The organism is Mesorhizobium sophorae (genome assembly GCF_002270415.1).
Taxonomy (GTDB): Bacteria; Pseudomonadota; Alphaproteobacteria; order Rhizobiales; family Rhizobiaceae; genus Mesorhizobium; species Mesorhizobium sophorae.
In genome coordinates, this window is sequence record NZ_NNRI01000009.1 from 1 (window position 1) to 55,615 (window position 55,615).

Consider the following 55,615-nt stretch of genomic DNA (forward strand, 5'->3'; position numbering starts at 1 on the left):
GCCGCCGGTCAGCCGCCAGATCAGGAAGCTGTCGATGGTGCCGGCCAACAATTCGCCCTTCTCGGCGCGTTTTCTCGCGCCTTTCACCTTGTCGAGCATCCAGGCGATCTTGGTGCCTGAGAAATAGGGATCGAGCAGCAGGCCGGTCTTTCTGGTGAATTTCTTCTCAAGTCCCTGCTTCTTGAGCTTCTGGCAGAGCGGCGCGGTGCGCCGGTCCTGCCAGACGATGGCATTGTGGATCGGCTTGCCGGTCGCCCTGCCCCAGATGACGACGGTTTCGCGCTGATTGGTGATGCCGATAGCCGCGACATCCGAAGCGGCGAGGCCCGCTTTCTTCAGCGCAGCCTTTACCGTCGTCACGACGCTCGCCCAGATTTCCTCCGGATCGTGCTCGACCCAGCCGGACGCGGGATAATGCTGGGCAAATTCCTTCTGCCCGCTGCCGACGACCTTCATCTGACCATCGAACAGGATTGCCCTGGTCGATGTCGTTCCCTGGTCGATTGCCAGCACAAAACCGCTCATCCAGATGTCCTCCGCCTTGATACAAACAGGGGAGACGGCAACATGCCGCCTCCCCCAAGTCACACGGGCGCGAACGCCCGCATAGGACAGTCCTACTTCTGCCAGCTCTTCACCAGTTCGTCGTAGTTGATGGTGATCGGCTTTTCCTTCTCGTTCTCGATCTTGAGCTGAGGCGCGAGATTGCCGTTCTTGACCGCGTCGGCGTTCCAGTAGGCCAGGTCATGCTCTTCGGCCATCTTTGGGCCGATATCGCCCTGGACGCCCGACTTCTCGATGCGGCTCATCACCTTCTCCTGCTCGCCGCAGAGCGAGTCCATCGCTTCCTGCGCGGTCTTGGCACCCGACGACGCATCGCCGATCGCCTGCCACCAGAGCTGTGCCAACTTCGGATAGTCAGGCACGTTGGTGCCGGTCGGCGACCACTGGACGCGGGCCGGCGAGCGATAGAACTCGATCAAGCCGCCGAGTTTCGGCGCACGCTCGGTGAAGCTCTTGTCGTGGATCGTGCTCTCGCGGATGAAGGTCAAGCCGACATGGCTCTTCTTCACGTCCACGGTCTTCGAGGTGACGAACTGCGCATAGAGCCAGGCGGCCTTGGCGCGGTCGGTCGGCGTCGACTTCATCAACGTCCAGGAACCGACGTCCTGATAGCCGAGCTTCATGCCGTCCTTCCAGTAGACGCCGTGCGGCGACGGTGCCATGCGCCATTTCGGCGTCCCGTCGTCGTTCAGCACCGCCTTGGCGCTGGCGTCGACCATCGACGCGGTGAAGGCGGTGTACCAGAAGATCTGCTGGGCAACCGCACCTTGTGCCGGCACCGGTCCGGATTCAGAGAACGTCATGCCCTGGGCTTCCGCCGGGGCGTAGGCCTTCAGCCAGTCGAGGTATTTCTGAATCGAGTAGACAGCGGCCGGGCCGTTGGTGTCACCACCGCGTGCCGTGCAGGAGCCGACAGGCCGCGAATTCGCGTCGACCTTGATGCCCCATTCGTCGACCGGCAGACCGTTCGGAATGCCCTTGTCGCCATTGCCGGCCATCGACAGCCAGGCGTCGGTGAACCGCCAGCCGAGCGACGGGTCCTTCTTGCCGTAGTCCATGTGGCCATAGACCTTCTTGCCGTCGATCTCGCGGCCGGTGAAGAATTCGGCGATGTCCTCATAGGCCGACCAGTTGACCGGCACGCCGAGGTCGTAGCCGTACTTGGCCTTGAAGTCGGCCTTGTTCTTCTCGTCGTTGAACCAGTCGTAACGGAACCAGTAGAGGTTGGCGAACTGCTGGTCGGGAAGCTGGTAGAGCTTCTTGTCGGGCGCCGTCGTGAACGAGGTGCCGATGAAGTCCTTCAGGTCGAGGTTCGGGTTGGTGACATCCTTGCCGTCGCCCGCCATCCAGTCGGTCAGGTTGCGCACCTGCTGGTAGCGCCAGTGGGTGCCGATCAGATCGGAATCGTTGACCCAGCCATCATAGAGGTTCTGGCCAGTCTGCATCTGGGTCTGGATCTTCTCGACGACGTCGCCTTCCTGGATGACGTCGTGCGTGATCTTGATGCCGGTGATGGCGGTAAAGGCCGGCGCCAGCACCTGCGATTCATACTGGTGTGTGGCGATGGTTTCGGAGACGACCTTGATGTCCATGCCGGCGAACGGCTTGGCTGCGTCAATAAACCACTGCATTTCGGCTTCCTGGTCGGCGCGCGAAAGCGTCGAGAGCGGACCTATCTCCTTGTCCAGAAAGGCTTTTGCCTCGTCCATCCCGGCGTAGGCGTTGCCCACGCCGAGCAATAGGACAAGGGCAGTCGTTGATGTTAAAAATTGCCGTCGCATAAGTTTCCTCCACTGTTTCAGGTTTCAAGTGCGATCTGGAGCGGCCGCCGGCACGCGGTCGCTCCAACAGTTTCCCCCTCTATACGTAGCGGAACACGCCGATGGCGTAGACCACGGAGAGAGCGAGAGCCCACCAGAGGCTGGGTCCGACAAGACCCAGCCAAGCGAGATGGATAAAGGCGCTGCCGAGCAGCGATAGGAAAAGACGGTCGCCGCGCGTCGTCTCGAAGCGCAGGATGCCAACGCGCGGATTGCCGCCCGGCGAGGCGTATTCCCACACCGCCATGCCGCACAGCAGCAGAAGAATGGTTGCGAAGAAGGCCGCCGTCGGCCACGTCCACGCCATCCAGGAGAGGTCGAAGTTCATTGTCATACCCTCCCCAGGGCGAAGCCCTTGGCGATATAGTTGCGCACGAACCAGATGACGAGCGCACCGGGGATCAGTGTCAGCACGCCAGCTGCGGCGAGCAGACCCCAATCCATGCCGGCGGCCGAAACCGTGCGGGTCATGGTGGCGGCGATCGGCTTGGCATAGGTGGTCGTCAGGGTGCGGGCGATCAGCAGTTCCACCCATGAGAACATGAAGCAGAAGAAGCAGGCCACACCGATGCCGCTGGCGATCAGCGGCATGAAGATCTTGATGAAGAAACGCGGGAACGAATAGCCATCGATATAGGCGGTCTCGTCGATTTCCTTCGGCACGCCCGACATGAAGCCTTCGAGGATCCACACCGCCAAAGGCACGTTGAACAGGCAGTGTGCCAGCGCCACCGCGATATGGGTGTCGATCAGGCCGAAGGCCGAGTAGAGCTGGAAGAACGGCAGCGCGAACACCGCCGGCGGCGCCATGCGGTTGGTCAAAAGCCAAAAGAACAGATGCTTGTCGCCGAGGAAGCGGTAGCGAGAGAAGGCGTAGGCCGCCGGCAAGGCCGCGGTCACCGAAATCACCATGTTCATCACCACATAGGTGATCGAATTGATGTAGCCCGAATACCAGGATGCATCGGTGAAGATGGTGACGTAGTTGGCGATTGTCGGCGCGTGTGGATAGAGCGTCAGCGAGGAGACGATCTCGGCATTGGTCTTGAAGCTCATGTTGATGAGCCAGTAGATCGGCAGCAGGAGAATGATGATGTAGATCGTCGGCACGAGCCACCACCAGCGCGATTCCTCGCCGCGACGCCGCATCAGCCGGGCGACCTCATCCTGCGACAGCGTGCTGGCCAGTTCTCCCGAAGCTGTCGTCTCGCTCACTCTGTTCGCTCTTTCGTTGGCGCCGCTCATCTCAGCGCTCCGCGTCGTAATTGGTCATCACGGTGTAGAACACCCATGACAACAACAGGATGATAAGGAAGTAGACGAGCGACATGGCGGCAGCCGGACCAAGGTCGAATTGGCCGAGCGCGGTCTTGACGAGGTCGATCGACAGGAACGTCGTCGAATTGCCGGGACCGCCGCCGGTGACGACGAAAGGCTCGGTGTAGATCATGAAACTATCCATGAAACGCAGCAGCACGGCGATCAAAAGCACACGCTGCATCTTCGGCAGCTGGATGTAGCGGAACACCGCCCAGCGCGAAGCGCCGTCGATCTTGGCCGCCTGGTAGAAGGCATCGGGAATGGAGACCAGACCGGCATAGCAGAGCAGCACGACCAGGCTCGTCCAGTGCCAGACATCCATGATGATGATGGTGACCCAGGCGTCGAACGGATCCTGGACGTAGTTGAAGTCGATGCCGAGCGCGTTGACGTAGTAGCCAAGCAGGCCGATGTCGTTGCGGCCGAAGACCTGCCAGATGGTGCCGACCACGTTCCACGGGATCAGCAGCGGCAGCGCCATCAGCACCAGGCAGACCGGCACGCCCCAGCCCTTTTTCGGCATGTTGAGCGCGATGAAGATGCCGAGCGGCACTTGGATGGTCAGAATGATGAAGGAGAAGATCAGATTGCGGACCATCGCTTCCCAGAAGCGGCTGGAGGACAGCAATTCCTCGAACCATTCGGTGCCGGCCCAGAAGAAGACATTGTTGCCGAACGTGTCCTGCACCGAATAGTTGACGACCGTCATCAACGGAATGACAGCCGAGAACGCCACCAGCACCAACACCGGCAGCACCAGGAACCAGGCCTTGTTGTTCCAGGTCTTTTCCATCTATGCCCCCATCTCGACGCGCCAGGAATCGGCATAGATGTTGATGCCGGCCGGATCGAACCGGACTTTCGGTTCGGCGGGTACGCTCTCGTCCTCGCCGATGACCGCCGCGATGTCGCGGCCTTCCAGCTTGGCGCGAACCACCTTGTGGCGTCCGACATCCTCGACTTTGCTGATCGAGACGGCCATGCCGTCGCGGCCGAGCCGCACATATTCGGGACGGATGCCAAGCTCGATGGCGCCGCTGCCTGCCTTCGGCGCGCCCGGCAGTTCGATCCGCTGCGAGCCGAGTGTTGCCGTCTTGCCGTCGATTGCCACCGGCATGACGTTCATGCCGGGCGAGCCGATAAAATAACCGACAAAAGTGTGGCGCGGCCGCTCAAACAGTTCCGCCGGCGTGCCGATCTGCACGATGCCGCCGTCATACATCACCACAACCTGATCGGCGAAGGTCAGCGCCTCGGTCTGGTCGTGGGTGACGTAGACCATGGTGTAGCCGAAACGGCGGTGCAGCTGCTTCAGCTGTGAGCGCAGCACCCATTTCATGTGCGGGTCGATGACGGTCAGCGGCTCGTCGAACAGGATGGCGTTGACGTCGGAGCGCACCAGTCCACGGCCAAGCGAAATCTTCTGCTTCTGGTCAGCGGTCAGGCCCCTCGCCTTCTTCTTTGCCCAGGACGCCAGATCGATCATCTCCAGCGTCTCGCGCACCTTGCGGTCGACATCGGCTTCCGGCACGCCGCGATTGCGCAGGGGAAAGGCCAGATTGTCGTAGACGGTCATGGTGTCGTAGATGACCGGAAACTGGAACACCTGCGCGATGTTGCGCTCCTGTGTCGACAGGTTGGTCACGTCCTTGCCGTTGAACAGCAACTGGCCATGCGAGGGATGAAGCAGGCCTGAAATGATGTTGAGCAGCGTGGTCTTGCCGCAACCGGAAGGACCGAGCAGCGCATAGGCGCCGCCATCCTCAAACGTGTGATGCACTTCGCGCAGTGCGAAATCGGCATCCGTCCGCGGGTTCGGCAGATAGGAATGCCTGACATGATTGACGTCGATGCGCGCCATATCGCTCTCCTATGCCGCCAGCTTCGGCGCGCTGACGGCGCGGCCGTGCTCGTCGAAAACCATGATGTGGCGCGGATCGATGAACACCTCGACCACCTCGTCGGGCTCGAAATGGCGGATGCCGTGGGTCAGCATCACCCAGCGCACATCTGCGAAATCGAGATGGATGAAGCTCTCCGACCCGGTGATTTCAGTGATCGTGACCTTTGCACGCACCGGCACGGCCAAGGCATTGGGCCGTTCGAGCGACAGATGATGCGGCTGGAAGCCGATCGTATAGTTGGCGTCGGCAATGCCCGAGAGCTCGGCCGGCACCGGCAGTTTCACGCCGCCGTCGAGCAGGAAATCCGGGCCCTTCTTGGCGAGCACGATGGTGTTGAGCGGCGGATCGGCGAAGGTCCTTGCCGTCACCAGATCGGCCGGCTTGCGGAACACCTCGATGGTCGGGCCAAACTGGGTGATGCGTCCTTCGGAAAGTGTCGCCGTATTGCCGCCGAGCAGCAGCGCTTCATGCGGCTCGGTCGTGGCATAGACGAAGATGGTGCCGGCGGCAGCGAAGATCTTCGGCAGTTCAGCGCGCAATTCCTCGCGCAATTTGTAGTCGAGATTGGCAAGCGGCTCATCGAGCAGCACCAGGCTGGCATTCTTGACGATGGCGCGCGCCAGAGCGGTGCGCTGCTGCTGCCCGCCCGACAGGCTGAGCGGCGTGCGGTCGAGATAGGGCGTCAGCTTGAGCAGGGCCGCGGCATTGCGCACTTCCTTGTCGATCTTGGCCTGCTCGGTGCCGGCCACCCGCAGCGGCGAGGCGATGTTCTCATAGACGGTCATCGCCGGATAGTTGATGAACTGCTGGTAGACCATGGCGATCTTGCGCTTTTGCACCGGCACGCCGGTGACGTTCTGGCCGTCGAACCAGACCGAGCCGGAGGTCGGCACATCGAGACCCGCCATCAGCCGCATCAGGCTGGTCTTGCCCGAAAGCGTGGGCCCAAGCAGGACGTTGAGCGAGCCATGCTGAAGCGTCAGCGACACGTCGCGGATATGCTCGGCCGCACCGACCGTCTTGGTGACGTTTCTCAGTTCCAGCATGACGCCTCCTCCCAGGCTTTCCGCATCAGCTCAAACCCCTCTTCATTCGGCAGCTGCGACATGCCGCCGGCTTATGCCGCGCATGAATTCATCGAGCGATGCCACCTGCTCGCGGCTAAGGTGCAGGCCGCGCTTGGTCCTGCGCCATAACACATCCTCGGCGGTGACCGCCCATTCGTTCTCAACGAGGTAGCGTATCTCGGCCTCGTAGAGATCGGCACCGAAATTGCGGCCGAGATCGGCATTCGACTTGGCCAGGCCCAGCAGAACCTGCGCCCGCGTCCCGTAAAGCCGGGTCAGCCTGCGGGCCAGGCGTGCGTCGAGGAAGGGATAGGCCGACTTCAGCTTCGTCACTTGCGCGTCGAAGCCGGTGGCCGGGAAATCTCCACCCGGCAGTGGCGCGTTTGCCGTCCATGGCTTGCCGCGCTTGCCGAGGAAGCCCTCGATCTTTTCCAACATCGATTCCGACAACCGGCGATAGGTGGTGATCTTGCCGCCGAACGCATTGACGACCGGCGCAGCGCCCTCGCCACCATCGGCCTTGATCACATAGTCGCGCGTCGCTTCCTGCGCCTTCGAAGCGCCGTCATCGTAGAGGGGACGGACGGCCGAATAGGTCCAGACGATGTCCTGGCGCTTGACCGGTTGCGCGAAATATTCGCTTGCCGCGGCACAGAGATAGTCGATCTCGGTGTCGCTGATTTTCACGTCATGCGGGTCGCCGGGATAGTCCTGGTCGGTGGTGCCGATCAAGGTGAACTCTTCCTCGTAGGGAATGGCGAAGATGATGCGGCCATCCTTGTTCTGGAAGAAATAGGCGCGCGGATCGTCGAATTTCTTGGCGATGACGATGTGGCTGCCCTGCACGAGGCGGACATTGTGCACATCGTTGAGGCCGACCACGCCGGACAACACATGATCGACCCAGGGTCCGGCGGCATTGACCAGCAGCCTTGCCTTGATCTCCTCGGTCTCGCCGGTTTGCAGGTTCTCGATCTTGATCGTCCACAACCCATTTTCGCGGCGTGCTTCGACCACTTTCGTACGGGTGCGGATGGTTGCGCCGCGATCGGCGGCATCACGCGCGTTCAGCGCCACCAGCCGCGCATCATTGACCCAGCCATCCGAATATTCGAAGGCCCTTTTGAACAGCGGCTTCAGGGGTTTGCCGGCCGGATCCCTGGTCATGTCCAGCGTCCTGGTCGCCGGCAGCAATTTGCGCCCGCCAATGTGATCGTAGAGAAAGAGGCCAAGCCTTATCAACCAGGCCGGACGCAAGCCCTTGGCATAGGGCAGCACGAAGCGCATCGGCCAGATGATATGCGGCGCGTTCTTCCACAGAACCTCGCGCTCCATCAGCGCCTCGCGCACCAGGCGGAATTCATAGAATTCGAGGTAGCGCAGGCCGCCATGGATCAACTTGGTCGAGCCTGACGAGGTCCCGCTGGCGAGGTCGCTCATCTCGGCGAGAAACACGGAAAAGCCACGCCCGACGGCATCGCGGGCAATGCCGCAACCATTGATGCCGCCACCGATGACGAAGATGTCCCGGATTGCGTCCAAAAAGCCCTCCCGCGATTTCGCATTGCAGCATTTTTAGGTTTTTACGAAACCGTATCGGGATTATTTCGAAATAAGAACGAATGTCAAACGAAATATCACGGGTGCGTGATGATATGCCGATGCCGCTTAGCCGAGCGACGTCTCGATCAATTGAACCTCGGCCTCCTGGCAAATCTTGCGCACTGACGGAATGTCGCAACGGTCGGTGATGAAGGTGTTGACTTGCGACAGATGTCCGATGCGGACCGGCGCGGTGCGCTCGAATTTGGTCTGGTCGGAAACCAGGATGACATGACGCGCATTGGCGATGATCGCCTGCGCCACCTTGACCTCGCGGAAATCGAAGTCGAGCAAGGCGCCATCATGGTCGATGGCCGATGCGCCGATCACCGCATAATCGACCTTGAACTGCCGGATGAAATCGACCGCGGCTTCGCCGACCACGCCGCCATCGGAACCGCGCACAACCCCACCGGCGATCACCACCTCGATCGAGGGATATATGCGCATCCTGTTGGCAACATTGATGTTGTTGGTGATGACCATCAGCCCGTTGTGATCGAGCAGCGCCTTGCTGACCGACTCCGTCGTGGTGCCGATGTTGATGAACAGCGAGGCATTGTCGGGGATCAGTCTGGCTGCCGCGCGGCCGATCGCCTCCTTCTCGTCGGCGGCGATCTTGCGCCTGGCCTCATACTCCATGTTCTCGATGCCGGAGGGGAACAACGCACCACCATGGATGCGCGAAAGCAGCCGCTGATCGCACAGGTCGTTGAGATCCTTGCGTATGGTCTGCGGCGTCACATTGAAGTGGGTGGCCAGATCGTCGACCAGCACGCGACCATGATCCTTGGCCATCTGGATGATTTCGGCATGGCGTGGCGACAGATACATGGACAACCTCCCGTTTTCGTTTTTCTTGTCTATAGTCGAAAACGAAAGCAATGAAAAGGCATAAGCCGGCTAATAGAATTTACCTGATCGCAAAGCCAAAGCTGTACGCAACCTCATCAAGGCAGATTCAGCCCATGCCGCGCGCGATTTCGGCGATGACGACGAAGGCGGCATCGACATCGCCGGCAGTCGCCTCGAACTGTCCGACCTGGAACCGGATCGCCACTCGTCCGTCGACTCTCGTCTGCGTCAGGTAGATGCGGCCATCGTCGTTGATCGCATTGACCAGCCGCAGATTGTGCTCGTCCGCGTCGGCGCCGGTGGCAGCCTTGTGCCGGAACGAAAACAGCGACAGCATCGGTTCGCTGACGATCTCGAAATCCGCCTCCTTTGCCAGCCGCGCGGCAAGGCCTTCGCTCCAGGCGACATGGTTGCGGATCATCGTTCGCAGGCTTTCCAGCCCATGCGCGCGCAGCAGGAACCACAATTTCAATGCGCGGAACCGCCGGCCGAGCGGCACCGACCACTCGGAATAATTGATGATGCCGTCATGGCCATGGGTCTTCAGGTAATCCGGCTTGATGGCCAGCGTCCGCACATGGCTTTCGGGATCGCGCAGGAACTGGATCGAGCAATCGAACTGCGCACCGAGCCATTTGTGGGGATTGAAGACAACGGAATCCGCCGCTTCGACACCGCTCCAGAAATGCCGGTATTCCGGGCAGATCATTGCCGAGCCGGCCCAGGCCGCGTCGACATGAAGGTAAAGGCCATGGCGCCGCGCCACCCCCGCAACCGCCGCGATGTCGTCGGTGCCACCCGTGCTTGTGCCACCAACGCAAGCGATGATGCCGGCCGGCAGCATGCCGGCTTCCCGGTCGGCAATGATTGCCGCCTCGAGCGCAGCCGTGTTCATGGCGCGAAAGCGGCCACCGACGGGAATGCGCACGAGATTGTCCTCGCCGATACCAGACACCCAGATCGCCCGGTCGATCGAGGTGTGCACCTGGTCGGAGGAATAGATGCGCAACCGCGCCTGCCCCGCCAGTCCCTTTTTGTTGCCTTGCCAGTCGAGCGCGCGCTCGCGCATGGTCAGCACCGCGGCCAGTGTTGCCGAGGAGGCCGAATCCTGGATCACGCCCGAGAAACCTTCCGGCAGGCCAAGCGCTTGGCGCATCCAGTCGACGGTGCGCGTTTCGAGCTCGGTCGCCGCCGGAGAGGTCTGCCACAGCATGCACTGCGCGGCCATCGCCGAGACCAGATATTCCGCCACCACCGAGACCGGCGCCGCATTGGCCGGGAAATAGGCGAAGAAACGCGGATGCTGCCAATGCGTCATCCCCGGCAGGATCTTCCCTTCGAAGTCGGCGAAAATCCTGTCCATCGGTTCGGCGTCTTCGGGCGGCGAAGCCTCTATGCTCCTGAAAATATCGCCCGGCTCGACCAGCGGTCGCACCGGGCGGTCGCGCAAAGTGTTGCGGTAGTCGGCGCCCCAGTCGGCGGCGCGCCGCGACCATTGCCGGAAATCATCGTTGTTCATCGTGTCCTCCCGACAGGATTCCTCGCCGCCGCCCGTCACGGCTGGCTCTTCAAGGCTCGACATTATTTAACATGTGAAATATATGCAACGGCCATCTGGCGCCGCGCGCCTACCCCGGGAAATCGGGCAGGCTGGCAAAAGCTGTCTTCAGCGCATTCGACCAGCCATCCGAGATCGTGCGGTAATACTGGTCGTCCTGACCGATCCGTTTCTTCAGCCCCACCTTGAAAGTGTCCTTCTCCAGGAAAAGCAGGTCGAGCGGCAAGCCGACAGACAGGTTCGACTTCAGTGTCGAATCGAACGACACCAGAAGCAGCTTCACCGTCTCTGCAAGGCTCATCGTCTTTTCGTAGGCGCGGATAATGATCGGCTTGCCATATTTGGTCTCGCCGATCTGGAAGAACGGCGTGTCGTCGGTCGATTCGATGAAATTGCCTTCGGGATAGATCATGAACAGGCGCGGTTCGCTGCCCTTGATCTGGCCGCCGAGGATGAACGAGGCATTGAAGTAGGAATCCGCTTTCTCGCCCGCGGGTGATGAGCTGGCGATGACCTCCTTCACCGTATCGCCGACCAGCCGCACCGTCTGATACATCGACGGCGTCTCCAAAAGCGTGGCGTGACGATCGGCGATTGCCTTGGTGCGTTCGTCGAGCAGGCTGACCACTGCCTGGGTCGTCGCTAGGTTGCCGGCTGACATCAGCACGATGACGCGCTCTCCCGGCTGCTCCCAGACATGCATCTTGCGGAAGGTGGAAATCGAATCCATACCGGCATTAGTGCGCGTGTCCGACATGAACACGAGCCCGCGATCAATCTTCAGGCCGACGCAATAGGTCATGGAATCTCTTCTAGAGCGATTCATCGTTTCACGGAAACGCAGAACCGCTCTATCTCCTTGTTTCGACGCAATTCCCAAGGGAAAGCGCTATCCGCTTTTCCCGGGAAAACCGTTTCACGCTTTTCCTGGAATTGCTCCGGCGGCAATCCTGGCGGATTACTGCTCCACCGTGACGGTGACCGCAAGCTGTTCTTCCGCCTGTCCCAGCCGAATTCCCGACACCGGCGTGGCGTCGCGATAGTCGCGGCCGGTTGCCACTTTTACATAGCGCTCGTCTGGAGAGATGCCGTTTGCGGCATCGAAGGCGACCCATCCCAGACCTGCAACATGCGCTTCGGCCCAGGCATGGCTTGCGGCTTGCTCGACGGCGGCATCCAGCATCAGATACCCGCTGATATAGCGGGCAGGAAAGCCCATGGCGCGCGCCGCGGCGGCAAAGATATGGGTGTGATCCTGGCAGACACCGGTCTTCAGCGCCAAGGCGTCCTCCGCCGGCGTCGCCGCATTGGTGGTGCCGGGCGTGTAGGCAACGCGATCGCCGATGACAGCCATCAGTCGGTGCAGCCTTTCGATGTCGGTGCCCTTACCGACGGATGCGGCGAGCTCGCGAACACCGCTGCCGATAGCAGTCAAGGGCGTTTCATGGCTGTACAGCCAGAGCGGCGTAAAACCCTGGTGTGGTCCGGAGACGCCCGCAGTGTCGCGCGTCACCACTTCGCCGGCCGCTTCCACGGTGATGAAGTCGCGCTCGCCCTCGACGCTCAACAGCCTGGTGTCGTTGCCGAAATGGTCGACAAAGCGAACCTCCTCGCGCGCACCCTCGATGGCCAGTGCCCAGGACAAAACGGTCTGCGTCGATCCGCTGACCGGAAGCAGTCGCAGCCGCTGCAGCAGATAGTGCACCGGTGCATCGTAGCGGTATTCGGTCCTGTGGGTGATCTTCAGCCGCATGCACTATGTCCCGCTTGTGAGCATGCTCTTGTCCCACTTTTCGCGATCATGCTCAATTGAACCGGTAGTCCTGCGCGATCTCGTCGCCGAGCCTGGTGTTGTCGCGAATGAAATTGGCCAGGAATTCATGCAGGCCGGCGTCGAATATGTCCTTGATCGACCCGGCTCTCAGCATGGCCTGCGTCTTGTCGGCGGTCGCATGGCAGGCATGACGCTCGCCGTAGTCGTCGCCGAGGAATTTCAGATGTTCGGCCAGGAAGCGGTAGCAGAAGGTCAGCGAACGCGGCATGCGGACATTGAGGATCAGATAGTCGGCAATGTTGGTCGGCTTGTAGTCTGCGTCATAGACCCAGCGGTAGGAGCGGTGCGCCGACACCGAGCGCAGGATCGATTCCCATTGGTAGTTGTCGAGTGTCGAGCCGACCCACGAGATCGAGGGCAACAGCACATAGTATTTCACGTCGAGGATGCGCGCCGTGTTGTCGGCGCGCTCGACATAGGTGCCGAGCTGCGAGAAATCGAAGATCTCGTTGCGCAGCATGGTGCCGTAGAACGAGCCGCGGATCAGCGCCGTCTCGCGCTTGATCGCATCGAGCACGCTCGGCAGGTCGCGCTCGTCGATCGGCCTTGCCAGCATCCGCTTCAGCGACATCCAGGCTTCGTTGATACTTTCCCACGTCTCGCGCGTCAGCGCGGTGCGCACCATGCGGGCATTGTTGCGGGCCGTCTCGATCGCCGCCATCGTGCTCGACGGGTTCGACGTGTCGCGCAACAGGAAGTCGGCGACATTGGCGGCAGTATAATCCTGGTATTTCTGCGTGAAGGCGACGTCGGAGCCGGCGCTGAGCAGCACCGAATTCCATTCCTCCGAGGCGCTCTGGGTGCGGGTCAGCGCCATGCGCAGCCCGGCATCGACAAGGCGCGCCATGTTTTCGGCCCGCTCGATATAGCGGTTCATCCAATAGAGCCCGTTGGCGGTGCGGCCTAAAAGCATCAAAAACCCTTCAAGTGAAAATCAATCATCCAGCACCCACGTATCCTTGGTGCCGCCGCCTTGCGAGGAATTGACGACCAGCGACCCTTCCTTCAGCGCGACGCGCGTCAACCCTCCGGGCACGATCTGGATGCGGTCGGAAACCAGCACATAGGGTCTGAGATCGACGTGACGCGGCGCCAGGCCCTTGTCGGTCAGGATCGGACACGTCGACAGCGCCAGCGTCGGCTGGGCGATGTAGTTCGACGGTTTTGCCGCGAGTTTCTTGGAAAAATCCTCGCACTCCTTCTTGGTCGCCGCCGGCCCGACCAGCATACCGTAGCCGCCGGAGCCGTGGACCTCCTTGATCACCAGTTCGTCGATGTGCTCGAGCACGTATTTCAGGCTGTCCGGCTCCGAGCACCGCCAGGTCGGAATGTTGCCGAGTATCGCCTTGCGGCCGGTGTAGAATTCGACGATCTCGGGCATGTAGGAGTAGATCGCCTTGTCGTCGGCAATGCCGGTTCCCGGCGCATTGGCAATGGTGATGTTTCCGGCACGGTAGACGTCCATGATGCCGGGTATGCCAAGTGCGGAGTCCGGCCGGAAGGTCAGTGGATCGAGGAAAGAATCGTCGACGCGGCGGTAAAGCACATCGATCTGCTTGTAGCCTTCGGTGGTGCGCATCGCGACGTGGCCGTCTACAACGCGCAGATCCTGACCTTCGACAAGCTGCACGCCCATCTGGTCGGCAAGGAAGGCGTGTTCGAAATAGGCGGAGTTGAAGCTGCCGGGCGTCAGCACGGCGATCGTCGGCGTGCCCTTGGTGCTCTGCGGCCGCACCGCCGCCAGCGACTGCCGCAGGAGCTGCGGATAGTTTTCCACCGGCCGCACCTTGATCTTCTGGAACAGCTCGGGGAACAGCTGCATCATCGTCTCGCGGTTCTCCAGCATGTAGGAGACACCCGACGGCGTGCGCGCATTGTCCTCCAGCACGTAGAATTCGTCCTCGCTGATGCGGACGATATCGACGCCGATGATGTGGGTGTAGACGCCGGCTGGCGGCCTGACCCCGATCATTTCCGGCAAGAACGCTTCGTTCTTGGCGATCAATTCCCTGGGAACGCGCCCTGCCCGCAGAATCTCCTGGCGATGGTAGATATCGTCGAGGAAGGCATTCAGCGCCTGCACGCGCTGTTCGATGCCTTGCGTCAGGCGCCGCCATTCATTGCCCGAGATGATGCGGGGAACGATGTCGAACGGGATCAGCCGCTCGGAAGCTTCCTGCTCGCCATAGACGGCGAAGGTGATGCCGGTCTTGCGGAAGACGCGTTCGGCGTCCTGCATCTTCTCGGTAAGCCTGGCCGGATCCTGCTCCTTCAGCCAGCGATCATAAGCCGAATACGGTCTTCTCAATCCGGAGACTTCCGGAAGCATTTCATCGAACGCTGCCAATCGCATACTCCCCTGTGACACCATTTCACTGGCGTCGCCGGAGAAAATCAAGCGCAATCGGTGATTTGAGGGAGTTGGACGACCAGTATGTGGCGGCTGCCCAAAATTAAGGCAGCTGAAATACGCCCTTGGTCAGGCTTTGCCTCGTGGCCGGGCAGGCGCGTTCCGAAGCTGAAGCGTGATCCCAAAGAGTCGAATCCAGCTTAGGAGAAGGTCATGCTCAAACACTGAGATAGAACCCCATCCCGATTCTATCGGGGATGGAACGGGCTCTAGAAGGCGCGGAACGTGACGACGGTGAAAGTGTCCTTGATCCCGGGGAGAATCTGCACCTTCTCGTTGACGAAATGGCCCACATCTTCCTCGTCGTCGACGTAGAATTTGGCGAGCAGATCGTAGTTGCCGGCGGTCGAGTAGATTTCCGAGGCGATCTCGGCATCGGCAAGCGCGCTGGCAACCTCATAGGATTTGCCAAGCTCGCATTTGATCTGCACGAAAAACGCCCTCATGGCTTCGTCCCTAAACGTCCAAGTCCAAGCGGCCCTTCTGACAGACTGGAGGCGGGCTTTCAAGCGCCGGATGAATGCTCAGCCGGCTCGGGCCCGGGCCAAGACTTCCCGCAGCGCGCGCGGGGCGACACGAATGTTCGCAACCGATGAAACCGTGAAGCGCCACCATGCGTATGTTAAAATGCCTCTTGGAACAATTTTGGGGGGAGGCAGCTTTAGCAAGGGGCAACGGAGACAGGCCATGCGCCGTATGTTTTTCGCATTTGCGTTCGTTCCACTCGTCCTGGCGTCGTCTGCGCTTGCCGGCGATGCCGAGGTCAAGGCGGCGCAAGCCGCCATCGACGGCCAGTTGAAAGCCTTCATCGCCAATGACGGCGCCGCCGCCTATAGCTTCGCCGCACCCAACGTGAAGCAGATCTTCCCGACCGTCGACACCTTCATGAACATGGTGACCAACGGCTACGCGCCGGTACGCAACCCACAGACCTATTCTTTTGGCAAGGTCGAGGAGACGAGCCCGACATCGATCGTCCAACAGGTGCTGATCGTTGGCCCCGACGGCAAGGATTACGAGGCTGTCTACACGCTGCAGCAACAGCCCGACGGCACATTCCAGATCACCGGCTGCAGCCTGCGCGCGTCGAATTCGCTAAGCACCTGAGACAGCCGATATCAGTAGCGTGCCCTGCCGCCCGACATATCGAATACGGCACCAGTGTTGAAGCTGCTCGAATCGGAACACAGCCAGAGCACCAACGCAGCGACCTCGTCGGCGGAGCCGAGCCGTTTCAGCGGGCTGGCGCCGATCATGTCGCTGACAACTTCATTGCCAAGGCGCCTGATAAGGTCGGTATCGATCGGACCGGGCGCTACGCAATTCACCCGAATGCCGGTGTCGCAAACCTCCCGCGACAATGCCTTGGTGAAAGCGATAATGCCTGCGCTTGCCGCCGAATAGGCGGCAAGGTTCGGCAAGCCCTCCTTGCCTGCAAGCGATCCCATGTTGACGATGCGGCCGTTGCCGGCCTTGCGCATGATCGGCAGAACCTGATGCGTGACCTCGAACGTTCCGAGGAGATTGACACCGATGATTCGCTGCCATTCAACCGGCTCGAAGGCCTCAAAGCCGAGGTAGGGACCGAGATAGCCAGCGTTGTTGACGAGGATGTCGATCCGCCCCGCTCGGGCGACGATGTCAGCCAAGGCTTCCCTTATGTCGCCGGCCTTGGTGGCGTCGACAGTCAGGCTGCGGATGCCGTCAGCCGGCACCGGATCGGCGTCCCAGACCCAGACGTCGGCGCCAGACCCTGACAACTGCGTGGCCACGGCTCTGCCGATGCCCCTGGAGCCCCCGGTTACGATCGCCGTCCTGCCGGCAAAGTCGTATGTCACGGCCATAGCCATCCCTCGATTGCAAATCTGCTCTTGGGCAGCCGATCCGTCAATCGCTGGAAGCGCACGCCTAAATGGCTGGGATATCGCCCCGAGCCCAACCTTCCGAAATCTCCGCCGCGCGTGCTTCGAAGGCATGTGCCTCGATTGCCGCACGGATGTCCTGCATCAGCTTCTGATAATACGAGAGATTGTTCCAGGTGAGCAGCATCGCACCAAGCGCTTCCTGCGAGCGCACCAGATGGTGCAGATAGGCGCGTGAGTAGTCCCTCGCCGCCGGGCAGTCGCTTTCCTCGTCGAGGGGACGCGGATCGTCGGCATGGCGGGCGTTGCGCAGATTGACCTTGCCGCGCCTGGTGTAGGCAAGGCCGTGCCTGCCGGCCCGCGTCGGCATCACGCAATCGAACATGTCGATGCCGCGCGCCACCGATTTCAGGATATCGTCAGGGGTGCCGACGCCCATCAGATAGCGCGGCTTGTTTTCAGGCAGTTCAGGACAGGTGATCTCGAGCATCTCGAGCATCACCGCTTGCGGCTCGCCGACGGCCAGACCGCCGACCGCATAACCCTTCAACTCCATCGCGCTCAGTGCCTGAGCCGAACGCACCCTGAGTGCCGCGTTGTCGCCGCCTTGCACGATGCCGAACATCGCCTTGCCCGGCTGGTCGCCGAACGCCGTCTTGCAGCGCTCTGCCCAGCGCAGCGACAGCTCCATGGCGCGCTCGATCTCCTTCAACTCGGCCGGTAGCGCCGTGCATTCGTCGAGCTGCATCTGGATATCGGAATCGAGCAAACCCTGGATTTCGATCGAGCGCTCCGGTGACATCTCGTAGGCGGCGCCGTCAATGTGCGAGCGGAAGGTGACGCCTTTTTCGGTCAGCTTCCTCAGCTTGGACAGCGACATCACCTGGAAACCGCCGCTGTCGGTCAGGATCGGATGCGGCCAGCGGGCGAATTCGTGCAAGCCCCCAAGACGCGCCACGCGCTCGGCGCCGGGCCGCAGCATCAAATGGTAGGTGTTGCCCAGGATGATGTCGGCGCCAAGGCCGCGCACCTGGTCCATATACATTGTCTTGACGGTGCCGCCGGTGCCGACCGGCATGAAGGCAGGCGTGCGGATTTCGCCGCGCGGCATGTCGATCACACCGCGCCGCGCCTTGCCGTCTGTCGCCAGAACCTTGAAGCTGAACGGCTTAGCCATTGAATTCCTTGTCATGAACCGGGGCGCCAGGTGCCTGTTTGTCGAGCGACTGGCGGTATTGGATGCAGCCACGCAAGAATTTCGGCCAGGGCGGCACGGCGATCGACGGCTCGGTCTTCTCCGGCAGCAGGTCCCACAGATCCGGGTGATGCCAGCACAAATCATGGCCGGTGGCGTCGCGATGCTGGCGAATGCCGGTGCGCAATTTCTTCACTTCCGCGATCAATGCATCGCGGTCCAGGCTCACGAGATCATCGTCCATCGCTCATCTCCGCTCGATAAAGCAGGCTTGCGTCTCCATAGGAGTAGAACCTGTAGCGGTTCTCGATGGCATGCGCATAGGCCGCACGCATCGTATCGAGACCACTGAAGGCCGACACCAGCATGAACAGGGTCGAGCGCGGCAGGTGGAAATTGGTCATCAACATGTCGGCGGTGCGAAAGCGGTAGCCGGGCGTGATGAAAATGTCGGTCGGACCGGACCATGCAACCAGGGTACCGTCCGCGCGCGCCGCGCTTTCCAGCAGGCGCAGCGAGGTCGTGCCGACAGCGACGATGCGGCCACCCCTCGCCTTGGCCGCGTTGAGCGCGTCGGCGGTCGCCTCGCTGACCGAGCCGGTCTCGGCGTGCATCTTGTGGTCGGCGGTGTCATCCGCCTTCACCGGCAGGAACGTGCCGGCGCCGACATGTAAGGTAACGAAGCGGCGCTCGACCCCCTTGGCGTCGAGTATCGCAAAAAGCTCCGGCGTGAAATGCAGGCCTGCCGTGGGTGCGGCAACGGCGCCTTCTTCCCGGGCATAGATGGTCTGGTAGTCAGCCCGGTCGCGTTCGTCGTCGTCGCGCTTCGAGGCGATATAGGGCGGCAGCGGAATATGGCCGACCGCATGCAGCGCCTCGTCCAGGAAGGGCCCCGACAGGTCGAAGCCAAGCAGCGCTTCGCCGCCCTCGCCTTTCTCGATCACGGTGGCGTCGAGCTGGCCGAGGAAACAGGAATTGCCATCATGGCCGAAATGGATACGGTCACCGGCGGCAATGCGCTTGCCCGGTCGCATGAAGGCCAGCCAGCGGTCCGGCGCCATGCGCATGTGCAGCGTGGCTTCGACCTGAGCCTGCGCCTCGCCGCGCCGTCTGATGCCCTTCAGTTGCGCCGGAATGACCTTGGTGTCGTTGAAGACCAGCACGTCGCCGGCCCTGAGCAAGGACGGCAGGTCGCCAACCGACCGGTCGTCGAGCCCGTCGCCGGGCTTGACCACCAGCATCTTGGCGCTGTCGCGCGGCTCTGCCGGACGAAGCGCGATACGCTCCTCCGGTAGGTCGAAGTCAAACAGATCGACGCGCATCAGTAGAGCCGGACGAGCAGCGCTCCGGCCAGCAGCAGCACCGCACCGGCGACGCGGCCGAGCGAGATTTCACGCACCGCGACGCCAAGGAAGCCAACGCGGTCGATGAGCATGCCGGCCAGCAACTGTCCCGCCACCAGAAACGCCATCAGGGCGGCGGCACCGATGCGCGGCGTCAGGATGGTCGAAAGCGTCACATAGAAGCCGCCAAGCATGCCACCGGCGATGAACAGCCACGGTGCCGGCGCCTTCCAGTCGAGCGTGACGCCTTGCAGCTTCACCACCGTGACGGAGATGATGCCGAGCACCACCGCGCCCGACAGGAACGAAAACGCAGCCGCCGCGACCGGGAGCCCCAGGCCGCGCGCCAGCTGCGAATTGATCGGCGCCTGAATGGCAATGAAGGCGCCGGACAGGATGCCGAGAAGCGACCAGACGACGCCCATCATTGATGTTTTGCCTTACTTGACGTCGGCCGCGACCTTCAGCGACACGATCTTGTCGGGATCCGGCACCGGCTCGCCGCGCTTGATCTTGTCGACATTGTCCATGCCTTCGATGACCTGGCCCCAGACCGTGTACTGGCGGTTGAGGAAGGCGGCATCGTCGAAGCAGATGAAGAACTGCGAATTGGCCGAGTTCGGGTTTTGCGAACGGGCCATCGAACAGGTGCCGCGCCCATGGTTGGCGTTGGAGAATTCAGCCTTGAGGTCGGGCTTGTCGGAGCCGCCCATGCCCGCACGCGACGGAGCAAAGGAGGGCTTGCTGGAATTGCCGAACTTGACGTCGCCGGTCTGCGCCATGAAGCCGTCGATGACGCGGTGGAAGACCACGCCGTCATAGGCGCCTTCGCGTGCCAGTTCCTTGATACGGGCGACATGGCCGGGCGCCAGGTCGGGGAAAAGTTCGATGACGACGTTGCCCTTGGTCGTCTCCATGATGAGCGCGTTTTCGCGGTCCTTGATCTCGGCCATGTCAGATATCCTTTTCAGAAAACAGAGTTATTCGACAACTTTACTTGTCTGCGGCGATGCGCACCTTGAGCATCCGGTCAGGGTCGGTGACCGTGCCATTGTCCGCTTCGTCGCCCTTCTTGATGTGGTCCACCAGCTCCATGCCGCTGACGACGGTGCCGACGATGGTGTATTGGCCATCGAGGGGCGGCGCCGGCGCGAACATGATGAAGAACTGCGAATTGGCGGAGTTGGGGTCCTGCGAGCGGGCCATGCCGACCACGCCGCGCTTGTAGTGTTCGGTCTGCGAGAATTCTGCCGGCAGGTCGGGTTGATCGGAACCGCCGGTGCCGACGGCCTCGGCGCTAAAACCCTTCTTCATGTTACCGAACTTGACGTCGCCGGTCTGCGCCATGAAGCCGTCGATGACGCGGTGGAAGGCGACGTTGTCATAGGCGCCCTGGCGCACCAGCTTCTTGATCTGCGCGACGTTCTTGGGTGCCAGATCGGGCCGAAGCGCGATGGTGACGTCGCCGTCCTTCAGCGTGATGATCATGGTGTTTTCCGGGTCGGCGGCGAAGGCCGAGACAGACGACGTCACAAGACCGGCAAGCACAATGAGGAACGAGGCAAGCTTTTTCAGCTGCATATCTATCTCCGGGATCTTATTTCGCGAATTTGGCGGTGAGCGCACCGGCAACCGCCGCCGGCACGAAGGGGCGGATGTCGCCTCCCATCGAGGCAATCTGGCGGACAAGTGTGGCGGTAATGGTGCGCACGGACGGGCTGGCGGGCAGAAAAACCGTCTGCAGTTCAGGCGCCATGGTCTCGTTCATGCCGGCCATCTGCATCTCGTAGTCGAGGTCGGTGCCATCGCGCAGGCCTCGGATCATGATCGAGGCGCCCTGCTTCCTGGCCGCGTCGATGACCAGCCCGTCGAAGGCCACAACCTTGATGCGCGCACCGTCGCGGCCAAATAAAGTCTTCGTCGCACTCTCGATCAGCCCCACCCGTTCCTCGAAGGAAAACAGCGGCTGCTTGCCCGGGTGGATGCCGATGGCCGCATAGACGACGTCGGCCACCGCCAGCGACGCTTTCAGCACGTCGAGATGGCCGTTGGTCAACGGGTCGAAGGAGCCGGCATAGAGGGCGATGCGTTCAGTCATGGCTGGTGCTTCTAACGAGCCTCTCTCGCAAAGGCAAATCCGATTGGCGAGCCGGTCGTGAACCTTTTCCGCCACGTGAACGACAGATGAACATGCTGATCACGAAGCCTTCACGCAGCGTTCACTAGGTTGCACCTTAATAAGATGAAACCAAAATCCCATATCTTCGTTGTTAGGCGCAGGAGAACACACACATGCTGATCTACATGCTCGCCACCGCAATGACCGTCGCCATGCTGATCGCCACCGTTTTCGGCTTGCATCAGGAGGCTCAGCGCATCCGCATCAAGGCCAATACCAAGCGCTTCGAAGGTTTTGGCCCCCGCAAGCCATATCGCCACTACTAAGTTTCGCCTGAACGTGCCACCACGCCGGCCCATGGGCCGGCGTTGTTATGTCGAAACCTGGCGCTGGACTTATTCAGCGCTGTCCGGGCCGGCGTCCGCCGTTGGATCAATCTCAGAGCCGGCGCTTTCTTCGATTTCCTCGTCCGCCTGCGGTTCGGATATCCGCTCGACCGAAACCACCTTTTCACCTTCAGCAGTGTTGAAGATGGTCACGCCCTTGGTGGCGCGGCTGGCGAAACGGATGCCGTTCACCGGCACCCGAATGACGGTACCGCCGTCCGACACCAGCATGATCTGGTCGTCATTGCCGACCGGGAAGGTCGCCACCAGCCTGCCGATCTCGGCTACCTTCGAAACGTCGGTGGCACGAATGCCCTTGCCGCCGCGTCCGGTCAGCCGGAAATCATAGGACGACGAGCGCTTGCCGTAGCCATATTCGGTCACCGTCAGCACGTACTGCTCGTGCTGCTTGAGGAATTCGTAGCGCTCGTCGGAAAGCTCCGTCTCCTCGCCGACCTCTTCATTGGTCAGCGCGATCTCTTCCTCTTCGCCAGCCGCGATGCCAGCGGCAAGGCGCCGTTCGGCCGCTGCCCGCTTAAGATAGGCGGCACGTTCGGCCGGCGGCGCATCGACATTCTCGATCACCGACATCGAGATGATGCGGTCGGTCTCGGCCATGGTTATGCCGCGCACGCCGACCGAATTGCGGCTCTGGAAGACGCGCACGTCGCCGACCGAAAAGCGTATGCACTGGCCGGAGCTGGCGGTGAGCAGCACATCGTCATTGTCGGTGCAGGTCTCGACGCCAAGGATCTCGTCGCCCTCCTCCTCCAGCTTCATGGCAATCTTGCCGTTGCGGTTGACCTGAACGAAGTCGGAAAGTTTGTTGCGTCGCACGGTGCCACGCGTGGTGGCGAACATCACATCGAGCTCGCCCCAGCTGGTCTCGTCCTCGGGCAGCGGCATGATGGTGGTGATGCGCTCGCCCTGCTCCAGCGGCAGCATGTTGATCAGCGCCTTGCCGCGCGATTGCGGGTTGCCGATCGGCAGCCGCCAGACCTTCTCCTTGTAGACGATGCCGCGCGAGGAGAAGAACAGCACCGGCGTGTGCGTGTTGGCAACGAACAGCCGGGTGACGAAATCCTCTTCCTTGGTCGACATGCCGGAGCGGCCCTTGCCGCCGCGGCGCTGCGCCCGGTAGAGCGACAGCGGCACGCGCTTGATGTAGCCCGAATGGCTCACCGTCACGACCATGTCCTCGCGCTGGATCAGGTCCTCGTCTTCCATGTCCGCGCCACCGTCGGTGAGCTCGGTGCGGCGTGGCGTGCCAAACTCGTCGCGAACGGCGGCGAGCTCATCCTTGACGATCTGCTGGACCCGCGCGCGGGAAGACAAAATGTCCAGGTAGTCAATGATTTCGGCGCCGATCGTGTTCAACTCGTCGGCGATCTCGTCGCGGCCGAGCGCGGTCAGGCGCTGCAGGCGCAGTTCGAGGATGGCGCGCGCCTGCTCCTCGGACAGATTGTAGGTGCCGTCCTCGTTGATGCGATGGCGCGGGTCGTCGATCAACAGGATCAGCGATTCGACGTCGCCAGACGGCCACCGCCGCTCCATCAACTGCTCACGCGCCGTCTGCGGATCCGGCGCGGTGCGGATGAGCTTGATCACTTCGTCGATGTTGGCGACGGCGATGGCGAGACCGACCAGCACATGGGCGCGGTCGCGCGCCTTGCGCAGCAGGAATTTCGTGCGCCGGGTGATCACTTCCTCGCGGAAGGCGACGAACGCCCTCAGCATGTCGGTCAACGTCAGCAGTTCCGGCTTGCCGCCGTTGAGCGCAACCATATTGGCGCCGAAGGAGGTCTGCAGCGGCGTGAAGCGGTAAAGCTGGTTAAGGATGACGTCGGCGACGGCGTCGCGCTTCAGTTCGATGACGACGCGGTAGCCCTGGCGGTCGCTTTCGTCGCGGATGTCGGAAATGCCCTCGATGCGCTTGTCGCGCACCAGTTCGGCCATCTTCTCGATCATCGACGACTTGTTCACCTGGTAGGGAACCTCGGTGATGATGATCGACTCGCGGTCGTTGCCGCGCGCCTCGATGTTGACCTTGCCGCGCATGACGATGGAGCCGCGGCCGGTCGAATAGGCGCTGTAGATGCCGGAACGGCCAAGCACGATGCCGCCGGTCGGGAAATCCGGCCCCGGGATGATCTCCATCAGTGCCGGCAGGTCGATCGCCGGATTGTCGATGATGGCGATGGCGCCGTTGCAGACTTCGCTGAGATTGTGCGGCGGGATGTTGGTCGCCATGCCGACGGCAATGCCGCCGGAGCCGTTGACCAGCAGATTGGGGAACCGTGCCGGCAGAACCTTGGGCTCGCTGCCGGACGCATCATAGGTGTCCTGGAAATCGACGGTGTCCTTGTCGATATCCTCCAGCAGCTCATGCGCGACCTTGGTCAGCCGCGATTCGGTATAGCGCATCGCCGCCGGCGGATCGCCGTCGATGGAGCCGAAATTGCCCTGTCCGTCGATCAGCGGCACGCGCAGCGACCAGTCCTGCGCCATGCGCACCAAAGCGTCGTAGATCGAGGCGTCGCCATGCGGATGGTATTTACCCATCACGTCGGCGACCGGGCGCGCCGACTTCACATATTTGCGGTTCCAGTGGTAACCGCTCTCATGCGAGGCGAAGAGAATACGGCGATGCACCGGCTTCAGGCCGTCGCGCACGTCCGGCAGCGCACGGCTGACGATCACGCTCATGGCGTAATCGAGATAGGAGCGCTGCATCTCCTCGACGATGGATATCGGCTCGATGCCGGTGGGGCCGCCGTCGGCGCCGCGCGGTGTCTTTTGGTCGGTCAAATCGGATCACAATCTAATCAGGAATCACTTGCTGCTTATATAGGAAGCAAGCCCGAAACTCCAATATCCGCGACACTTTTCCAGTGTCAATTTTGGTGGTAATTTCAAAAGGATACCACTGATTGCGACGATATGGCCAAGGCGGTTTCGCCGCCACCAAGGCAAAAGCCTGCGATGGACCGTTTTCCCCCAGCGAAAGCCACGAGCGCGATGAATTGGACCTCTTGGCTGCCGTTGCGAGCCCTGAGTGGTTGGACGCCGAGGGATCTGAACGGCGATCTGGTCGCGGGCCTCACACTGGCCGCGATCGCCATTCCCGAACAGATGGCGACCGCCCGCCTCGGCGGCTTTGCTCCCGAGGTCGGCTTCTTCGCTTTTGTTGCCGGTTCGGTGGCGTTCGCCCTGTTCGGTGCCAACCGGCACCTGTCGGCCGGTGCGGATTCGACCATCACGCCTCTGTTTGCCGGCAGTCTCGCCGTGCTCGCCGCAGCCGGGTCGCCACATTATCTGGCGCTGGCCTCCATGCTGGCTTTGATGGTCGGGCTGATCGTGATTCTGAGCGGTCTCTTTCGCCTTGGCTGGGTCGCCGACCTCCTGTCGGTGCCGGTCACGACGGGTTTTCTGGCCGGCATCGCCATCCATATCATCGTTTCGCAATTGCCCGGACTACTCGGCCTGCCCGCCCAGAACGGTCAAACCTTGCGGCGCATCGGTGAGATCGCCGGCAGCCTGCACCTCACCAATCCCTGGAGCCTCGGACTCGGCCTCGGCGTCTTCGGAACCGTATTCTGCGCCGAACGCATCAGCGCCCGCATCCCCGGCGCATTGATCGGCATGGTGCTCGCCACCTCTGCGGTTGCCGTCTTCGGCCTCGAGGATCGCGGCGTCGAGGTGCTCGGCGCCTTGCCCAATGGCCTGCCACGGGCCGGCCTGCCGCTTGCCAGCCTTGGCGATGTGCAGGCGCTGGTCCCGCTGGCATTGCTGATCGCCATCGTCGTCATGGTGCAGACAGCGGCCACCTCCCGTTCCTTCGCGCCGCAACAGGGTGACGCTCCTGACGTCAATCGCGATTTCGTCGGCGTCGGTGCCGGCAGCATCGTATCGGGCCTGTTCGGCGCCTTTGCGGTCAATGCCAGCCCGCCGCGCACGGCAATCGTCTCCCAGTCGGGTGGCCGCTCACAGGTCGCGGGCCTCATTGCCGCGGCCATCGTGCTGACGCTGGGTGCTTTCGGTGGCGGCCTGCTCGCCGATGTTCCACAGGCCGCCCTTGCCGGTGTTCTGCTGTTCGTCGCCCAGCACATTCTGCGCTGGAAGGTGTTCGCCAGCGTCTACCGGCAGGCGCCCGTCGAATTCGCATTGATCCTCATCACCATGGCAGCCATCGTCGTGCTGCCCATCGAGACCGGCGTTGCGATCGGCATCGGCCTGTCGCTCCTGCATGGAATCTGGACCGCAACGCGCACGCAACTGATCGAACTGGAACAGGTGCCGGGGACTTCGGTGTGGTGGCCGCCCAGCGAGCCAGTTGCCGGCGATCAGCTCCCCAGCGTGCTCGTCGCGGCATTCCAGGCGCCGCTGTCCTTCGTCAATGCCGACGGCTTCAAGCGCGGCTTTGTCGATCTTGTCGATGCAAGGCGTGAGAGCGTGAAGCTGGTCGTGCTGGAGGCCAGCAACATCGTCGAGATCGACTACACGGCCGCGCAAGCCCTGATCGACACCATCACCCATTGCCGCAAGGCGGGCGCGATCTTTGCCATCGCGCGGATGGAATCGCTGCGCGCCCAGGCGGCGCTGGCACGATTTGGCATCGCCGACCTGATCGGCCCGCAGCGGATTTTTCACAGTGTCGATGCCGCCATCAGGACGCTCGCTCCGGACCAGCAGCCGCAACAACAGGACAAAGCCAAATGACCACCACGCGGGAACCCTTGTTGACCCCCGTCGCAGTCAGAGATCTACGGCCGACGCAGATCACCGTCGGCATGCGGGAAGTCGCCTTGAAGCGCCAGATGATCCGCTCGCAAAGCGCCAGGAAGACTGGCACTTTTCTCGGCACCCATATGGTCCCGGTCGTGCTGGGGCCGAAGAAGCGCAACTATGTCACCGATCACCACCATCTCGCCCGCGCCCTGCTCGAGGAAGGCATCGGGGATATTCTGGTCACAGTGATCAGCGACCTGTCGGAACTCGACAAGGACGCCTTCCTCTTCGTGCTCGACAATCGCGGCTGGATGCATCCGTTCGACGAGAACGGCAGGCGCCGGGGCTACGACGCCATTCCCAAGACCATGGCCGAGCTCGTCGACGACCCCTACAGGAGCATGGCCGGTGAACTGCGCCGGCAAGGTGGTTTCGCGAAGGACACCACCCCGTTCAGCGAATTCCTGTGGGCGGATTTTTTGCGCCGGCGCATCGACCGGGATGCGGTGGCGAAGAATTTCGACAAGGCGATGAAGGAGGCCCTGAACCTGGCCAAGGCCAAGGACGCCGACTACCTGCCCGGCTGGTGCGGACCGACATCGGACTGACGCCACAAGACCGCAGCGACGGACAAAGCCTGCACAACGCCGCTCGCGCGGCGGGCGCGATAGTCGCCCGGCGTCTCGCCCATGACGCGCAGAAAGCGGCGATTGAACGTCGACAGATCGTTGAAGCCTGCCTCGAAGGCGATCACCGAGACCGCATCGTCGGACAGCCGCAGCCGCACCGCCGCGCGATGCAGCCGGGTCTTGAGCAGGAACTGGTAGGGCGTCATGCCCGCGACCTGCCGGAAGATGCGCAGGAAATGATAGGGGCTGGTCGCGGTCTCGTCGGCCAGCGCCGAAAGCGAGACCGGCCTGTCGGCATCGAGTTCGATCCGCCGCACCGCTTCGGCAACCCGCTTCTGATCGCGGCGGCTTGGCGCGCGCCTGACAGGTGTGGAGCTAAAGGTTGTTGCCACCGCGGCACCCGCAATGCGCAGCCCGAGTTCCTCGAAGGCGTCGATGTCGGCCATCTCGCGAGCGGTTTCCGCTTCGGCGAGTAAGGATGCCAGGGCCGGCAACGGCGGCAGGCGTGGGGCCTCGAAGGCCAGCTTCTTCGCGCCCGGCACACCAGCCACGATCCGTTCCATGTAGGCCGGCCCGAAATGGAACGAGAGGCAACGGTCGCCACTGCCATGTTCATGCCCGCATTCGTAGCATGTGGCGGGATTGCCGAGCAGGAGCGCGCCGGGCGCCAGCATCGCCGTGCCTTGTTGCGTGCGATAGCGGAACGTGCCGCCGGTGACAGCGGCGACGCAGAAATCTCGATGGGCTTCCTCGAACGGCCGCTCACCGGCGCTGGCCGTGCAGATCACATCCGCCACGTGCCAGCCGGCCCCGGATGCGAGAGTACGCGTGGTCGCTGTCATGACCGAAATGTCGCTGTCATGACCGAAATATAGCAATTTTTCCCAAGCCCAGAACCCCATCGCAGCCTACTCCTCCCGGTCTCCTGACAAGAAGAGACCGGAACCATGTACGACCAATCCTCCTTTGCCGAAGCCTTGCACAGTGCCGGACCAATCAACGGACTTGCTGAAAAACTGAACCTCTATGGCCGTTTCGTCGGCGCCTGGACTTTTGACGCCTCCCGCCATCTCGAGGACGGCACGGTGCTGACCGGGAGTGGCGAAGTGCATTTCGGCTGGGTGCTGGAAGGCCGCGCAATCCAGGATGTCTGGATTCTGCCCGCGCGGGACGCCGGCCCCTCGCCTTCGCTCGGCAAATGGACGTTCTATGGCACGACATTGCGCGTCTACGACCCCGCCGCCGACGCCTGGCACATCTTCTGGAGCGACCCGCGCAACCAGTATTACAGCCGGCAGCTCGGCCGTGCCGAACGCGATACCATCGTGCAAGTGGGCGCCGATGGCGCCGGCTCCTCGGTGCGCTGGAGCTTTTCGCGCATCACCGAGAATTCCTTCCGCTGGCTCGGCGAGCGCTCACACGACAATGGCGCGACATGGCGGCTGGAAGTCGAATTCCTGGCGCGCCGAACGGCAACAACCTGACGCTACAAGCCATTGTAACAATGGAGAAAAATATGTTCGATCATATCTCGATCGGCGTTCGCGACGCCGCCGCTTCCAAGCGCTTCTACGATGCTGCGCTGAAACCGCTCGGCTATAGCTGCCTCAGCCAGACGCCGGGCTCGTTGGGTTATGGCGCGCAAGGCGTCGTGCTATGGGTCAACGAGGCCGCGCGGCCGGTGCCATCAGACGCAAAATCCGGCCTGCATTTCTGCTTCGCGGCACCGACGCGGAGCAGCGTCGACGCCTTCCATGCCGGCGGCTTGAGCGAAGGCGGCAGCGATAATGGCGCACCGGGCCTGCGCGCCGACTATGGCGAAAACTACTATGCCGCCTTTGTCGTCGATCCGGACGGTTATCGCGTCGAGGCCTATTGCGGCGCTGCCGGCTGAGGCAAATAATTCCAGGAAAAGCGTGCAACGGGCTTTCCGTCCGTAGCAGCGTCACGACGAAGGGGTGTCGAAGTTTCGGTTTCGTCCCTCCGACAGTTCCCACCGACCGGGCTTTGCTCTACCAATGTCATGGTGCGGGCGCGGCCCGGCGGGAGGGGTCAGAGATGCCGAGCTTCGACAGCCTGTTCAACGCCTTCGTCACCATTCTCGTGACCATCGATCCGCCTGGCCTTGCGCCGCTGTTCCTTGCCGTGACACGCGGCATGAACCGCGAGGAGCGCCAGCAGGTTTCCGTCCGCGCCTCGATCATCGGTTTTCTGGTGATGGCGCTGTTTGCGGTTGCCGGCGCCTCTATCCTGTCGGTCTTCGGCATCACGCTGCCGGCCTTCCGCGTCGCCGGTGGCTTCCTGTTGTTCTTCATCGCTTTCGAAATGGTGTTCGAGCGACGGCAGGACCGCAAGGAGAAGATCGGCGACGTCGCCATCACCAAGGACATGATCCACAACATCGCCGCCTTCCCGCTGGCGATCCCGCTGATCGCCGGCCCCGGCGCCATTTCGGCGACGGTGCTTTTGTCCAGTTCATTCCAGGGGTTCGCCGCGCAGGCGGCGCTGGTCGGCATCATCTTCGTCTGCCTTGCCATCACCTATTTGGTGTTCGTGCTGTCGGAACGTATCGACCGCATCCTCGGCCAGACCGGGCGTTCGATCCTGACCCGGCTGCTCGGCGTCATCCTGGCCGCACTTGCCGTGCAGTTCGTCGCCGACGGCATCAAGGCGCTGATGGCGGGATAGCTCGCGACGACCCGCCGAAGCCGGCCCTACTTCGCCGTTGTATCGATGACTTCGAAATCGTGGGTGATCGTGGCGGTCTTGGCCAGCATCGCGGAGGCTGAGCAGTATTTTTCGATCGAAAGATCGATCGCCCGTTTGACCTTGTCGCTGGAGAGCGACCGGCCCTTGACGACGAAATGCATGTGGATGCGGGTGAACACCCTGGGCTCGGTTTCGGCCCGGTCGGCGTTGAGCTCGACCACGCAATCCTCGATCGCCTCGCGCCCCTTTTCGAGGATATGCACGACATCATAGGCCGAACAGCCGCCGGTGCCGATCAGCACAAGTTCCATCGGGCTAGGTCCTGGCGTCTTGCCTTCCGGTCCGAGCGCGGTTCCCAGCACTACTTTGTGGCCGCTGCCGGATTCGCCGACGAAAGTGCGCTCCTCCACCCACTTTACACGTGCTTTCACCTGATATTCCTTCCACTTGGGGTCATCCGCCTCAAGGATTAAATAGGATCATGGTCCGGCCCGCGCGACGCCAAAGACGACATCGTGCATGACCCTACCCGGCAACAGCGTGAAGATGCCGGCCCCGACCAGCGCAAAGACATACAGCGCAATCATCGACTTGCGATGCTTGGCGACGCGATGATTGTGCGCGTGCCACACCGCCAGCGGTACGGTGACCAGCACCAGGATCGACAGGAGATGGATCGGACTGAAAGGGCCGACGAGGCGGATCTGATGAATCCAGAAACTCGAGACGGCGATGACCAGCATCAGTGCGACCCAGACATAGCCCGCGATGCGATGCCGCCGCGTTCCCTTCGGCAGTGCCAGCTGGGTGGCCCCTATCGCCAGTGCGGCGAAAGCCGCAAAGGCATGCCAGGGAACCGGAGAAGGGGCGGCAAGCAGCGGTTGCAGCGACATTGCCGCCTCTCCGGTGGCTGATTGTCCTCAGAACGGGATTTCGTCGTCCAGTTCGCGCGACGAACCGCCGCCACCGCCGCTCTTGGCGCCGCCGCCACGATTGAAGCTTTCGCTCGGACTGGACTGCCCGAAATCGGAACCACGGCTGCTGCCGCCACCGGCATAACCGCCGACCTGGCCGCCCTCACCCTGTCCGCGCGCATCGAGCATCTGCAGCTCGCCGCGGAATTTCTGCAGCACGACTTCCGTCGTGTACTTGTCGTTGCCGGTCTGGTCCTGCCATTTGCGCGTCTGCAACTGGCCCTCGACATAGACCTTCATACCCTTCTTCAGATACTGCTCGGCCACCTTGGCAAGCTGATCGTTGAAGATGACGACGTTGTGCCACTCGGTCTTTTCCTTGCGCTCGCCGGAATTCTTGTCGCGCCAGCTTTCCGACGTCGCAATGCGGATGTTGACGACCGGCTCGCCCGAGTTCAGGCGACGGATTTCCGGATCTGCACCGAGGTTGCCGACCAGAATGACCTTGTTGACGCTACCCGCCATGATATTTCTCCGCGCTCATCCGAAACAAATTTTTGTCGCAGCACCTTACAGGCTGCAGACCATCGCCGCCTGCTATGGCTGGCTTTTCCCACAAGGTTTTTGTTCCCTTTTCGTTCTATGACGCCCGTGGCATTCTGTCAATGTTTGTCAGCAAGATGTAGTGTTCCGGTCCGAAATTTCCATGAAATCGGGAATGGGTCGGGGGCAATCAAATGAACTCCGTCACACACGAGGACCAGCCGCGCGAGCAATGGCGAGGAGGTGTGGGAACGCGTATGCATGTGTCGGCCAGCAACGGTGCATCGCAACTTTGCATATTCGAGCAATGGGTCGAGCCCACGGTCGGCGCCCCAACGCATTGGCATCCCGTCGAGGAAGTGCTGACCGTTATCGCCGGCAGGGCCGAGATGTGGATCGACGATGAGCACAACGTCCTGACCTCGGGCCAGTCTCTCGTTGTTCCCGCGAACAGGAAACACGGGTTCAAAAACGTCGGCACCGGAACGCTTCACATCCACGCTGTGCTTGCGTCGCCAATCTTCGAGGCGACGTTTGATGGACCTGCCGGGGTGGTGAGGCGCTGGCTTCCGACAAGCTCGTAAAAACAGCGCTTGCCAAATCAATAAGTATCGACTTATGCTTTCGTCATGATCGAAGCAGAGATTTTCCGCGCGCTTGCCGACCCGACGCGCCGCGCCGTCTTTGAGCAGCTTGCTGCTGGCGAAATGAGCGTCTCGGAATTGCGCAGCGGCATGACGGTGTCGCAACCCGCCGTCTCCCAGCATCTGGCGGTGTTGCGCGGCGCTGGCTTGGTGGTCGAGCGGCGAGCGGGCCGCAACGCCTATTATCGCGCCGATCCGCAAGGGCTTGCCCCCTTGCTCTCCTGGATCGAACGCTACCGGACCTTCTGGCCGGAGCGCATCGAAAGGCTGAAGGCGGTTTTGAAGGACATGGATCAATGAAGAGCGTGGGATCAATGAAGAGCATGGGATCAATGACGGACCAAAGCCACGCGGACACCAACACCGCGCCTGACGCGATCGAGTTTGAGTGCGACCTGCCGGAGCCGCCGGAAAAGGTGTGGCGGGCGCTGACCGTGCCAGAGCTGCTCGCCGCCTGGATGATGCCGAACGACATCAGCCCTGAGACCGGCAGCCGTTTTGCCTTCGCCGGGCCCGAGGCGGCGATCGAATGCGAGATCATCGACGCCGAGCCCGAGCGGCTGCTGCGCTATACCTGGCGCGAGCGGCAGCAGCCAGGCGATTCCGCGCGGCAGGCTGGGCTCGACAGCATTGTCACCTTCACACTCGCCCGCACCGTCTCCGGCGGCACGCATCTGCGCATCGTCCATGACGGTTTTGCCCGAACGGCAATGCCCGCTGTTGCCATGGCCGGCGCCGGCTGCAGCCTTTCGCTGGGGTCGCGCAATCCAAGACGGCCGATCGCCGCGAACACGCCTTTGCTGTTGCTGCGCGCGGCCTGAACAACGAAACGGACGGAGACGAAACAATGAGCGGCCTTGCCAATCTGGTTCCGATGGTGATCGAGCAATCGAGCCGCGGCGAACGCGCCTTCGACATTTTCTCGCGGCTGCTGCGCGAGCGCATCATCTTCATCAACGGTGAAATCAACGACGACATTTCGGCGCTGGTCTGCGCGCAGCTGCTGTCGCTGGAATCGGACAATCCCGACAAGGAGATATCGCTCTACATCAACTCGCCTGGCGGCGTGGTGACCAGCGGCTTCGCCATCTACGATACCATGCAATACATCAGCTGCCCGGTGTCGACGGTGTGCATGGGCTTTGCCGCGTCGATGGCCTCGTTCCTGTTGATGGCGGGCACGGCCGGGCGTCGCATCTCGCTGCCGAACGCCACCATCCTGCTGCATCAGCCGCTGGGTGGATTCCAGGGTCAGGCCTCCGACATCCAGCGCCATGCCGAGCGCATCGGCCAGACAAAGCGGCATATGGCCGAACTCTATGCGCAGCATTGCGGCCGCACATATGAAGAGGTCGAGCGCACGCTGGACCGCGACCACTTCATGACGGCCCGCGAGGCTCAGGCCTGGGGTCTAGTCGACCATGTTTTCGACACGCGCAAACAGGCCGCGTGAGGCTGAAGCGTGTCGCCGGCTGTCGAAGATTTGACGACGCCGGTCTGGTCGCCTCGTCGACACGCCACTATAACTGGGCGATGACCGACACTCATCCGTCCAGAACATTGCATCGCGTCATCGCCGTGGTCGTGATCGCTCTTGCCGGCTCCATGAGCGGCACGGCCCTTGCCGACGACAGCTCGCCAGCGGCGCGGAAAGGCGCCCTGCCCGGCGTGACCGGCGACTATCGCATCGCCAAGCCCGCTCCGCAGCCCGAACCCGACGACGCATCCCCCAGCAATGGGAACGGCCAGTTCAAGATCGGCAACACGGATGTCAGGATTTCAGGCAGCATCACAGTTGATGTCGGCGCTGGCGCCACCGGGCTGCCGCGCCACTGATTGCATGATCTGTCCAGCGTCGTGCGCCGCGCCATGGTCGACAAAACAAGCCGCGCATGAAAATGGCCCCGCCGTGCTTTGCGCAAACGGTCGGGGCCTTTTTGGATCTCAAATCCAATTTTGCCGGGAGTGTACTGCCGGCGTTTGATTTCGGATGCTCCGCGGCATTCAGCCGACGATCCGACTAGCAGTCTCTGATTTTTGTGGGATATGGCAGGTCACGGTTTGTCGGGTGGCGCAAACGCTAAACCCTGGCACTTATGCCTGCCACGGCTCCAGCGACACGTGGAGCCTCAAGGGACTGTCCGGTGGCGTCATGCTCCGCTCCATTGTCCGTTGCGACGTCTCGTCCCGAAGCGCAAATCGCGACTGCCTGCGGCGTCTCGCAGGCCGCCTCTGGGCGGCGAGGCCATCGAAAGACGGCCGGCTTCGTTGACTAATGAAGTCTGCTCCCCTGAGTCGGTGGCGTCAACCATCAATAGCCGGTTACCGAAAAACGTGATCGCCGGGAGGTTACGTACAAGTCAGTTTTGCACAGCTTTGTCAGGAGCGTGTTCGGCCTTTGTTCTTTCCGCTTGCCCGTTCACGCGAAAGACGGTTAAACGCTTTTGTCGGGAATTGTGGCGTCTCTCGACGTGGCGGCAAAATTACCTACATAGGGGATGGCCGGGAAAACCCGCCATTCCAGGAAATTCCAGCTTCTGAGGCGGCGACCGGCCATGGCCGACCATAAATATCTTTCCATTCGCGGGGCGCGCGAACACAATTTGAAGAATGTCGATCTCGACTTGCCGCGTGACAGCCTGATCGTCATGACCGGCCTGTCCGGGTCCGGCAAATCGTCGCTCGCCTTCGACACCATCTACGCCGAAGGCCAGCGCCGCTATGTCGAGAGCCTGTCGGCCTATGCGCGGCAATTCCTCGAAATGATGCAGAAGCCGGACGTCGACCAGATCGACGGCCTGTCGCCGGCTATTTCGATCGAGCAGAAGACGACCTCGAAGAACCCGCGTTCGACCGTCGGTACCGTCACCGAAATCTACGACTACATGCGGCTTCTCTTCGCGCGCGTCGGCATCCCCTATTCGCCGGCCACCGGCCTGCCGATCGAAAGCCAGACGGTGTCACAGATGGTCGACCGTGTGCTGGCGGTCGAGGAAGGCACCCGCCTGTTCATCCTGGCGCCGATGGTGCGCGGACGCAAAGGCGAGTACCGCAAGGAATTGCTGGAACTGCAGAAGAAGGGCTTTCAGCGCGTCAAGGTCGACGGCGTCTTCTATGAAATCGCCGACGTGCCGGCGCTGGACAAGAAGTACAAGCATGACCTCGACGTCGTCGTCGACCGCATCGTCGTGCGCGGCGATCTCGCCACCCGCCTAGCCGATTCCATCGAGACGGCACTGAGGCTCGCCGATGGGCTGGCGGTCGCCGAATTCGCCGACAAGCCGCTCGACGCCAGCCAGACCGGCGAGGATTCGGTCAACAAGTCCAAGAACGAGACGCATGAGCGCATCCTGTTCTCGGAAAAGTTCGCCTGCCCGGTGTCCGGCTTCACCATTCCCGAGATCGAGCCGAGGCTGTTCTCGTTCAACAATCCGTTCGGCGCCTGCCCGACCTGCGACGGTCTCGGCAGCCAGCGCGCCATCGACCCCAATCTCGTCGTGCCCGACGAGAACGTCTCGCTGCGCGACGGCGCGGTCAGCCCGTGGGCGAAATCGACCTCGCCGTATTACGCGCAAACGCTTGAAGCGCTGGGCAAGGCCTACAATTTCAAGCTCGGCGACAAGTTCAGGGATTTGAGCGCGGAAGCCCAGGAGGCCATCCTGCGCGGCACCGGCGAGCGCGAAATCACCTTCCAGTATGATGACGGCCTGCGCTCCTACAAGACCACCAAGACCTTTGAAGGCGTCATCCCCAATCTCGAGCGCCGCTGGAAAGAAACCGAATCCGCCTGGATGCGCGAGGAAATCGAGCGCTTCATGTCGGCGACGCCTTGCCCGGTCTGCAAGGGCTATCGGCTCAAGCCCGAGTCACTGGCCGTGAAGATCGCCGGCAAGCACATCGGCGAAGTCACCGAACAGTCGATCCGCAACGCCGACAAGTGGTTCACCGACCTGCCAGCTTCGCTCAACGACAAGCAGAACGAGATCGCCGTGCGCGTCTTGAAGGAGATCCGTGAGCGGCTGCGCTTCCTCAACGATGTCGGGCTCGACTACCTGACGCTGTCGCGCAATTCCGGCACGCTGTCGGGTGGCGAGAGCCAGCGCATTCGCCTGGCTTCGCAGATCGGTTCCGGTCTCACCGGCGTGCTCTATGTTCTGGACGAGCCGTCGATCGGCCTGCACCAGCGCGACAACGCACGCCTGCTCGACACGTTGAAGCACCTGCGCGACATCGGCAACACGGTGATTGTCGTCGAGCATGACGAGGACGCCATCCTGCACGCCGACTATGTCGTCGACATGGGCCCTGCCGCCGGCATCCATGGCGGCGAGATCATCGCCCAGGGCACGCCGCAGCAGGTGATGGCCAATCCGAATTCGATCACCGGCAAATATCTGTCGGGCGCGCTCGAAGTGGCGACGCCCGGCGTGCGGCGCGAGGCGAAGAAGAACCGGCGGCTGAAGATCGTCGGCGCGCGCGGCAACAATCTGAAGAACGTCACCGCCGAAATCCCGCTCGGCACCTTCACCGCCGTCACCGGTGTGTCGGGCGGCGGCAAGTCGACCTTCCTGATCGAGACGCTGTTCAAGGCGGCGTCGCGCCGCATCATGGGCTCGCGCGAGCATCCGGCCGACCACGACCGCATCGAGGGCCTCGAATTCCTCGACAAGGTCATCGACATCGACCAGTCGCCGATTGGCCGCACGCCGCGTTCCAACCCCGCCACCTACACCGGCGCCTTCACGCCGATCCGCGACTGGTTCGCCGGGCTGCCGGAAGCCAAGGCGCGCGGCTACCAGCCCGGTCGCTTCTCCTTCAACGTCAAGGGCGGCCGCTGCGAGGCCTGCCAGGGCGACGGCGTCATCAAGATCGAGATGCACTTTTTACCCGACGTCTACGTCACCTGCGACGTCTGCCATGGCAAGCGCTACAACCGCGAGACGCTCGACGTGCTGTTCAAGGGCAAGTCGATCGCCGACGTGCTCGACATGACGGTCGAGGAAGGCGTCGATTTCTTCGCCGCCGTGCCCGGCGTGCGCGACAAGCTCGATACGCTGAAGCAGGTCGGCCTCGGCTACATCCATATCGGCCAGCAGGCGACGACGCTGTCCGGCGGCGAGGCGCAGCGCATCAAGCTGGCCAAGGAACTGTCGCGCAAGGCGACCGGCAAGACACTCTACATCCTGGACGAGCCGACCACCGGTCTGCATTTCCACGATGTCGCCAAGCTCCTGGAAGTGCTGCACGAGCTGGTCGACCAGGGCAACACGGTGGTGGTCATCGAGCACAATCTCGAGGTGATAAAGACCGCCGACTGGGTGCTCGACCTCGGCCCCGAAGGCGGCGACGGCGGCGGCGAACTGGTGGCGTCCGGCACGCCGGAAGCGATCGTGCGCGAAAAGCGCAGCTACACCGGCCAGTTCCTCAAGGAGCTGCTGGAGCGGCGCCCCGGAGGCAAGCGCGAAGCGGCGGAGTGATGGCGAACCAGTCGGCGCTTGGAGAGCATTTGAATGACAATCCGAAGAGCGCTTCCCGGTGATCTCGAAACGGTCGTCTCGCTGACGGAAGCCGCCTACGCGCCCTATTCCACGCTGTTCGGCGCGCCACCGATCCCTGTTACCGAGGACTACGCTCCGAGGATCGAACGCGGCGAGGTCTGGCTTCTGGAGCGTGACGGCGAGCTTGCCGGTCTGCTCACTTTGGAACGGCATGACGACCACGCGATGATCTTCTCAGTCGCCGTCGCGCCAGGATTTCAGGGCAAGGGCTTTGGCATTGCCCTGCTCAAACACGCGGACGACCAGACGCTGGCGTGGGGCCTGCCCGAGGTGCGGCTCTACACGAACGCCAAAATGGAGCGGAACATCGCGCTCTATCTGGCCTATGGTTTCCACGAAACGGGTCGCCGGCCCAATCCATACCGGCCAGGATGGGTGCTCGTCGACATGGCGAAGCCGGTCGACAAGATCACGACGGCCTGATTTTTCTGAATTCGGGAGGATGGCAATGAGCAAATCGGGAACAATCCGCTCCGGCATGGGCGGCTGGACGTTCGAACCCTGGGATACGTCCTTTTATCCCGAAAAGCTCTCCAAGGCCAAGCAACTACAATATGCCAGCCGGCAGGTGTCGAGCATCGAGGTCAACGGCACCTATTACTCCAGCTTCAAGGAACCGACCTTCGTCAAATGGGCGAGCGAAGCGCCAGACGGTTTCGTCTATTCGCTCAAGGGCAACCGCTTCGTCACCAACCGGCGCGTGCTCGGCGAGGCCGGTGAATCGATGATGCGCTTCCTCGGCTCGGGCGTGGTGGCGCTCGGTGAAAAGCTCGGACCGATCCTGTGGCAGTTCGCGCCGACGAAAAAGTTTGACCCGGACGATTTCGAAGCCTTCCTCAAGCTGCTCCCGGAAAAGCAGGACGGCGTTGGGCTGCGCCACGCGGTCGAGGTGCGCAACGACAGTTTCATGGTGCCGGAATTCGCGGCGCTGGTGCGCAAATACAAGGCGGCGATCGTCTATGCCGACCACGCTAAATATCCGGCCATCGCCGACGTCACCGGCGATTTCATCTATGCCCGGCTGCAGACCGGCAGCGACGACAATCCCGATTGCTACACGCCGGCAGGCCTGGATGAATGGGCCGCGCGCGCCAGGACCTGGGCCGAAGGCAAGGTGCCGGACGACCTGCCGCGCACCGATCCCTCGACCGAAGCACCCGTCAAACCGCGCGACGTGTTCGTCTACTTCATCACCGAGGGCAAGGTGCGTGCGCCGTTCGGCGCCATGGCGCTGTTGAAGCGGGTGGCCGACTAAGAACATCGGCATAAGACTTTCACGCCAAGCGCCTCTCCTATGCGTTTTTGGGGCAGGAAGGCGTCCAATCGAGGCGATTTCGGCACATTCGTAACCTTATCGATACCTCCTTGCTGCATGAATCCAGCCTGGCCAAGCCGCAGAGCTGGGATCGCCGCCGGCAAGGAACGAGGGCATGTCGCTCGACTACACTTCACTTCTGCTGGCTGTTGGATTTTCCGCCACCTGCCTGAGCCTGACACTGTTTGGTATGTGGTTGACTGCTCGCTCGGAGAAATTCCTGCTGACATGGGCGGTCAGCCTGCTGTTGGTGGTCGCCGACATTTTTGCCTATGACGCCTATATCGACATGCCCGGGCGCCTGCTTGGCATTGCGACCGTCGCCCTGCTCCTGCTTGGTTTCTCAGCCATGCTGGGCGCGGCCTACCAGTTCCGAACCGGCGGCTCGCCGATCCCGCGAACGGTGGTTGGCAGCATATCGCTGACCGTCGTGCTGCCTGCCATGGCTCTCGGCTATGACGGTCTCGGCTTCATGCTGGAGAACCTGTTTGCTGCCTTGCTTCTGTTCGCAACGGCGCTCGAATACTGGAAGGGTCGCAACGAAGCGCCTGCCCTGACAATCGGCATCACGGCGCTCTATTCGGCCACGGCCACGTCCTTCGCCCTCTGCGCCATGGTTCTCGCCTGGGACGGAAAGCTGATCCTTGGGCATGCACCAAGCAATTGGGCCGAGGAGTTGAGCCTCATCATCGTCATCGCCAGCATGACCGGCATTGGCGCGCTGTCGCTGGCGCTCAATCAAGGGCGTCTGGCCAGGCATCACCGCCACAATGCCCTGACCGACCCGCTGACGGGCCTGCTCAACCGGCGCGCGCTGTTCGACCTGCATGGCAGTGCCCCGGTCGGCGCCTTCACCGCTGTGGTTGTGTTCGACCTCGACGGCTTCAAGTCCATCAACGACGAATTCGGCCACGCCGCTGGCGACGAGGTGCTGAGGGTGTTCGCCAGGGAACTAGCCGGCAATCTTCGCCCGACCGACGTCGCCGCGCGCATGGGCGGCGAGGAATTCGCGCTCGTGCTGAAGCGGACCTTGCCCGAAACGGCGGAGGCCACGGCCGAGGCCATACGGTCCGCCTTCGCCGCGTGCCGCATCGAAACCGAGACGGGTTCGCTGAAATGCACGGTCAGTGCCGGATTTGCTTTCGGCACCAAGGAGGGCCTCAGCTTCGACAAGGTGCTCAGCGCCGCCGACAAGGCGCTCTACGCCGCCAAGCGCGGCGGCCGCAACCGCGTCACCGCCTCGCCACTCCGGCGCGTGGGTTAACTGCGATCCAGAGATGTCGACCGTATTGTCAGAGCAGCCTTGCCTGTTTCGGCAAGTCGATCGTGAGAGAAGCCAGCCCTATGCCGCCATGACGATTTCGTTGAAAGCATCGAGATCGACATAGAAGACCTTGGTGATTTCCTCGATCAGTTCGTCGCGATGGTACCCCTGGGACCTCAATATGTTGATCGCGGTGATGATATCGACGCGTTCGGTTAGCCGCCGCTTCTGATAGTCCTCGACGTAACGTTCCATGGCAGTCCCTTAGCCTGTGTGCCCAAACGCGTTGAACGACAATCAGATCGCAGGAGGGAAGCTAGGAATGCATGCTTGCGTGGAACTTGCCCGGCCTTCGCCGCGCCCCTCGATCTGCGATAACACCAGACTGATACGGAAACGGCCGACTCACAAAAGCCAAGAAAAGACTAGCACGCAGCCGCCGGCGCGCCAGAGACACGGATGACTGGATCGAAGAAATATTGGACTTGCGAAAGACTTCGGACCGTCACCTGAAGTCCATTGCTGATTCTAGTCCATGTCGCCCAAAAGTGCGCAGCGGTTTTGGGACAACGACATGGACAAAACCACAGATCTAAAGCGCGTCGTTTGAATCCGTCTGGATGCGACGCGCTTTAGACGGTCAGGAATTTGCGGACATCCGCCCTGTCGAGATCTTCCGCAGGGCCGGTGTGGACGATCAGGCCGCGGTCCATGATGTTGACCTCGTCGGCAAGCTCGCGGCAGAAATCGAGATATTGTTCGACCAAAAGCACGGCGATGCCCGCCTGGTCGCGCAGATAGCGGATGGCGCGGCCGATATCCTTGATGATTGACGGCTGGATGCCTTCCGTCGGTTCGTCGAGCACCAGCAGCTTCGGCCGCATCACCAGCGCCCTGCCGATGGCAAGCTGCTGCTGCTGGCCACCGGAAAGGTCGCCGCCACGGCGACCCAGCATCTGCTTCAGCACCGGGAACAACTCGAAGACATGGGCGGGCACGTTGCGGTCGCCACGCTTCAGCGGCGCAAAGCCCGATTCCAGGTTTTCCCGCACCGTGAGCAGCGGAAAGATCTCCCTGCCCTGCGGTACGAATGCGATGCCCGACCGGGCGCGGTCATACGCCGCGCTCCGGTCGAGCGCCTTCCCCTCGAAGGCAACGCTTCCGCTCGTCAGCCGATGGTGGCCGACGATCGATCTCATCAAACTGGTCTTGCCGACGCCGTTGCGGCCGAGCACGCAGGTGATCTTGCCGGCGCCGGCCTTCAGCGACACGCCACGCAACGCCTGGGCGGCGCCGTAGTGGAGCGTGGCATCAGAAACTTCGAGCATGTCAGCGCCTTCTCCAGAACCGCAGGAAGGACAGATCGAAGCGATGGAATTGAACCCGCCAGACCATGCTCATCTCCCCAGATAGACTTCGACGACGCGCTCGTCGGCAGACACGAAATCGAGCGTGCCCTCGGACAGCACCGAGCCTTCGTGCAGGCAGGTGACCTTGACGCCCAACTCGCGCACGAAATGCATGTCGTGCTCGACGACGATGACCGAATGGTCGCGCGCGATCTCCTTGAGCAGCCGCGCGGTTTCCTCGGTCTCTGCATCGGTCATGCCGGCGACCGGCTCGTCGACCAGCAGCAGCTTCGGGTCCTGCGCGAGCAGCATGCCGATCTCCAGCCACTGCTTTTGTCCATGGCTCAAATTTGCCGCCAGCTGGTCGCGTTTGTCGCCGAGCCGGATGATGCCGAGAATGTCGTCGATCTGCCGCGCTTCGGCGGCCGAGCGGCGATGGAACAGCGCCGGGAAGATCGAGCGCGGCCCCTTCAACGCCAACATCAGATTCTCCTCGATCGTGTGGTTTTCGAAGACCGTCGGCTTCTGGAATTTGCGGCCGATGCCCATCATGGCGATCTCGGCTTCATCATGCCTGGTCAGGTCGATCTGGCCGTCGAAAAACACCTCACCCTCGTCGGGCCGCGTCTTGCCGGTGACAATGTCCATCATCGTCGTCTTGCCAGCCCCGTTGGGGCCGATGATGGCGCGCATCTCGCCCTTGTCGAGCACGAGCGACAAATTGTTGATGGCGCGAAAGCCGTCGAAGGAAACCGAGACGCCGTCGAGATAGAGGATCGTGTGCGACTTGCTCATGATCGCTCACGCCGCCGGCTGTGGTTCGGGGCTGGACGAGGACCAGTCGCCAGGCCTTGTCGCCGCGCTACGAACGATCTGCGGCGGCGGCGGGACGACAGGGTCGATGCCGGCCTCCTCGGCCAGCGAGGCCGCCCGCAGCGCTTTGGCGTTGCCGCGCCAGGAATCCCACATGCCGACGATGCCTTTGGGCAGCAAAAGCGTGACGGCGACAAACAGGCCGCCGAGCGCAAACAGCCAGAATTCCGGCAACACGCCGGTGAACCAGGATTTGCCGGCATTGACCAGCAGCGCGCCGATGATCGGCCCGACAATGGTGCCGCGCCCGCCGACTGCAGCCCAGATCACCACCTCGATCGAATTGGACGGTTCAAACTCGCCGGGATTGATGATGCCGACTTGCGGCACATAGAGCGCGCCGGCGATGCCGGCCATGACCGCCGAGACGGTGAAGGCGAACAGCTTCACATTCTCCGCCCGCCAGCCGAGGAAGCGCGTGCGGCTCTCGGCGTCGCGCACCGCCATCAGGAGCTTGCCGTATTTGGATCCGACGATCGCCCAGGTGACGAAGACGGCGAGCGCGAGCGTCACCGCGCTGGCGGCGAACAGCGCTGAACGCGTCGCGTCGGCCTGCACGTTGAAGCCGAGAATATCCTTGAAATCGGTCAGGCCGTTGTTGCCGCCGAAACCCATGTCGTTGCGGAAGAAGGCGAGCAGCAGCGCATAGGTCATCGCTTGGGTGATGATGGAGAGGTAGACACCGGTGACACGGCTGCGGAAGGCGAACCAGCCGAAGACGAAGGCGAGCAGGCCAGGTATCGCCAGCACCATGAGCCCGGCGAACCAGAAATGGTCGAAACCCGTCCAGAACCAAGGCAATTCCTTGTAGTTCAGGAACACCATGAAGTCCGGCAGGATGGGGTTGCCGTAGACGCCGCGCGCGCCGATCTGGCGCATCAGGTACATGCCCATCGCATAGCCGCCGAGCGCGAAGAACGCACCGTGGCCGAGCGAGAGAATGCCGCAATAGCCCCAGACAAGGTCGAGCGCCAAGGCGAGCAGCGCATAGCAGAGATATTTGCCGGTGAGCGCCACGATGTAGGACGGCACGTAGAAGCCGCTGGTCGGCGACACAGCCAGGTTTAGCAGCGGCACGATGACGGCCACCGCCAGCAGGATGAGAATCGTGATCGCGATGCGGCGGTCCGCACCCGCCGCGAAGAAGCGTCCGGTGATCATGCTTCCACCGCCCTGCCCTTGAGTGCGAACAGGCCGCGCGGGCGCTTCTGGATGAACAGGATGATCAGCACCAGCACGACGATCTTGCCGAGGACCGCGCCGGCATAGGGCTCAAGGAACTTGTTGACGATGCCGAGCGAGAAGGCGCCGACCAGCGTGCCCCACAGATTACCGACACCGCCGAAGACCACGACCATGAAACTGTCGATGATGTAGCTGCGGCCGAGATTGGGCGAGACATTGTCGATCTGGCTGAGCGCAACACCGGCGATGCCGGCAATACCGGACCCGAGCGCGAAGGTCAGCGCGTCGACCCATGGCGTCCTGATGCCCATCGAGGCGGCCATCCGCCGGTTGGCGGTGACGGCGCGCATCTGCAACCCCCAGGGCGTGCGCTTCATCACGTAGAGCAGCACGGCAAAGACGGAGAGCGCGAAAACCAGGATCCAGAGGCGGTTCCAGGTGATCGCGAGCTGGCCGACATTGAGCGAGCCCGACATCCAAGAGGGATTGCCGACTTCCTGGTTGGTCGGCCCGAAAATGCTGCGCACGGCCTGCTGCAGGATCAGCGACACGCCCCATGTCGCCAGCAGTGTCTCCAGCGGCCGCCCGTAGAGAAAGCGGATAACGCCACGTTCGATGGCCAAGCCGACAAGCGCCGCGACGAGGAAGGCGAGCGGCAGCGCGATGACCAGCGACCAGTCGAACAGGTCGGGAAAGGATGTGCGGATCACCTGCTGGACGACAAAAGTCGTGTAGGCGCCGAGCATGACCATCTCGCCATGCGCCATGTTGATGACGCCCATGACGCCGAAGGTGATGGCAAGCCCGATTGCCGCCAGCAGCAGCACCGAGCCCAGCGAAATCCCGTACCAGATGTTCTGGCCGGCATCCCAGAAGGCCAGCGTCGAATTGATGTTGGCGATTGCGGCCGTCGCCGCCTCCTTGACCGCACCCGAGGCGTTCGCTTCGATCGAGGTGAGCAGCGAAACCGCATCGCGGTCGCCCCGTGCGCCGATCAGCGCGATGGCGGCGAGCTTGTCGGCATCCGGCCGGTCAGAAACCAGGACCGAGGCGGCGCGGGCCTGTTCGAGCAGGGCCTTGACGCTGGCCACCGTCTCGCTGGCGATCGCGGTGTCGAGCGGCCCGATGTTTGCGGCATCGGGTGTCTTGAACATGGTGTCGGCAGCGACGATGCGCACGGCCGGATCCTTGGCGCCGAGTGTCAGCGTGCCCAGCGCATCGCGTATGACGCGGCGCAGCGTGTTGTTGACCTTGATCTTGGTGATGTCGTCCTTGGCGGCATCCGCCGACTTCTCGCCGCTCAGCGGATCGAACAGCTCGACGATGTCGCCAGCTTCCTTGCCGACGAAGACCAGCGAATCCGCCTTGCGGATATAGAGGTTGCCGTCGGCAAGTGCCGCAAGCGGCCGTTCGACAGCCGGATCACCTGTGGCCGCAAGGTCGTGGACGACGGTGCCTGTCTCGGAAAAGCCCTTGGCCGTCGCGAATTTGGCGATGATGCCACGCAGATCGGCTTCGCCAGCACCCGACGACGACAGCGTCGCCAGCAGGAACAAAAGCGTCAGGCCAATCGCGCGTAACAGGTTCATCGGCTTCAGGCGACCCTTGAATGTTGAATGGGCGTCCGGACGGCGGAGGAAACCGTCCGGACGCTGGCGGTCTGAGGTCATGGACCTGCGGTCCAGACCTGGTCAGCCCGGGAGGATCAGTTCGTACCCTTGCCGCCGCACTTGCCGGTGGCGACATTGAAGTTGCCGCAGGACAGAGGCGCGCGCCAATCGGAGATCAGGTCCTTGGAGTCAGGCAGGTAGTCGGACCATTCATCGCCCATCACCAGGCCCGGCGTACGCGAAACCGTCTCGAACTGGCCGTCGGCCTGGATTTCACCGATCAGCACCGGCTTGGTGATGTGGTGGTTCGGCATCATGGTCGAATAGCCGCCGGTCAGGTTGGGCACTGAAACGCCGATCATGGCGTCGATGACCTTGTCCGGATCGGTGGTGCCGGCCTTCTCGACCGCCTTCACCCACATGTTGAAGCCGATATAGTGGGCTTCCATCGGGTCGTTGGTGGTGCGCTTGTCGTTCTTGATGAACTTGTGCCAGTCGGCGATGAACTTCTTGTTCTCAGGCGTATCGACGCTTTCAAAGTAATTCCAAGCGGCGAGATGGCCGACCAACGGCGCCGTGTCGAGACCGGCAAGCTCTTCTTCGCCGACCGAGAAGGCCATGACCGGAATATCCTCGGCCTTGATGCCTTGGTTGCCGAGTTCCTTGTAGAACGGCACATTGGCGTCGCCGTTGACGGTCGAGACGACGGCGGTCTTCTTGCCGGCCGAACCGAATTTCTTGATCGCGGAAACTTCGGTCTGCCAGTCGGAGAAGCCGAACGGCGTGTAGTTGACCATGATGTCTTCCGCCGCGACGCCCTTGGCCTTCAGATAGGCCTCGAGGATCTTGTTGGTTGTGCGCGGATAAACGTAGTCGGTGCCTTCAAGCACCCAGCGCTTCACCGAACCGCCATCCTCGCTCATCAAATAGTCGACGGCCGGAATGGCCTGCTGGTTCGGCGCCGCACCCGTGTAGAACACGTTGCGCTCGCTTTCCTCGCCCTCATACTGGACGGGATAGAACAGGATGTTGTCGAGCTCGCTGAACACCGGCAGCACTGATTTGCGCGACACCGAGGTCCAGCAGCCGAACACCGCGGCGACCTTGTCCTTGGAGATCAGCTCGCGCGCCTTTTCGGCGAACAGCGGCCAGTTGGAGGCCGGATCGACGACCACGGCTTCGAGCTTCTTGCCGAGCAGGCCACCCTTGGCGTTCTGCTCATCGATGAGCATCAGCATGGCGTCCTTCAGCGTCGTCTCCGAGATCGCCATGGTCCCCGACAGCGAATGGAGAATGCCGACCTTGATCGTGTCGTCGGCCGCCCCGGCAGGCGTGGACATCAACAGGCCGGCAGCAACGACGCTCGCCGAAAACATTTTTGTTATTGTCGAGAAATTACCCCTCATGCCTAACACTCCCAGGCTGGTTGATTGCACCGCAACAATGCAATGCAACCCCCGTGCCAATCGCTCAGGAGACGCCGAATAATAGGTGATAGTTCAACATTATCAGGTGCTTGGTATATTAGCTTTATGAAAACAAAGAGGATCGGTTAAAAATTGATTGAGAGAAATTTGCGCAACGCACAAGGCGCCTGCCTAATTTTCGCCCAAATTGGCAATGTGCCTATTTTTTGGACTTCGCCGGCGGATGTTGCGGCTCGGCGCAGAAATAGGGCAAGCTCGCCCCATCAAATGAGCGACGTCATGGCATCCGGCATTTCACGCATTTTTATCGGCATATTGCTTCTGGCGGCAGCGACCGGCACTGCCCGAGCCGACTTCAGCGACGGTAAGATGCCCGACGGCATCTACCACTGCGAAGTGTACCTGCTTGGCATGTTCCTCGACCTCGGTGACATCACCATCAAGGGCAACGTCTACAGCGGCCCAGTCACCTTCGGGACCGCCCAGCAGGGCTACAATTACCAGATGGATGCAAACGGCGTGATCTCCTGGCTGGGACCGCTCGGCGGCTATACGGCTGGCGGCAACTCGCTGTCGCTGACCCAGGCCACGCTCGACGGCCAAAGTGCGCCCTCCTTCGACATCATCATGAGGCAGCCCGACGGCGCCTTCACCGCCTCGACCTGCACCAAAGGAAGCGGTCAGTAGATTATTCCCTGGTAATCGCCGCCGCCTCGGCGGGCCTGCCTCTCTCTCATGTCATCTGGATGTTGCCGAAACTGAATAGGCAGCGGTGCGCCGTCACCATCCACCTTGAGAGGCAGACACAATGGCCAACTCCCCGTCTTCATCCTCCCCTGTCATTCGCGACGTCATAGCCGAGCGCGTCTCGCGCCGTACTCTCCTGAAAGGCAGCCTTGCATCTGGTGCTTTGATTGCCGGCGGCAGCTTCGTCGGTTCGTTGTTTGCCGGAGAAACACATGCCGCGGCGCTTTCCACACTTGGCTTTCCCGAGTTGAAGCGCGTCTACGACAAGACCCACGCCGCCGCCGAGGGCTATGAGGCCACGATCGTGGCACGCTGGGGCGACCCGCTCGTCGCGGGTCTGCCGGATTTCGACGGCAACAAGGTCGCTGCCGACGAGCAAGGGAAGCGCTTTGGTTACAACTGTGACTACATCGCCTTCCTGCCGCTGCCAAAAGGCACGGTCAATTCCGACCACGGCCTGCTCTGCGTCAACAACGAATACATCTCGCCCAATGTCATGTTTCCCAGCATGACCGAGGATGACGCCGGCAAGACGATGAGCAAGGAACAGGTCGATCTCGGCATGGCCGCCATGGGTCACTCAATCGTCGAAGTGCTGTTGAAGGACGGCAAGTGGTCGCTGGTCGAGGACAGCCCGCTCAATCGCCGCATCACCGTCAACACCGAAATGATCGTCTCCGGTCCGGTTGCGGGCCACGCCTTGATGCAGACCTCGGCCGATCCCACCGGCACGAAGGTACTCGGCACCAGTTACAATTGCAGCGGCGGCTTCACCCCGTGGGGCACCGTGCTGACCTGCGAGGAAGGTGTTTCCGACCTGTTCGGCGGCGATCCGAAGAAGGCGCCGACCGCGGACATCCTCGACCGCTATGGCTTCGACGGTTCCGACGTCTATGGCCGCGGTCGCTTTCACGACCGCTTCAACATCGACAAGGAGCCGAACGAGGCCAACCGTTTCGACTGGGTGGTCGAGATCGACCCCTATGATCCCCAGTCCAAGCCGTTAAAGCGCACCGCGCTTGGCCGCATGTCCCATGAGGCGTCCACCGTCGTCCTCAACAAGGACGGCCGCGTCGTCGTCTACATGGGCGACGACGATTATTTCGAATACATGTACCGCTTCGTCTCGAACAAGGCTTACGATCCGGCCAAACCAGCCTCCGGCAACGACCTGCTGGACGATGGCGTGCTTTCGGTCGCGCGCTACGACGCCGACGGCTCCATGACCTGGCTGCCGCTGATTCACGGCCAGGGCAAGCTCACGGCTGAAAACGGCTTTGCAGATCAGGCCGAAGTGCTGCTGAAAACACGGCTGGCGGCGGACGCGCTGGGTGCCACGCCGATGGACCGCCCCGAGGACATCGAGACCAATCCGGTGACCGGCCGCGTCTATGCGGTGATGACCAAGAACAAGAAGCGCGACCAGTCGAAGGTCAATCCGGCCAACACGCGTCCGGAAAACCTCTGGGGCCACATCGTCGAACTGATCCCGCCAGGCGGCCGCGGCGTGGACGCCGACCATACCGCCGACAAATATGCCTGGGATCTGTTCGTGCTGTGCGGCAACCCTAAGGACGCCGCGGTCGGCGCTACCTTCCACCCGGACACATCGGACAATGGCTGGTTCGTCTGCCCCGACAACATTACCTTCGATCCGGCCGGCCGGCTCTGGGTGGCGACCGACGGTGCCAATGATTTCGACCTGCCGGACGGCGTCTACGGCGTCGACACCGAAGGCCCGGCGCGTGGCCTGCCGAAGCTGCTGTTCACTTGCCCGCATGGCGCGGAGGCGACTGGCCCGTGTTTCACCCCCGACGGCACGACCTTGTTTCTGTCGGTCCAGCACCCGGCCGAGGACGCCGAGACGCTCGACAAAGTGCAGACACTGTGGCCCGACTTCAAGGACGGCCAGTTGCCCCGCCCGTCCGTGGTCGCCATCCGCCGCAAGGACGGGCAGCCGGTCGGCGCCTAATCAGTCTGGTCACACAAAAGGCGGAACGCGCGTTGCGCGTTCCGCATTGCGGCCCGGGAGGACACTGAAATTGGCACCGCCCCGGTTACGGGGCGATGTCTTGCCGGCTCAGATCGTCTTGGCCGACATCTGCGCGGCGATGTAATCGGCCTGGCGGATCGCCAGCGACACGATCGTCAAGGTCGGGTTTTCGGCGGCACCCGTCGTGAACTGGCTGCCGTCCGACACGAACAGATTCTTGATGTCGTGCGTCTGGCCATGCTTGTTGACGACGCCGTCGGCCGCCTTCTCGCTCATCCGGTTGGTGCCGAGATTGTGGGTCGACGGATAGGGCGGCGTCGGGAAGGTGCGCGTGGCGCCGACCGCGGCGTAAAGCGCCGAGGCCTGCTTGTAGGCATGGTTGCGCATCGCGGTGTCGTTCGGGTGATCGTCGAAATGCACGTCGGCGATCGGCATGCCGTGCTCGTCCATCATGTCGGCATGCAGCGTGATGCGGTTCTCCGCGCGCGGCATGTCCTCGCCGACGATCCACAGCCCGGCCATGTGGTCGTAGTGGTCGAGCGCCGTGGTGAACGAGCGGCCCCAGGCCCCTGGATCGAGGAAGGCCGCCATGAAGGGCAGGCCGAGCGACAGCGTTTCGAACTCGTAGCCACCGACGAAGCCGCGTGACGGATCATGGCGCGCCTCGTCGCGGATGATGCCAGCCATGGTGGTGCCGCGATACATGTGCACCGGTTTGTCGAAGATTGCATAGACCGAGCCCGTGGTGTGGCGCATGTAGTTCTTGCCCACCTGCCCCGATGAGTTGGCAAGGCCGTCGGGGAATTTGCCCGACGACGAATTGAGCAGCAGCCGCGGGCTTTCGATTGAGTTGCCGGCGACGGCGACGATACGGGCTTTCTGCTCCTGCAGCTTGCCGTCCTTGTCGGCGTAGACCACGCCGGTCACCTTGCCCGAGGCGTCATGGTTGATCTTGATCGCCATGGCGTTCGGCCTGACCTCGAGATGGCCTGTTGCCTCGCCCTTGGGGATCTCGGTGTAGAGCGTCGACCATTTGGCGCCCCATTTGCAGCCCTGGAAGCAGAAGCCGGTTTGCTGGCAGGACAAGCGGTCGTCGCGCTCGACCGAGTTGATGGCCATGTTACCGGTGTGGCATTCCTTGTAGCCGAGCTTGTCGGCGCCAGCCTTCAACACCTTGAAATTGTTGTTGCCCGGCAATCTCGGCCAGTCATTGGTGCCGGTGACACCCATCTTGGCTTCGGCCTTGGCATAGTAAGGCTCCATCTCTGCCAGCGTGATCGGCCAGTCGAGCAGATTGGCGCCCTCCAGTTTGCCGTAGGTCGACAGCGTCTTGAACTCGTGCTCCTGGAAACGCAGCGACGCTCCGGCCCAATGGGTCGTCGACCCCCCGACCGACTTGACGATCCAGGCCGGCAGGTTCGGAAAATCCTTGGCCACACGCCAGTCGCCGGAGGTGGTGCGCTTGTCCTTCCAGGCGAGTTGGGTGAACGAATCCCACTCGTCGTTGACAAACTCCTCATATTCGTGGCGCGCGCCGGCCTCCAGGATGACGACGTCGACACCCTTCTGGGCAAGTTCGTTGCCCAGCGTACCGCCGCCGGCGCCCGAGCCGATGATGACGACCACGCCGTCGTTGTTCAGGTCAAATGCTGTTGCCATGGTTTCCTCCCATGATTTTCTGTTTGCGGGTTCAAGAACGAACGGGCTCAGAGCCACTCGATGTCGTTGAAACCGCGCGCGATGTAGCCGCCCTTGGAAAAGGACTCGCCCTCGTAGCCGAAGATCGGCCAGACCTCTTTCTGGTTGTAGAGGCTGACGACGAGGCCGCCACGGATGGCCTGGAAGAACGGCGTCGCCTCGATCTGCTTCAGCACCGCGACGCGCTGCTCCTCCCAGCCAAGGCCCCGGTAGCCTCCGTCCCCAGACTTCTTGTCGAGGTCGGCGATACCGTCTTCGATCATCGTCTTGTAGGCGGCGTCCTTGCCGGCCTGCTCGTCATGGCCTTTCACGGCTATGGCGTAATATTTGTCGGGAACCTGATCATGCGGATAGATGTCGCGCGCCATCTGGATCAGCGTCGCCATCGTTTCGGGCTTGAGCGCCGATGTCTCGAGCCCCCAGGCATGTTCGGGGCTGATGACCGCGCTGCCGGAAATGACGAGCAGCGCACCAATGCCACCGCGTTTGAGAAGCTCACGACGTGAAAGTCCAGGCTTCCCGTCATAGATCGTGACCATAATATTCCTCCCTGCTTGCTGTTTGCGCCCCTTGAAGCGCGCCACAATCGACGTGCTTCAAGACCTTGTTTGTGCATCTCTCTTTTGTCCCAAAACCGCTGCGCACTTTTGGGCGAAATGCTTCAGAGCGCCGTTGCTGGCGTCGCGCCCGCCGGTGCGGCCGCATCGTCTCCTATTGGAAGCGGCCTCCTCGTTGCAGAACCTCGATCTTGTAGCCGTCCGGATCCTCGATGAAGAAGAAGCGGGCGATCGGCGAACCGTCATGGTTGAACTCGACGATCTTCTTCGGGTTGAGGCCGAGCGCGCCGAGGCGGTCATGTTCGCTGTCGAGGTCGGCGATCGAGACCGCGAGGTGGCCGTAACCATCGCCGAGCACGTAGGGCTCGACCCTGCCCTTGTTCACGGTCAGTTCGAGCTCGAACCCGGTTTCGGCGTTGCTGAGGTAAATGAGCGTGAACGTCTCGAAGTCCAGCCTGTCGGCGACATCGAGCCCGAAGGCATTCCTGTAGAAATCGACGGATCGGGCCTCGTCGAGAACCCGGATCATGGAATGAATTGCTTTGGCCAAATCAGTCTCCGCCCTTGTGTGGAGCCAATTATGGGCAGAGCGGGGAAAAGGTGGTGGCAGCCGGTTACCACGCCCAAAACCGTGAACTGGCGATGCGCTTTAGGGGACAGGGACGAAAGTCCGATTGCCGTTCCGGCAATTTTGCCCGAGAATGCGCATGGGGACAGGTCGAGCAGTATCAGACCGTACGCCTGCCCGCCCAAGACCAACAAGCATGGGAGGTTTGTCGGATGTGCAGGGTATTTGCGGGCCAGGACCCCGAAGGCTACCGCCAGATCAATCGGTCGATTCGCATTGACGGCCACTCCACCAGCATCCAGCTTGAGGCGACCTTCTGGGCGTTGCTCGATGAAATCGCCGAAAACCAGGGCCTGACGACGCCGAAATTCATCTCCAAGCTTTACGACGAAGCCATCGAGATCAACGGCGCCATTCCAAACTTTGCCTCCATGCTGCGCACCACCTGCGCGCTGTATCTGCGCGGCCATCGGCCGGGCATGGATGAACAGGTGATGCCGAAGCGGCAAGCCGCCTAGCTGTCGACCGCGACAGCAAGCGCCAGCCGGCTCATATCGTTGAACAGGTCCTGGCGCTCGGAGTAGTCTGTCAGTTCATCGGTCTCGATGTTGTCAACCACCGTGCACATCGACAGTGCCCGAGCCCCGAAATGCGCCGCGATGCGATAAAGCGCGCTGGTTTCCATATCCACGGCCAGAGCACCGGCTGCCTGCGCATCGGCAAAGCGGCCGCGTCCTTCAGGATGATAGAAGATGTCGCTGCAAACCGTCAGTCCGGCACAATGGTCGATGCCAAGTTCGACTGCCTTGGTCAGCGCGCAGCTGAGAAGTGCCGGATCCGGACCGGCGACAGCCTTGTAGAGGCCGAAAACCTGACCGCTTTGAGCGCTTTCCGCCTGTGCCGATTGCGAGATGACTAGGCTGCGCAGCTTGGCCTTGGCCGTCAGGCTGCCGCAGGTGCCCGTGCGGATCAACGTCCGGGCGCCATAATAGTCAAGTAATTCATGCACATAGATCAGAAACGACGAGACGCCGATGCCGGTCGCTTGAATGCTGATGGGTCTGCCGCGAAACAGTCCGGTAAAGCCAAGGGCGCCGCGTCGGCGATTGATGCAGCGCGGCGCTTCCAGAAAGGTTTGCGCCATCCATTCGGCGCGCTGCGGGTCACCCGGCAACAACACCGTGTCGGCGTAGGCACCCTTGTCTGCTTCGTTGTGTGGCGTCAACCGCTGCTCCCCCAAGCCCGCCTGCCGTTTCAGCCCTCAATCATGGCGTTGTCACGGCGTCTTGCAAGGAAAAGAACATCAGGAGATTCTAATTCTCCAACACATCCTTGACTATCGTCGCCAGTTGCTTGAGCGAAAACGGCTTTGGCAGGAAGCCGAAATGCGCATCCGCCGGCAGGTTTCTGGCGAATGCGTCCTCGGCGTAGCCGGACACGAAGACGAATTTGATGTCCGGCTGGCGCTTGCGCAATTCACCAAGCAGCGTCGGTCCATCCATTTCAGGCATCACCACGTCCGAAACGACGATGTCGACCTTGCCGCCCAGCGCCTCGAACACTTCCAGCGCCTCGACGCCCGAGGAGGCCTCGTGCACGGTATAGCCGCGTGACACCAGCGCCCGCATCCCGCCCATGCGCACGGCGTCCTCGTCCTCGACGAGCAGCACCGTGGCCGAGCCGGACAGATCCTTGGCCGCATCGGCAAGCTTCACCGGTGCCGCCGGCAGATCGTCGGGCTGGCCTGCTTTTTTCGCTTCCGCTATATGACGCGGCAGGAAAATGCGGAAAGTCGAGCCCTTGCCGACCTCGGAATCGCAGAAGATGAAGCCGCCGGTCTGCTTGATGATGCCGTAGACCATCGACAGGCCAAGCCCGGTGCCCTTGCCGACTTCCTTGGTGGTGAAGAAGGGTTCGAAAATCTTCTTCAGTACGTCTGGCGCGATGCCGCTGCCGGTATCCTCGACTTCGACCACGACATAGTCGGCCGGGGTGAGTTCGCGGTAGGAGAAGGCTTTGCATTCCTCGGCGGTCACATTGCGTGTGCGCACGGTGAGATCGCCGCCTGCTGGCATGGCATCGCGCGCGTTGACCGCAAGGTTGACCACCACCTGTTCGAACTGTCCGATATCGACCTTGACCGGCCACAGGTCGCGGCCATGGTCGACCTTCAGCTTGATGTCGTTGCCGACAAGGCGGGCCAGCAGCATTCTGAGATCGGCCAGCACGTCGGTCAGGTTGAGCACTTCCGGCCGCAGCGTCTGCTTGCGCGAGAAGGCCAGCAATTGCCGTACCAGCGAGGCCGCCCGGTTGGCATTCTGCTTGATGTTCATGATGTCGGGGAAGGACGGGTCCGACGGGCGGTGGTTGGTCAACAAAAGGTCGGACGCCATGATGATGGCGGTCAGCACATTGTTGAAGTCGTGCGCGATGCCGCCGGCAAGCTGGCCCACCGCCTGCATCTTCTGGCTTTGCGCCATCTGCCCTTCGAGCGCCTTCTGCTCCGTCGTCTCGACGGCGTAGACGATCGCCGACTCCTCGGCCCCCTCGCCGCCGGTGCCGTCGGCGACCGCGTTGACGTAGAAACGGATGTGCCGGTCGTCGTTGCCGGGCAGCAAGGTATCGATCGGCTCGATGTCGGCCTGCCGCTGCTGCGCTTTTTCAAAAGCGGCAGCGAAGGCCGGCCGATCGCGCTCATGGATCACCGTGTCGAGCCGCACGCGGCGATCGACGGCGTCCCGGTCGACGACGGACGAAAACAGCGACAGGAACGGCGCATTGGTGCGCAGGATGCGCCCACTGTGGTCGACGCCGGCGATCGCCATCGGTGTCGAGTTGAAGAAGCGGGTGAAGCGCACCTCCGAAGCACGCAGGTCGGCCGAGGCGTCCTCGCCCTGCGTGCGGTTGAGCACGATCGTGCGCGTCGGCCCGTTGAGGCCTTCGCGGCTGGCCGAAACGCGGTGCATGAAGCGCACCGGCAGCGCTTCGCCCGTCATCGTCGTCAGGTCGAGATCGATGACCGCGTTGCGTGTCGTTCCAGGGTCGGCCTTGACCGAGCGGACCAGCGCCATGCCGTCTCCGGCCACGATCTCCGGCAGGGTGACGGAGCCGGGCGTGAAACTGGTAAGGTCGATGCCCAGCCATTCGGCAAGCGTGGCGTTGATGTAGGTGACACGGCCGTCCTGGTCGGCTGAAAAGAAGCCGGCTGGCGCATGGTCGAGGTGATCGATCGCCTTCTGCAGGTCGAGGAAGAAACGCTCCTGCTCGGCCCGCTCCTGCGAGATGTCGGCAAGCTGCCAGGCCAGCATCGGCAGCCGCTGGCCTGGAACTCTGAAGGCGCGGGCACGCGCCCGATACCAGCGGGCGCCGGGCTCGGCGCCCGGCCTAATGGACTGCGCGAGACGAAACTCGCCGTCGCCCGACTGTCCGTCGCGCAGGCCGGACGCCAGCCGATAGATCGTCACC

Annotated in this window: 58 protein-coding genes (1 of these 58 cut by a window edge); 19 read left to right on the forward strand and 39 right to left on the reverse strand. The window is 62.2% G+C overall.

The annotated features are described in order from the left end of the window. From CGZ66_RS15520 to CGZ66_RS15590, 15 genes are all read right to left on the reverse strand, one after another. Positions 1–525 (reverse strand): FGGY family carbohydrate kinase (locus tag CGZ66_RS15520; protein ID WP_245331109.1); only part of this gene is annotated, 525 nt, incomplete at its 3' end. Positions 526–617: 92 nt separating this feature from the next. After that, positions 618–2,345: an ABC transporter substrate-binding protein gene (locus CGZ66_RS15525; protein ID WP_095085032.1), complete on the reverse strand. Its 1,728-nt coding sequence runs from the start codon at positions 2,343–2,345 to the stop codon at positions 618–620. Positions 2,346–2,424: 79 nt separating this feature from the next. Next, a complete protein-coding gene (locus tag CGZ66_RS15530; RefSeq protein ID WP_095085033.1) occupies positions 2,425–2,712 on the reverse strand; it encodes a DUF2160 domain-containing protein in 288 nt (95 codons plus the stop codon). Positions 2,713–2,714: 2 nt separating this feature from the next. Next, positions 2,715–3,629: a carbohydrate ABC transporter permease gene (locus tag CGZ66_RS15535; RefSeq protein WP_095085034.1), complete on the reverse strand. Its 915-nt coding sequence runs from the start codon at positions 3,627–3,629 to the stop codon at positions 2,715–2,717. A gap of 1 nt (position 3,630) precedes the next feature. Next, positions 3,631–4,497: a carbohydrate ABC transporter permease gene (locus CGZ66_RS15540; RefSeq protein WP_095085035.1), complete on the reverse strand. Its 867-nt coding sequence runs from the start codon at positions 4,495–4,497 to the stop codon at positions 3,631–3,633. Then, positions 4,498–5,565, reverse strand: coding sequence for an ABC transporter ATP-binding protein (locus tag CGZ66_RS15545; RefSeq protein WP_095085036.1), 1,068 nt, complete (start codon positions 5,563–5,565; stop codon positions 4,498–4,500). 9 nt (positions 5,566–5,574) lie between these two features. Next, positions 5,575–6,654, reverse strand: a complete 1,080-nt coding sequence (locus CGZ66_RS15550; RefSeq protein ID WP_095085037.1) for an ABC transporter ATP-binding protein — start codon at positions 6,652–6,654, stop codon at positions 5,575–5,577. A gap of 42 nt (positions 6,655–6,696) precedes the next feature. Then, positions 6,697–8,217, reverse strand: a complete 1,521-nt coding sequence (gene glpD, locus CGZ66_RS15555; RefSeq protein ID WP_095085038.1) for a glycerol-3-phosphate dehydrogenase — start codon at positions 8,215–8,217, stop codon at positions 6,697–6,699. 126 nt (positions 8,218–8,343) lie between these two features. Next, positions 8,344–9,111, reverse strand: coding sequence for a DeoR/GlpR family DNA-binding transcription regulator (locus CGZ66_RS15560; protein ID WP_095085039.1), 768 nt, complete (start codon positions 9,109–9,111; stop codon positions 8,344–8,346). A gap of 127 nt (positions 9,112–9,238) precedes the next feature. Then, on the reverse strand, positions 9,239–10,651 hold the full coding sequence (locus CGZ66_RS15565) for a pyridoxal phosphate-dependent decarboxylase family protein (protein ID WP_095085145.1): 1,413 nt from the start codon (positions 10,649–10,651) through the stop codon (positions 9,239–9,241). Between the two features lie 109 nt (positions 10,652–10,760). Beyond that, positions 10,761–11,492 carry a proteasome-type protease gene (locus CGZ66_RS15570; protein WP_095085040.1) on the reverse strand — a complete coding sequence of 244 codons (732 nt, stop codon included), beginning with the start codon at positions 11,490–11,492 and terminating at the stop codon, positions 10,761–10,763. Between the two features lie 156 nt (positions 11,493–11,648). Continuing rightward, the gene (locus CGZ66_RS15575; RefSeq protein ID WP_095085041.1) at positions 11,649–12,443 is read right to left on the reverse strand and encodes a transglutaminase family protein; all 795 of its coding nucleotides are present in this window, start codon (positions 12,441–12,443) and stop codon (positions 11,649–11,651) included. Positions 12,444–12,495: 52 nt separating this feature from the next. After that, complete coding sequence (locus CGZ66_RS15580) at positions 12,496–13,437, reverse strand: alpha-E domain-containing protein (protein ID WP_095085042.1); 942 nt, start codon at positions 13,435–13,437, stop codon at positions 12,496–12,498. A 21-nt stretch (positions 13,438–13,458) separates the two neighbouring features. Further along, positions 13,459–14,871, reverse strand: a complete 1,413-nt coding sequence (locus tag CGZ66_RS15585; protein WP_167392123.1) for a circularly permuted type 2 ATP-grasp protein — start codon at positions 14,869–14,871, stop codon at positions 13,459–13,461. A 272-nt stretch (positions 14,872–15,143) separates the two neighbouring features. After that, positions 15,144–15,380, reverse strand: a complete 237-nt coding sequence (locus CGZ66_RS15590) for an Lrp/AsnC family transcriptional regulator (RefSeq protein WP_095085044.1) — start codon at positions 15,378–15,380, stop codon at positions 15,144–15,146. Between the two features lie 241 nt (positions 15,381–15,621). Here CGZ66_RS15590 and CGZ66_RS15595 point away from each other — a divergent pair, with 241 nt between their 5' ends. Further along, entirely contained in the window at positions 15,622–16,041 is a 420-nt protein-coding gene (locus tag CGZ66_RS15595) for a DUF4864 domain-containing protein (RefSeq protein WP_095085045.1), read from the forward strand. A gap of 11 nt (positions 16,042–16,052) precedes the next feature. Here the strand turns inward: CGZ66_RS15595 and CGZ66_RS15600 are convergent, their stop codons facing one another. The 8 genes from CGZ66_RS15600 to coaD all read right to left on the reverse strand — a co-directional run bounded on the left by CGZ66_RS15600 (position 16,053) and on the right by coaD (position 21,432). Further along, the gene (locus tag CGZ66_RS15600; protein WP_095085046.1) at positions 16,053–16,778 is read right to left on the reverse strand and encodes an SDR family NAD(P)-dependent oxidoreductase; all 726 of its coding nucleotides are present in this window, start codon (positions 16,776–16,778) and stop codon (positions 16,053–16,055) included. A 64-nt stretch (positions 16,779–16,842) separates the two neighbouring features. Beyond that, positions 16,843–17,973, reverse strand: coding sequence for a tRNA guanosine(34) transglycosylase Tgt (tgt, locus tag CGZ66_RS15605; RefSeq protein WP_095085047.1), 1,131 nt, complete (start codon positions 17,971–17,973; stop codon positions 16,843–16,845). Then, positions 17,966–18,235: a hypothetical protein gene (locus CGZ66_RS15610; RefSeq protein WP_095085048.1), complete on the reverse strand. Its 270-nt coding sequence runs from the start codon at positions 18,233–18,235 to the stop codon at positions 17,966–17,968. Before CGZ66_RS15610 ends, tgt begins: the two co-directional genes overlap by 8 nt. Next, positions 18,225–19,313: a tRNA preQ1(34) S-adenosylmethionine ribosyltransferase-isomerase QueA gene (gene queA / locus CGZ66_RS15615; RefSeq protein ID WP_095085049.1), complete on the reverse strand. Its 1,089-nt coding sequence runs from the start codon at positions 19,311–19,313 to the stop codon at positions 18,225–18,227. Before queA ends, CGZ66_RS15610 begins: the two co-directional genes overlap by 11 nt. Continuing rightward, positions 19,313–19,762: a DMT family transporter gene (locus CGZ66_RS15620; protein WP_095085050.1), complete on the reverse strand. Its 450-nt coding sequence runs from the start codon at positions 19,760–19,762 to the stop codon at positions 19,313–19,315. Before CGZ66_RS15620 ends, queA begins: the two co-directional genes overlap by 1 nt. Positions 19,763–19,774: 12 nt before the next feature. Further along, positions 19,775–20,287, reverse strand: a complete 513-nt coding sequence (locus tag CGZ66_RS15625; RefSeq protein WP_095085051.1) for a peptidylprolyl isomerase — start codon at positions 20,285–20,287, stop codon at positions 19,775–19,777. A 40-nt stretch (positions 20,288–20,327) separates the two neighbouring features. Next, positions 20,328–20,915 carry a peptidylprolyl isomerase gene (locus CGZ66_RS15630; protein WP_095085052.1) on the reverse strand — a complete coding sequence of 196 codons (588 nt, stop codon included), beginning with the start codon at positions 20,913–20,915 and terminating at the stop codon, positions 20,328–20,330. A gap of 16 nt (positions 20,916–20,931) precedes the next feature. Then, positions 20,932–21,432 (reverse strand): pantetheine-phosphate adenylyltransferase, encoded by a 501-nt coding sequence (gene coaD, locus CGZ66_RS15635; RefSeq protein WP_095085053.1) that lies wholly within the window; start codon positions 21,430–21,432, stop codon positions 20,932–20,934. Positions 21,433–21,626: 194 nt separating this feature from the next. Between coaD and CGZ66_RS15640 the strand changes: the two genes are divergently transcribed. Beyond that, positions 21,627–21,779 carry a hypothetical protein gene (locus CGZ66_RS15640; RefSeq protein WP_095085054.1) on the forward strand — a complete coding sequence of 51 codons (153 nt, stop codon included), beginning with the start codon at positions 21,627–21,629 and terminating at the stop codon, positions 21,777–21,779. Positions 21,780–21,848: 69 nt separating this feature from the next. On the opposite strand, the gene gyrA is transcribed toward CGZ66_RS15640, so the two are convergent. Next, complete coding sequence (gyrA, locus tag CGZ66_RS15645) at positions 21,849–24,647, reverse strand: DNA gyrase subunit A (protein WP_095085055.1); 2,799 nt, start codon at positions 24,645–24,647, stop codon at positions 21,849–21,851. Between the two features lie 210 nt (positions 24,648–24,857). Here gyrA and CGZ66_RS15650 point away from each other — a divergent pair, with 210 nt between their 5' ends. Both CGZ66_RS15650 and CGZ66_RS15655 read left to right on the forward strand, forming a co-directional pair. Beyond that, the gene (locus CGZ66_RS15650; protein ID WP_095085146.1) at positions 24,858–26,558 is read left to right on the forward strand and encodes a SulP family inorganic anion transporter; all 1,701 of its coding nucleotides are present in this window, start codon (positions 24,858–24,860) and stop codon (positions 26,556–26,558) included. Then, entirely contained in the window at positions 26,555–27,175 is a 621-nt protein-coding gene (locus CGZ66_RS15655) for a ParB-like protein (RefSeq protein WP_095085056.1), read from the forward strand. The genes CGZ66_RS15650 and CGZ66_RS15655 overlap by 4 nt, the downstream gene beginning before the upstream one ends. Here the strand turns inward: CGZ66_RS15655 and CGZ66_RS15660 are convergent. Beyond that, positions 27,139–28,038 (reverse strand): helix-turn-helix transcriptional regulator, encoded by a 900-nt coding sequence (locus tag CGZ66_RS15660; protein ID WP_095085147.1) that lies wholly within the window; start codon positions 28,036–28,038, stop codon positions 27,139–27,141. The genes CGZ66_RS15655 and CGZ66_RS15660 overlap by 37 nt on opposite strands. 105 nt (positions 28,039–28,143) lie before the next feature. Between CGZ66_RS15660 and CGZ66_RS15665 the strand changes: the two genes are divergently transcribed. From CGZ66_RS15665 to CGZ66_RS15675, 3 genes are all read left to right on the forward strand, one after another. Next, positions 28,144–28,680, forward strand: coding sequence for a hypothetical protein (locus CGZ66_RS15665; RefSeq protein ID WP_095085057.1), 537 nt, complete (start codon positions 28,144–28,146; stop codon positions 28,678–28,680). A gap of 32 nt (positions 28,681–28,712) precedes the next feature. Next, the gene (locus tag CGZ66_RS15670) at positions 28,713–29,090 is read left to right on the forward strand and encodes a VOC family protein (protein ID WP_095085148.1); all 378 of its coding nucleotides are present in this window, start codon (positions 28,713–28,715) and stop codon (positions 29,088–29,090) included. Positions 29,091–29,254: 164 nt separating this feature from the next. Further along, positions 29,255–29,884 (forward strand): MarC family protein, encoded by a 630-nt coding sequence (locus tag CGZ66_RS15675; protein ID WP_023736559.1) that lies wholly within the window; start codon positions 29,255–29,257, stop codon positions 29,882–29,884. 26 nt (positions 29,885–29,910) lie between these two features. Here CGZ66_RS15675 and CGZ66_RS15680 read toward each other — a convergent pair whose 3' ends face one another. The 3 genes from CGZ66_RS15680 to CGZ66_RS15690 are packed head-to-tail and all read right to left on the reverse strand — an operon-like array spanning position 29,911 to position 31,344. Beyond that, the gene (locus CGZ66_RS15680; RefSeq protein WP_095085058.1) at positions 29,911–30,336 is read right to left on the reverse strand and encodes an OsmC family protein; all 426 of its coding nucleotides are present in this window, start codon (positions 30,334–30,336) and stop codon (positions 29,911–29,913) included. A 48-nt stretch (positions 30,337–30,384) separates the two neighbouring features. Continuing rightward, positions 30,385–30,798, reverse strand: coding sequence for a DUF2306 domain-containing protein (locus tag CGZ66_RS15685; RefSeq protein ID WP_095085059.1), 414 nt, complete (start codon positions 30,796–30,798; stop codon positions 30,385–30,387). 27 nt (positions 30,799–30,825) lie between these two features. Further along, positions 30,826–31,344, reverse strand: a complete 519-nt coding sequence (locus CGZ66_RS15690; protein ID WP_095085060.1) for a single-stranded DNA-binding protein — start codon at positions 31,342–31,344, stop codon at positions 30,826–30,828. A gap of 212 nt (positions 31,345–31,556) precedes the next feature. Here CGZ66_RS15690 and CGZ66_RS15695 point away from each other — a divergent pair, with 212 nt between their 5' ends. The 9 genes from CGZ66_RS15695 (at position 31,557) to CGZ66_RS15735 (ending at position 40,143) form a co-directional block, all read left to right on the forward strand. Continuing rightward, positions 31,557–31,946, forward strand: coding sequence for a cupin domain-containing protein (locus CGZ66_RS15695; RefSeq protein ID WP_095085061.1), 390 nt, complete (start codon positions 31,557–31,559; stop codon positions 31,944–31,946). Positions 31,947–31,991: 45 nt separating this feature from the next. After that, entirely contained in the window at positions 31,992–32,306 is a 315-nt protein-coding gene (locus CGZ66_RS15700; RefSeq protein ID WP_095085062.1) for an ArsR/SmtB family transcription factor, read from the forward strand. 32 nt (positions 32,307–32,338) lie between these two features. Then, positions 32,339–32,827, forward strand: a complete 489-nt coding sequence (locus CGZ66_RS15705) for an SRPBCC family protein (RefSeq protein ID WP_245331110.1) — start codon at positions 32,339–32,341, stop codon at positions 32,825–32,827. Between the two features lie 26 nt (positions 32,828–32,853). Next, positions 32,854–33,459: an ATP-dependent Clp protease proteolytic subunit gene (locus tag CGZ66_RS15710; protein WP_095085064.1), complete on the forward strand. Its 606-nt coding sequence runs from the start codon at positions 32,854–32,856 to the stop codon at positions 33,457–33,459. Between the two features lie 80 nt (positions 33,460–33,539). Beyond that, complete coding sequence (locus CGZ66_RS15715; protein WP_095085149.1) at positions 33,540–33,842, forward strand: hypothetical protein; 303 nt, start codon at positions 33,540–33,542, stop codon at positions 33,840–33,842. Between the two features lie 719 nt (positions 33,843–34,561). Continuing rightward, entirely contained in the window at positions 34,562–37,483 is a 2,922-nt protein-coding gene (uvrA, locus tag CGZ66_RS15720; protein WP_095085065.1) for an excinuclease ABC subunit UvrA, read from the forward strand. A gap of 33 nt (positions 37,484–37,516) precedes the next feature. Continuing rightward, the gene (locus CGZ66_RS15725; protein ID WP_095085066.1) at positions 37,517–37,987 is read left to right on the forward strand and encodes a GNAT family N-acetyltransferase; all 471 of its coding nucleotides are present in this window, start codon (positions 37,517–37,519) and stop codon (positions 37,985–37,987) included. 25 nt (positions 37,988–38,012) lie between these two features. Then, positions 38,013–38,819, forward strand: a complete 807-nt coding sequence (locus tag CGZ66_RS15730) for a DUF72 domain-containing protein (RefSeq protein ID WP_095085067.1) — start codon at positions 38,013–38,015, stop codon at positions 38,817–38,819. Positions 38,820–38,994: 175 nt separating this feature from the next. Continuing rightward, complete coding sequence (locus CGZ66_RS15735; RefSeq protein WP_095085068.1) at positions 38,995–40,143, forward strand: GGDEF domain-containing protein; 1,149 nt, start codon at positions 38,995–38,997, stop codon at positions 40,141–40,143. A 78-nt stretch (positions 40,144–40,221) separates the two neighbouring features. Here CGZ66_RS15735 and CGZ66_RS15740 read toward each other — a convergent pair whose 3' ends face one another. The 6 genes from CGZ66_RS15740 to urtA all read right to left on the reverse strand — a co-directional run bounded on the left by CGZ66_RS15740 (position 40,222) and on the right by urtA (position 46,566). Further along, a complete protein-coding gene (locus CGZ66_RS15740) occupies positions 40,222–40,398 on the reverse strand; it encodes a hypothetical protein (RefSeq protein WP_095085069.1) in 177 nt (58 codons plus the stop codon). A 377-nt stretch (positions 40,399–40,775) separates the two neighbouring features. Beyond that, entirely contained in the window at positions 40,776–41,471 is a 696-nt protein-coding gene (gene urtE / locus CGZ66_RS15745) for an urea ABC transporter ATP-binding subunit UrtE (protein WP_095085070.1), read from the reverse strand. A 69-nt stretch (positions 41,472–41,540) separates the two neighbouring features. Continuing rightward, complete coding sequence (urtD, locus tag CGZ66_RS15750; protein WP_095085071.1) at positions 41,541–42,287, reverse strand: urea ABC transporter ATP-binding protein UrtD; 747 nt, start codon at positions 42,285–42,287, stop codon at positions 41,541–41,543. Between the two features lie 6 nt (positions 42,288–42,293). After that, a complete protein-coding gene (gene urtC, locus CGZ66_RS15755) occupies positions 42,294–43,526 on the reverse strand; it encodes an urea ABC transporter permease subunit UrtC (RefSeq protein WP_095085072.1) in 1,233 nt (410 codons plus the stop codon). Then, entirely contained in the window at positions 43,523–45,139 is a 1,617-nt protein-coding gene (gene urtB / locus CGZ66_RS15760; RefSeq protein ID WP_095085150.1) for an urea ABC transporter permease subunit UrtB, read from the reverse strand. The genes urtC and urtB overlap by 4 nt, the downstream gene beginning before the upstream one ends. A 116-nt stretch (positions 45,140–45,255) precedes the next feature. Continuing rightward, on the reverse strand, positions 45,256–46,566 hold the full coding sequence (gene urtA, locus CGZ66_RS15765; protein ID WP_095085073.1) for an urea ABC transporter substrate-binding protein: 1,311 nt from the start codon (positions 46,564–46,566) through the stop codon (positions 45,256–45,258). A gap of 300 nt (positions 46,567–46,866) precedes the next feature. Here urtA and CGZ66_RS15770 point away from each other — a divergent pair, with 300 nt between their 5' ends. After that, positions 46,867–47,274, forward strand: coding sequence for a hypothetical protein (locus CGZ66_RS15770; protein WP_095085151.1), 408 nt, complete (start codon positions 46,867–46,869; stop codon positions 47,272–47,274). 121 nt (positions 47,275–47,395) lie between these two features. Next, positions 47,396–49,306 carry a PhoX family protein gene (locus tag CGZ66_RS15775; protein WP_095085074.1) on the forward strand — a complete coding sequence of 637 codons (1,911 nt, stop codon included), beginning with the start codon at positions 47,396–47,398 and terminating at the stop codon, positions 49,304–49,306. Between the two features lie 108 nt (positions 49,307–49,414). On the opposite strand, the gene CGZ66_RS15780 is transcribed toward CGZ66_RS15775, so the two are convergent. The 3 genes from CGZ66_RS15780 to CGZ66_RS15790 all read right to left on the reverse strand — a co-directional run bounded on the left by CGZ66_RS15780 (position 49,415) and on the right by CGZ66_RS15790 (position 52,132). Continuing rightward, a complete protein-coding gene (locus CGZ66_RS15780; RefSeq protein ID WP_095085075.1) occupies positions 49,415–50,986 on the reverse strand; it encodes a GMC family oxidoreductase in 1,572 nt (523 codons plus the stop codon). A gap of 47 nt (positions 50,987–51,033) precedes the next feature. Beyond that, positions 51,034–51,564, reverse strand: a complete 531-nt coding sequence (locus CGZ66_RS15785; protein ID WP_095085076.1) for a Twin-arginine translocation pathway signal — start codon at positions 51,562–51,564, stop codon at positions 51,034–51,036. 172 nt (positions 51,565–51,736) lie between these two features. Next, positions 51,737–52,132 (reverse strand): VOC family protein, encoded by a 396-nt coding sequence (locus CGZ66_RS15790; RefSeq protein ID WP_095085077.1) that lies wholly within the window; start codon positions 52,130–52,132, stop codon positions 51,737–51,739. A 230-nt stretch (positions 52,133–52,362) separates the two neighbouring features. On the opposite strand from CGZ66_RS15790, the gene CGZ66_RS15795 reads away from it, so the two are divergent. Further along, the gene (locus tag CGZ66_RS15795) at positions 52,363–52,668 is read left to right on the forward strand and encodes a ribbon-helix-helix domain-containing protein (RefSeq protein ID WP_095085078.1); all 306 of its coding nucleotides are present in this window, start codon (positions 52,363–52,365) and stop codon (positions 52,666–52,668) included. Here the strand turns inward: CGZ66_RS15795 and CGZ66_RS15800 are convergent. Next, entirely contained in the window at positions 52,665–53,375 is a 711-nt protein-coding gene (locus CGZ66_RS15800) for a purine-nucleoside phosphorylase (protein ID WP_095085079.1), read from the reverse strand. The two genes, CGZ66_RS15795 and CGZ66_RS15800, sit on opposite strands and share 4 nt — an antisense overlap. A gap of 88 nt (positions 53,376–53,463) precedes the next feature. Beyond that, on the reverse strand, positions 53,464–55,615 hold the 3' portion of the coding sequence (gene cckA, locus CGZ66_RS15805; protein ID WP_095085080.1) for a cell cycle histidine kinase CckA. It continues 422 nt past the right edge of the window; only the last 2,152 of its 2,574 coding nucleotides appear in the window; its start codon lies off the right edge, out of view; it ends in the stop codon at positions 53,464–53,466.

What these genes read in the sequence shown, in the direction of transcription:
- CGZ66_RS15525 (WP_095085032.1), bottom strand. Translation starts at nt 2,345, where the DNA reads ATGCGACGGCAATTTTTAACATCAACGACTGCCCTTGTCCTATTGCTC.
- CGZ66_RS15530 (WP_095085033.1), bottom strand. Translation starts at nt 2,712, where the DNA reads ATGAACTTCGACCTCTCCTGGATGGCGTGGACGTGGCCGACGGCGGCC.
- CGZ66_RS15535 (WP_095085034.1), bottom strand. Translation starts at nt 3,629, where the DNA reads ATGAGCGGCGCCAACGAAAGAGCGAACAGAGTGAGCGAGACGACAGCT.
- CGZ66_RS15540 (WP_095085035.1), bottom strand. Translation starts at nt 4,497, where the DNA reads ATGGAAAAGACCTGGAACAACAAGGCCTGGTTCCTGGTGCTGCCGGTG.
- CGZ66_RS15545 (WP_095085036.1), bottom strand. Translation starts at nt 5,565, where the DNA reads ATGGCGCGCATCGACGTCAATCATGTCAGGCATTCCTATCTGCCGAAC.
- CGZ66_RS15550 (WP_095085037.1), bottom strand. Translation starts at nt 6,654, where the DNA reads ATGCTGGAACTGAGAAACGTCACCAAGACGGTCGGTGCGGCCGAGCAT.
- CGZ66_RS15560 (WP_095085039.1), bottom strand. Translation starts at nt 9,111, where the DNA reads ATGTATCTGTCGCCACGCCATGCCGAAATCATCCAGATGGCCAAGGAT.
- CGZ66_RS15565 (WP_095085145.1), bottom strand. Translation starts at nt 10,651, where the DNA reads ATGAACAACGATGATTTCCGGCAATGGTCGCGGCGCGCCGCCGACTGG.
- CGZ66_RS15570 (WP_095085040.1), bottom strand. Translation starts at nt 11,492, where the DNA reads ATGACCTATTGCGTCGGCCTGAAGATTGATCGCGGGCTCGTGTTCATG.
- CGZ66_RS15575 (WP_095085041.1), bottom strand. Translation starts at nt 12,443, where the DNA reads ATGCGGCTGAAGATCACCCACAGGACCGAATACCGCTACGATGCACCG.
- CGZ66_RS15580 (WP_095085042.1), bottom strand. Translation starts at nt 13,437, where the DNA reads ATGCTTTTAGGCCGCACCGCCAACGGGCTCTATTGGATGAACCGCTAT.
- CGZ66_RS15590 (WP_095085044.1), bottom strand. Translation starts at nt 15,380, where the DNA reads ATGAGGGCGTTTTTCGTGCAGATCAAATGCGAGCTTGGCAAATCCTAT.
- CGZ66_RS15595 (WP_095085045.1), top strand. Translation starts at nt 15,622, where the DNA reads ATGCGCCGTATGTTTTTCGCATTTGCGTTCGTTCCACTCGTCCTGGCG.
- CGZ66_RS15600 (WP_095085046.1), bottom strand. Translation starts at nt 16,778, where the DNA reads ATGGCCGTGACATACGACTTTGCCGGCAGGACGGCGATCGTAACCGGG.
- tgt (WP_095085047.1), bottom strand. Translation starts at nt 17,973, where the DNA reads ATGGCTAAGCCGTTCAGCTTCAAGGTTCTGGCGACAGACGGCAAGGCG.
- CGZ66_RS15610 (WP_095085048.1), bottom strand. Translation starts at nt 18,235, where the DNA reads ATGGACGATGATCTCGTGAGCCTGGACCGCGATGCATTGATCGCGGAA.
- queA (WP_095085049.1), bottom strand. Translation starts at nt 19,313, where the DNA reads ATGCGCGTCGATCTGTTTGACTTCGACCTACCGGAGGAGCGTATCGCG.
- CGZ66_RS15620 (WP_095085050.1), bottom strand. Translation starts at nt 19,762, where the DNA reads ATGATGGGCGTCGTCTGGTCGCTTCTCGGCATCCTGTCCGGCGCCTTC.
- CGZ66_RS15625 (WP_095085051.1), bottom strand. Translation starts at nt 20,287, where the DNA reads ATGGCCGAGATCAAGGACCGCGAAAACGCGCTCATCATGGAGACGACC.
- CGZ66_RS15630 (WP_095085052.1), bottom strand. Translation starts at nt 20,915, where the DNA reads ATGCAGCTGAAAAAGCTTGCCTCGTTCCTCATTGTGCTTGCCGGTCTT.
- coaD (WP_095085053.1), bottom strand. Translation starts at nt 21,432, where the DNA reads ATGACTGAACGCATCGCCCTCTATGCCGGCTCCTTCGACCCGTTGACC.
- CGZ66_RS15640 (WP_095085054.1), top strand. Translation starts at nt 21,627, where the DNA reads ATGCTGATCTACATGCTCGCCACCGCAATGACCGTCGCCATGCTGATC.
- CGZ66_RS15650 (WP_095085146.1), top strand. Translation starts at nt 24,858, where the DNA reads ATGAATTGGACCTCTTGGCTGCCGTTGCGAGCCCTGAGTGGTTGGACG.
- CGZ66_RS15655 (WP_095085056.1), top strand. Translation starts at nt 26,555, where the DNA reads ATGACCACCACGCGGGAACCCTTGTTGACCCCCGTCGCAGTCAGAGAT.
- CGZ66_RS15660 (WP_095085147.1), bottom strand. Translation starts at nt 28,038, where the DNA reads ATGACAGCGACCACGCGTACTCTCGCATCCGGGGCCGGCTGGCACGTG.
- CGZ66_RS15665 (WP_095085057.1), top strand. Translation starts at nt 28,144, where the DNA reads ATGTACGACCAATCCTCCTTTGCCGAAGCCTTGCACAGTGCCGGACCA.
- CGZ66_RS15670 (WP_095085148.1), top strand. Translation starts at nt 28,713, where the DNA reads ATGTTCGATCATATCTCGATCGGCGTTCGCGACGCCGCCGCTTCCAAG.
- CGZ66_RS15675 (WP_023736559.1), top strand. Translation starts at nt 29,255, where the DNA reads ATGCCGAGCTTCGACAGCCTGTTCAACGCCTTCGTCACCATTCTCGTG.
- CGZ66_RS15685 (WP_095085059.1), bottom strand. Translation starts at nt 30,798, where the DNA reads ATGTCGCTGCAACCGCTGCTTGCCGCCCCTTCTCCGGTTCCCTGGCAT.
- CGZ66_RS15690 (WP_095085060.1), bottom strand. Translation starts at nt 31,344, where the DNA reads ATGGCGGGTAGCGTCAACAAGGTCATTCTGGTCGGCAACCTCGGTGCA.
- CGZ66_RS15695 (WP_095085061.1), top strand. Translation starts at nt 31,557, where the DNA reads ATGAACTCCGTCACACACGAGGACCAGCCGCGCGAGCAATGGCGAGGA.
- CGZ66_RS15700 (WP_095085062.1), top strand. Translation starts at nt 31,992, where the DNA reads ATGATCGAAGCAGAGATTTTCCGCGCGCTTGCCGACCCGACGCGCCGC.
- CGZ66_RS15705 (WP_245331110.1), top strand. Translation starts at nt 32,339, where the DNA reads ATGACGGACCAAAGCCACGCGGACACCAACACCGCGCCTGACGCGATC.
- CGZ66_RS15710 (WP_095085064.1), top strand. Translation starts at nt 32,854, where the DNA reads ATGAGCGGCCTTGCCAATCTGGTTCCGATGGTGATCGAGCAATCGAGC.
- CGZ66_RS15715 (WP_095085149.1), top strand. Translation starts at nt 33,540, where the DNA reads ATGACCGACACTCATCCGTCCAGAACATTGCATCGCGTCATCGCCGTG.
- uvrA (WP_095085065.1), top strand. Translation starts at nt 34,562, where the DNA reads ATGGCCGACCATAAATATCTTTCCATTCGCGGGGCGCGCGAACACAAT.
- CGZ66_RS15725 (WP_095085066.1), top strand. Translation starts at nt 37,517, where the DNA reads ATGACAATCCGAAGAGCGCTTCCCGGTGATCTCGAAACGGTCGTCTCG.
- CGZ66_RS15730 (WP_095085067.1), top strand. Translation starts at nt 38,013, where the DNA reads ATGAGCAAATCGGGAACAATCCGCTCCGGCATGGGCGGCTGGACGTTC.
- CGZ66_RS15735 (WP_095085068.1), top strand. Translation starts at nt 38,995, where the DNA reads ATGTCGCTCGACTACACTTCACTTCTGCTGGCTGTTGGATTTTCCGCC.
- CGZ66_RS15740 (WP_095085069.1), bottom strand. Translation starts at nt 40,398, where the DNA reads ATGGAACGTTACGTCGAGGACTATCAGAAGCGGCGGCTAACCGAACGC.
- urtE (WP_095085070.1), bottom strand. Translation starts at nt 41,471, where the DNA reads ATGCTCGAAGTTTCTGATGCCACGCTCCACTACGGCGCCGCCCAGGCG.
- urtD (WP_095085071.1), bottom strand. Translation starts at nt 42,287, where the DNA reads ATGAGCAAGTCGCACACGATCCTCTATCTCGACGGCGTCTCGGTTTCC.
- urtC (WP_095085072.1), bottom strand. Translation starts at nt 43,526, where the DNA reads ATGATCACCGGACGCTTCTTCGCGGCGGGTGCGGACCGCCGCATCGCG.
- urtB (WP_095085150.1), bottom strand. Translation starts at nt 45,139, where the DNA reads ATGAACCTGTTACGCGCGATTGGCCTGACGCTTTTGTTCCTGCTGGCG.
- urtA (WP_095085073.1), bottom strand. Translation starts at nt 46,566, where the DNA reads ATGAGGGGTAATTTCTCGACAATAACAAAAATGTTTTCGGCGAGCGTC.
- CGZ66_RS15770 (WP_095085151.1), top strand. Translation starts at nt 46,867, where the DNA reads ATGGCATCCGGCATTTCACGCATTTTTATCGGCATATTGCTTCTGGCG.
- CGZ66_RS15775 (WP_095085074.1), top strand. Translation starts at nt 47,396, where the DNA reads ATGGCCAACTCCCCGTCTTCATCCTCCCCTGTCATTCGCGACGTCATA.
- CGZ66_RS15780 (WP_095085075.1), bottom strand. Translation starts at nt 50,986, where the DNA reads ATGGCAACAGCATTTGACCTGAACAACGACGGCGTGGTCGTCATCATC.
- CGZ66_RS15785 (WP_095085076.1), bottom strand. Translation starts at nt 51,564, where the DNA reads ATGGTCACGATCTATGACGGGAAGCCTGGACTTTCACGTCGTGAGCTT.
- CGZ66_RS15795 (WP_095085078.1), top strand. Translation starts at nt 52,363, where the DNA reads ATGTGCAGGGTATTTGCGGGCCAGGACCCCGAAGGCTACCGCCAGATC.